This is a genomic window from Streptomyces sp. NPDC059917, from assembly GCF_042730635.1.
Taxonomy (GTDB): Bacteria; Actinomycetota; Actinomycetes; order Streptomycetales; family Streptomycetaceae; genus Streptomyces.
Window position 1 is genome coordinate 7,743 of sequence record NZ_JBHWLC010000053.1, and the last position, 53,587, is coordinate 61,329.

Genomic DNA, 53,587 nt, shown 5'->3' on the forward strand with positions numbered 1-53,587 from the left:
GGGGCCCCCCCCCCCGGCTGGGGTCTCCCCCCCCACCCCGGTTTCCTTGCCCCCGGGGGTGGCCGGCGGCCCCGCGCCCCCCCCCCCCCCCGCCCCCCGCTCCCCGGGCCCGGTGGTCGAACCTCACCGTCCACTCTCCGTTGCCGAGGGCCCGGGAAGCGGCGTTCCTCATGCGCCGGGCCGGTGCGTCAGGCGCGCCGGTGTTTCACGTGAAACAGCGGACCTTCACCCGCCCGGCCGCTCACTCGCCCGGCGTGGCGTCCACCGGGGCGTCGGCGCCCGGCCTGGCGTCGGCCGGGAGCGGTGCGGGGCTCGGGGTGGGGGGCGCCACCGTGAAACGGGCGGCTTCCGCGCGGAGCATGGCGTTCAGGGCCGCGTAGGGGTCGATGGGCATGGCGGAACCTCACAGGGGTGCAGGAGTGTGGGGGGGTGTGCTGCTGCTCGGCCCGCTCAGCAGCGCAGGACCACACTCCGCACCGTGCGGGGCCCGCCCGCGCTCTCCCCGCACGCGTACGGGAACGCGCGCGCCGCGGGCGCCGCGAGCACCGTGATGCCCGGCGAGGGCACGTGGCGCGGCGCGATGCCGCGCGCGCAGGGCCGCGGGGCGGCCCGTACCTCGGGATCGACGCCCGGATCGGATTCGGCGGGCTCGGCCGAGGACGCGGGCCGGGGAGCGGGCTCCGAACCCGCCGCGGCGGCTCCGGCTCCGGCGCCGAACGCGCAGAGCAGCACGACACAGGCCACCGTCAGGGCCCTCGCCAGTGCCGTCCGCACCGTCCGCGCACACCGCGTCCCGCTCATTCCCGGGATGTGCCCCGACACGCCCGGGGGTGCCCCTGCGGCACCCCAGAAGCCCCCGATCGGGTGCGGAACACACCCCCTACGGGTTACCTGCTGCGCCGGGTCCCCGTCAGGTGGGCGTGGACCGTGGTCTCGCCGGTGACCACGCGCAGTTCGGCGTGCTTGCCCGTGTCCGTCGCCCGGGGGGTGCCGACGTGGTCGATCGTGAACACGGCGGTACGTCCGTCCGCGCGCGGGATCTCGATCGTGCGCCCCTTGCGCAGCGTGGCCAGCCGCAGGGTGGCGCTCTCGCCGGAGACCACGGCCGTCCCGACGGCGCCCGGAGTCGGGCTGTCCACGTCCCAGCCGACCGCGTTGCCGGCCGAACCCGCGTTCAGCGGGAGGTCGACCCCGAGGTCGGGGATGCGCAGCCGCAGCGGGCGGGCCGCCGACAGCGGTGCGGCCGCCGACCGGCCCGCACCCCGGTGCGGACCGCGGCCCGCGCCGTGCCCGGCGTGCTCCTCGCGCCCGTCCTCCAGCTGTTCGACGAGCCGACGGTGTCCGGACAGGCCCAGTGCCCGGGAGGGGAAGCCCTCCGCGGGGGCCTTGGCGAAGGCGCCGGTGGCATCGGTGCCACCGGGGTCGCCGTCCGCGCCGTCGCTGTGGCGCAAGAGCACGAGTCCGGTGCACAGCAGAGCCACCGTCAGTCCGCCGGCAATCCACTTCGGGCGGTGCATGGCAGTCCCTCCTGAGTCCGGCCGGGGCGGGGGCGGCCGGATTCCTGTGAGCAGTGGACCCCCGTCGGACTGTCCCTACCGTGAGAACGACCGGCCCTCGCTGAGGTGTCCCAGGCGTGTCGGGTCGTCAGGAGGACGTCTTCGCAGCTCGCGGCGGGTAGGAGGGCGGCTTCGAGCCGGTGGTCGGCGTGCCGCCGAACGGGTGAGGTCAGGTGAGGACGAATGCCACGGCCGCCGCGCCGAAGAGCGCGGCGGCCAGGTGGACGGCCGGGTGGCCGTAGTCGCCGTACCAGAGGTGCCGGACCAGACCGCCGAGCGCGGCCAGCGCCGTGATGATGCCGATCTGGGCCAGCAGGGTCACGTCGGAGAACTGGACCACGACGAGCAGCAGCAGGTTGACCCAGAAGGGCGCCGCGCCCGTCCAGCCCTGGCGGCTCCAGCCCTGCGGGTGCCAGGCCTGCCGGGGCCCGGTCCGCCCGGGCTCGATCGGCCCGGGCCGGGTCCGCCCGGGCCCGGTCTGCCAACGCCGTGTCGCCGTTCGCATGCCGGGCCCTCCGTCGTGGTGACCGAGGCGATCTGCTGATCAGCTCGTAGGCTGAACAGCTTCCTTGTGCGTGGCGGAAGGAACAAGCAGGCGTTCGGCAAGAGTGCCGAAGCCGAGGCCGAAAACCGCCCACAGCGTCGCCTGGATGGCGAGCGAGGCCAGCCGGAACTGCCAGATGAGCCCCGCCGGGAAATCGGCGGGAACCTCGTAGACCGACGGCAGGAACGCGTAGGCGACACCGACCGCCACGACGAAGGCGGCGACGGCGATGACGCTGGCGTTCCAGTTCCCCCGCGAGGGAGCCAGCCGCCGTCCCAGGACGGTGGCCGCCGCCGCGAGCAGCACGCTGAGCGCGATCATCAGTACGTAGAGGGTGGTCCGCTTCACGACGGTGTCGGGGTCGCCGACCGCGGGCGGATTGGCCGGGTACTTCAGGAACGGCACCAGGGTGACCGTGACGAACAGGCCCCCCGCGACGAGCAGCGAGGTGACGCGCGGCGTGAAGCGGCCGATGCGGCCCAGCGCGAAGCAGAAGACGAGCGCGGCGATGCCGCCGAGCGCGACCGAGTAGAGGAGCACGCCGGTGCCGAGCCCCGCGGTGGACTGCAGGGCGCGGCTGACCGGAGCCATCTCGGCGTGGTCGTGACCGGCGTTGGCGGCCTCCTCGATGGCGATCGCCGCGTCCACCTTGGATTCACCGAGGAGGTACGCGACGAGGAAGGCCGCCACACCGGCCACCAGACCGGCGAGCATGCCCCGGATCAACAGGGCGCGCACGGAAACGGAGTTCATTGGTTCGGTTCCCCTTGCCGTGGTGGAGATCAGTGGCAGGGGAAGCCGAGGAGGTGGCGGCCGTCGTGCATCCACTCGTGGATGGTGTCGCCCTGGAAGACGGCGGTGGCGCCCTGTTCGGCGCCGACGAAGTAGAGCATGACGAGCATCAGGATGCCGACGAACAGGGCCCAGGGGGCCAGTTCCTTGAGCGAGATGGGCGAAACGGCGGCGGGAGCCGACGTGGGCACGGCGGAGTGGGCCATGGCAGGACCTCCAGGGGGAACACGCGTCCCGGTCAGTGGTGCTCTCGACGAAGGTGGCGGGTCTGACTTCCCTCCCTCGCGGGAGGATTCACAGTGGCGCGACCGTGCCGGGTTCTCACCGGTACTTCCGTCATACCGTCGTCATGTCGTCCGAGACCGTACCGCGCGGGTGGCGTGAACACCACGGCGTGTGGCCGCCGTCTCACGCCCCGGGCGTGCGCTCTACCCTCGCTCCATGTCCTCCGCCGCGCCCGTGCGCCTGCTCCTCGTCACCCCCGCGCTGGACCTCGCCGCCCGCCAGGGCCGCTTCGGGTCCGGCGCGCCCTGCCCGGGGCATCCCGGTCTGAACGGCCTGGACACCGGTGCCTGGGCGGGCCGGACCCTGGACGAGGTGGCCGCCGAGGATCCCGCCGGGGTCCACGGGTGGCTCACGGACCCGCACCACGCGCCGCCCGGGGGCGAGTCGGTGGCCGCGCTGACGGCGCGGGTGGGGGCGGCCCTGGCCGAGCTGGCCGGGGGCCGCCACCACGTGCCGGTCGAGCAGGCCGTCGTCCGCGCGGCCGTCGTGCACGCGCTGGAGCTGCCGCTCGCCGCCTTCTGGCGGCTCGACGTGCGCCCGGAGACCGTCACCGAGCTGACCGGCCGGTCCGGCCGCTGGAACCTGCTGCTGGGGCGGGACGCGCGGACGCCCTAGGCGACGATCCAGTCGCTGGTCGCGATCACCGGCTGCACGCCCTCGCGGTGGATGGTGCCCTCGATCAGACCGTACGGGCGGTCCGCGGCGAAGTAGACCTCGTTGTCGTTCTTGAGGCCGAAGGGCTCCAGGTCGACGAGGAAGTGGTGCTTGTTGGGGAGGTTCAGTCGGACCTCGTTGACCCGCGGGCAGTTGTCGAGCACCCGCTCGGCCATCTGGTTCAGGGTCTGCTGGAGCGAGTAGGAGTACGTCTCGGCGAAGGCGTCCAGCATGTGCGTGCGGACCTTCTTGTACGACCGGTCCCAGTCGTGCTCCGGGTCGTCGGCGGCCAGCGCCGAGTGCGCCCAGCGCGCGGTGACCTTGGTGGCCAGGATGCGGTCGTACGCCTCCTGCAGGGTCGTGTACTTGTCCTTGATGTAGCCGTGGAACTCGGAGTTGGTCGAGTTCATCACCGTCAGGTCCTTCAGGCCCGAGATGACCTGGAGACCGGTCGTCTCGCTGTAGGTGACCTGCGCGGTGCGCACTTCCTGGCCCTTGAGGACGAAGGAGTGCTGCTCCTTGCGGGTCGGCACGGGGATCCGCTCCCAGGCGAACTCCTCGATGCGGATCTGCGCCTCGCGGATCGGGGCCTGCGAGGAGACGAAGTGCCTGGCGAGCCGGATGCCGAAGGCCTCCGGGGAGTCGATGCCGTGCTCCTTGCCGAAGGCGTACACCGTGTTCTTGGTGGTGTCGGTCGGCAGGCAGTGGGCGTTGTCGCCGGTGAGGTGGACGTCGCGGAAATCACCGCGGAGCGCGACCGAGACGTTGAGGTCGCGGATCTCGTGCCAGGAACCGTCGCTGCCCTTGCGGGTGACCTTGACGATGCGGTTCTCGGCCTTGCCGTACTGGTTGTGGCCCAGGACGTGCTTGCTCATGCTGTCTTCCTTCGGGTACTCGGGAACACGGAGTCCGGTGTTCTGGATCCCGTACGCCCGGCGTCCAGCGCCCGTCCGATGCCCTGGACGCGCCGCTCCCCGCCGTTCGGCCCGCACGGGGCCGCCCCGGGACTGACGTGCATCCCGGTCCGTAGGTGCTTGATGGGGATTGCAGCACGTCGGCGACCGGTTCTCCCCCGCACGGATCGTCCGAGAACCGGCGCCCCCGCCTGGGCGACCGCACAGGACCGCCCGCCCGGGCCCCCGACGGGGCCCGGGCGCACGGCTCACGCCATGTGCGCGTCCGCCACCGCGAGGGCCTCGTCGAGGACGGCCAGCCCCTTGGCCACGTCCGCCGCGGAGATGTTGCAGGGCGGGGCGACGTGCAGCCGGTTGCCCGCGACCAGCGGCCACAGCCCGCCCTTCTTGCAGGCCTCCGCGAAGGCGCCCATGGGAGCGCCGGCCGCGCCCGAGGCGGCGTAGGGAACCAGCGGCTCGCGCGTCTGCGGGTCCCGTACGAGCTCCAGCGCCCAGAAGGTGCCCAGTCCCCGGACCTCGCCGACCGAGGGGTGGCGCTCGGCCAGCTCCCGCAGCCCCGGATCCAGCAGCTCCGCCCCGGTGCGGGCCGACTGCTCGACGATGCCCTCCTCCGCCATGGTGGTGAGGGTCGCCACCGCCGCGGCGCAGGCCAGGACGTGACCGGAGTAGGTCAGCCCACCGGGGTAGGGGCGGCGGGCGAAGGTCTCGGCGATCGCGCCGGAGATCGCGACGCCGCCGAGCGGTACGTAGCCGCTGTTGACGCCCTTGGCGAAGCAGAGCAGGTCGGGGGTGACGTCCCAGTGGTCGGCGGCGAACCACGTGCCGGTGCGGCCGAAGCCGACCATGACCTCGTCCAGGATGAAGACGATCCCGTAGCGGTCGCACAGCTCGCGCACGCCCGCGAGGTAGCCGGGCGGCGGTACGAGCACGCCCGGGGCGCCGCCGACGCTCTCCAGGATGATCGCGGCGATCGACTGCGGGCCCTCGAAGACGATGGTGTCCTCCAGGTGCCGCAGCGCCCGCGCGCCCTCCTGCTCCGGGGTCTCGGAGTGGAAGGGCGAGCGGTAGGGGTAGGGCCCCCAGAAGTGCACGACCCCGGCGGTCGCCGTGTCGTTGCCGAAGCGGCGGGCGTCACCGGTCAGGTTGATCGCCGTGGAGGTCGCCCCGTGGTACGAGCGGTAGGTGCTCAGCACCTTGGCGCGCCCGGTGTGCACCCGGGCCATCCGGACGGCGTTCTCGACGGCCTCGGCGCCGCCGTTGGTGAAGAAGATCTTGTCGAGGTCGCCGGGGGTGCGCTCGGCGATCAGGCGGGCGGCCTCGGAGCGGACGTCCACGGCGAAGCCGGGGGCCAGGGTGCACAGCCGGGCGGCCTGCTCCTGGATCGCGGCGACGACCTTGGGGTGCTGGTAGCCGATGTTGGTGTAGACGAGCGAACTGGAGAAGTCGAGGAAGCGGTTCCCCTCGTAGTCCCAGAAGTACGAACCCTGCGCCCCGGCCACGGCGAGCGGGTCGATCAGCTCCTGGGCCGACCACGAGTGGAAGACGTGCTTCCGGTCAGCTTCTTTCACGGCGTCACGGGTGCGGGCGGCTTCTGCGTTCATGGGTCGAGCGTAGTTGTCCACGATGTGGATGGGCGGGCGGTGAGGCGGACGGCCCGGCCCGCGGCCGGGCCGGGGTCGGCTCCCGCGCCGCCCGGCCCCGGGGCGGGGTCAGACGACGTGGCGGCCGCCGTCGACGGTCAGCACGTCGCCGGTCGTGTAGGCGGCGTTCACCAGGTAGAGGGTGGCCTCCGCCACGTCCTCCGGGGTGCCGACCCGGCGCAGCGGGGTGTTGGCCGTGATCCACTCCCGCGAGCTCTCCCAGACCTCCTCCGCACCGTCGTACCAGGGGGTCTCGATCAGCCCGGGGGCCACCGCGTTCACCCGGACGGCGGGTCCGAGCTGAGCGGCGAGCAGCCGGGTCATGTGGTTGACCGCGGCCTTGCTGACGGCGTAGGGGACGGAGCTGCCCAGGGCCCGCGTCGCGGAGACCGAGGAGATGTTCACGATCGAGGCGGCCCCGGATTCCCGCAGGTGGGGGGCGGCGGCGGTGACCATCTGCCAGGTGCCGAGCACGTTCACCTCGAAGATGTCGCGCCAGGCGTCCGCGTCGGCGGCGTCGAGGTCGTCGAGGGGGATGAAGCGGGTCCGACCGGCGTTGTTGACGAGGATGTCGAGGCGCCCGTGGGCCTCGACCGCGGTCGCCACGATGCGGCGGGCGTCGGCGAGGTCCGACACGTCGCCCCGCACGTAGAGCGCCCCCGGCAGCTCGGCCGCGAGTTCCCGGCCGGCCTCCTCGCTACGGGCCGAGTTGATCACGACGCGGATGCCCTCGGCGGTCAGTCGGCGGGCGATGGCGGCGCCGATTCCGGAAGACGAACCGGTGATCAGGGCTACGCGGCTCTCGGTCATGTGTCCTCCTGCTCGGGGTGCCGGGTGGCAAGGAAAAGGATCTTAACTTATCGCATGCTGGAATCAAGTTTCCGTAATGTGGAAGCTTGGTGGGGGTTCGGCGAAGGGGTCCGCGGGTGATCGCCTCGTGATTGAGCCCCGGGGAGCGGGGTAGGCGGGGGGCGACGGGAGGTGGGCCGGGTGATGGCGGAGCGGTTCTCGGTCGAGGCGACCCACGTGGAGGGCGCGGTCGTCCTCACGCTCTCCGGCGAACTCGACCACGACACGGCGGGCCCCCTGCGGGCGGCCCTGGAGGCGGCACTGTCCGGGGACGGCGGTTCCCGGCTGCTCATCGACTGCGCGGGGTTGGGCTTCTGCGATTCCACCGGTCTCAACGCGCTGCTGCGGGCCAGGCTGGCCGCGCGGGAGACCGGCGCACGCCTGGAGCTCGCCGGGCTGCGCCAGCCGGTGGCCAGGATGTTCCGGACGACCGGGGCGGACGGGGTGTTCCGCGTCCACGACGACCTGGCCGCGGCCCTGGCGAGCGACGGGGGCGGGACCGGTGCCTGAGCCCGAGCGCGCCCGACCGGGGCCGGCGCGACCCGCGGCCGCGCCGGCCGAGGAGACACGGCGGCTGCTGCTGGGCGGGCCGGTGTCAGGGGTGGTCACCCGCTCCCGCGATTTCACCCGGCGCGCCCTGACCGCATGGGACTGGCTCCCGGCCGACCCGGGGGCCGCGGAGCGGCGCGGGGACGACCCGGTGGCGCAGGAGGCCGCGGAGCTGGCGGAGGACGTCCTGCTGCTGGTGTCCGAGATGGTCACCAACGCCTGCATGCACGCGGGGGGCCCCGGCGCGCTGGTGCTGCGGCACACCGGGGACGGTGTGCGGATGGAAGTCAGCGACGGGAGCCCCGAGCACCCCCGCCGCCGCTCGCCCGACGATCCGTCCGTCCCCGGGGGCCACGGACTGGTGGTCCTCGAAAGGCTCTCCCGCGCGTGGGGCTGGGAACGCGACGAGGTGGTGGGCGGCAAGACCGTGTGGGCCGAGGTGGCCGCACCGTTCCCGCCGCCCTGGGCCCCAGGGGGCTAGGGAGCTAGACCGAAAGGGCCGGGCCGTCGGGCTCGGGCGCGTCCTCCAGCAGACCGGCGCGGAGCCGGGCCAGGGTGCGGGTGAGCAGCCGGGACACGTGCATCTGCGACAGGCCGAGCCGGTCGCCGATCTCGGACTGCGTCAGCTCGTCGCCGAAGCGCAGCGACAGCAGGGTGCGCTCCCGCTCGGGCAGCACCGACAGCAGCGGCTTGAGGGACTCCAGGCATTCGATCCGGTCGTAGGCGTCCTCGTCCTCGCCGAGCACCGGCTGGCTGTCGAAGGAGTCACCGTCGGTGTCGCCCTGCACCGGAGCGTCCAGTGAGCGCGCGGAATAGGCGACGGCGGCCTTGCGGCCCTCGGCCAGCTCCTGCGGGGTCACGTCCAGCTTCTGCGCCAGCTCCTCCTCGGTGGGGGCGCGGCCGAGGTCCTGCTCCATCGCGTCCTGCGCCTTGGCCGTGTCCAGCCGCAGCTCCTGGAGCCGGCGCGGGACCTTCACGGCCCAGCTGGTGTCACGGAAGAACCGCTTGATCTCGCCGGTGATCGTCGGCATGGCGAAGGTGGTGAATTCCGCCCCGCGCCCGGGGTCGAAGCGGTTGATGGCCTTGATCAGCCCGACCGTGCCGACCTGGATGATGTCCTCCACCGGTTCGCTGCGCCCGCGGAACCGGCGGGCGGCGTATTTGACCAGGCTGAGGTTCAGCTCGACCAGCGTGTTGCGCACGTACGAGTACTCGGCGGTGCCCTCTTCCAGGGCCCGCAACCGCTCGAACAGGGTCGTCGAAAGGGTTCTGGCGTCGGCGGTGCTCACCTTGAGCGGTTCCTCCGGTATGCCCTCCATGAGCTGGTGGCGGTCATCTGTTCGCAGCATGTGGTGCTCCTCCGACGGGTGGTCGCACTGCCTGATCGCGGCACGGCCGTCGTGCGAGCTGACCCCTCCGGTATACCCGGTGGCCCCAGGACTTACCCGTTCGAGTGACCGGAGGCACACCCCGGGGCCGCTCAGGGAGCACACTGGAGATCCTTGAGGACCTGGAGCCGGGACATGAGCCGGGACATCGACCGGGACACCGGTGGGGACATCAGCCGGGACCCCGGGACGCAGGCGGTCCGGGGTCTGCGCGGCGCCGCCGACGACGCCCTGGCCGCGGCCGTCTCCGCGCTGACCGCCGAGGTCGCCGAGCTGTACGACGACCGGGCGCGCCGACGGCTGCTCGACCTGGCCACCGGGGTGCTCGTCGACCAGCTCCGGGTGACCCCGGCCGAGGCGGCGGACCACCTGCTGGAGCTGGCCGTCAGCACCGGGCTCAGCGCCGGTGACCTGGCCGCCGACATCCTGAACGCCGCCGCGAAGTCCCTGGTCGCCGAGGCCCCGGCCGAAGCCCGGCGGATCCGCCGGGCCACGGCGGCCGTCCTGGCGACCGACACCGCGGGGGAGGCGGCCGTCACCCTGCTGGACGGGGGGCTGCGCCGGATCGGGGTGCGCACGCTCTACCTCTGGCGCCGCACCGGCACCGACTGCCTCGCGCTGGCCGGGCAGGCCGGAGCGGGGCCGCAGGAGGCGCGGCACTGGCAGTGGGTGCCGCCGGACACCCCGCTGCACCGGGTGCTGTGGGAGGGGACCGCCTGGTGGGGCGTGGACGACTGGCTGCCGGGCGGGACCGGGACGCGCGCGGTGCTGCCGCTGCGCCGGCACGGGCACATCGTCGGGGTGGCGCTGTGCGTCTGGGACACCGCCGAGGGCCCCGACGACCGGGTGCGGCGCACCGCCGAGCTGCTGTGCGAGCCCTGCGGGGCGCTGCTGGGCGACCCGGATCCGCCCGGGGCCCGGGCCGGGGAGGCGGTGCTGCTGGAGCTGGCCACGGGCCCGGCGGCGCTGCTGGGGGCGGACGGCAGGCTGGAGTACGTCAACCCGGCCGCGCGCCGGGCGCTGGGCGCGGTGCGCAGCCCGGTGGGGCGGTCCGGCGCCGAGGTGTTCCCGTACGCGTGGAGCGTCCTGGGGCCCGCCGCCGCCGGGGCGGAGCCGCTGCGGCTGGGGCGGGTGGGCGGGCTGGACGACGTCCGGGTGCTGCCGCTGGGGCGCGGGCGGGCCGCGGTGCTGTGGGAGGCGGCGGCCCTGCGCAGCGAGGCCCTGGCCCGGGTCCTGGGGCGGCTGGAGCGGGTCGGGTACTTCGCGGAGGACCTGCTGACGGGTGCCACGAACTGGAGCCTGGAGACGTACACGGTCTTCGGGATGGACCCGGACGCGCCGCCGGTGCCGCTGGCCCGGCTCGGCGCCCGACTGCACCCCGAGGACGTCCCCCTGCTGGAGGAGCTGCTGGCCGCCCTGATGGAGGGCCGCCGCGGGGACCGGGCGCTGGTGCGGGCGATCCGGGCGGACGGGGGCGTGCGGCACGTGCGGATCGCCGTCGAGCCGCTGCTGTCGGGGGCGGTGCCGGTCGGGCTCACCGGGGTCTACCAGGACGTTTCCGCGCAGCACCACAACGAGCTGGCGCTGTCGGCGGCCCACGAGGACGCGACGGCGCGGGCCCTGTTCGTCCTCAGGCTCCAGCGGGCGATCGTCCCGGAGGCGCCCTCGGTCACGGAACCGGCCGGGGGCCTGGACATCGCGGCGCGCTACCGGCCCGCCGCCCAGGACTACCTGGTGGGCGGGGACTGGTACGACGTGCTGGCCCTGCCGGACGGCCGGGCGATGCTCGCGGTGGGGGACATCGCGGGGCACGGCATCGACGCGGCGACCAGCATGGTCGTGCTGCGCAACGCGCTGCGCGGGCTCGCGGTGACCGGCGCGGATCCGGGCGCCCTGATGGCCTGGCTCAACGAGGTCACCCTCGGCACCCGGGGCGGGCCCACGGCCACGGCGGTGTGCGCGGTGTACGACCCGCGGACGGGCGCGCTGCGCTGGGCCGGTGCGGGCCACCCGCCCCTGCTGCTGCTGCGCGACGGGCGCGCGGCCATCCTGGAGGCACCGCACAACATCCTGCTCGGGGCCGTGGCGGGGGCGGGCTACGAGGAGGCGGAGCTGGTCCTGCGGCCCGGGGACACCCTGCTGCTGTACACGGACGGGTTCGTGGAGCGGCGGCACGTCGCCATGGAGCGGAGCCTGGCCGCGCTGCGGCGGGCGGCCGAGCGGGTGGGGGCCGGACCAGTGGAGACGATGGCGGACGAGCTGCTCTCGCAGGTCACCGGGGACACCGACGACGACACGAGCCTGGTGGTGGTGCGGGTGCCGCGGGCGGGTCCGCGGCGGGCGTCGGGCCCCGGGCCGGGCGGGGCGTCGCGCCCAGGCGTTAGGGAGGCGTAAAAGCCGCCTACGGGGGCGTATGGGGCCCGTCAAGGACGTGCGCGGGAGGGTGTTCCAGGGGTTCCACTCGGAGGTGTCCGAAAGTCGTCCCCGGAACCCTCAGGAGCTCACGATGGCCGATCTGGCCTTCGTCGTCACCACGGTCGCGCTCTTCGCGCTGGTGGCCTTCGTCGCCAAGGGGGTGGCCAAGCTGTGACCGTCGAAAACATCGTCGGCCTGCTGGTCGCCGTCGCGCTGCTGGGCTATCTGGTCATAGCCCTCGTGTTCCCGGAGAGGTTCTAGCCCCGATGAGTCCCGTCCTTTCCGGGGTGCTCCAGCTCCTCGCGCTCGTCGCCGCGCTGGCCCTCGCCTACCGCCCGCTGGGCGACCACATGGCCCGCGTCTACTCCTCCGAGAAGCACTACGGGCCGGAGAAGTGGATCTACCGGGCCATCGGTGCGAACCCGTCCGCGCAGATGCGCTGGCCGGCCTACCTGCGCGCCGTCCTCGCCTTCTCCGGCGTGAGCGTGCTGTTCCTCTACGGTCTGCAGCGGTTGCAGGGCGTGCTGCCCGGCTCGCTCGGCTTCGCCTCGATCAAGCCGGACCAGGCCTTCAACACGGCGGTCTCCTTCGTGGCGAACACGAACTGGCAGTCGTACTCCGGCGAGCAGGCCATGGGCCACGTCGTGCAGACCGGTGGGCTCGCGGTACAGAACTTCGTCTCGGCGGCGGTCGGCATGGCCGTCGCGGTGGCCCTCGTACGGGGCTTCGCGCGCTCCCGCTCCGGTGAGCTCGGCAACTTCTGGGCGGACCTGGTCCGCGGCACCGTCCGCATCCTGGTGCCGCTCTCGGTGATCGGTGCGCTCGTCCTCGTCGCGTGCGGGGTCATCCAGAACTTCTCCGGCATCCACCAGGTCGGCCAGTTCATGGGCGGCACGCAGCAGTGGAACGGCGGCGCGGTGGCCTCGCAGGAGGTCATCAAGGAGCTCGGGACGAACGGCGGCGGCTACTTCAACGCCAACTCCGCCCACCCCTTCGAGAACCCGACCCCCTTCTCCAACCTCTTCGAGATCTTCCTGATCCTCCTCATCCCCTTCGCGATGACGCGGACCTTCGGGCGGATGGTCGGCAGTCTGCGCCAGGGCTACGCGATCCTGGCGACGATGGCCGTGATCTGGCTCGGCTTCTCCGCGCTGATGATGTGGACCGAGTTCGCGCACCACGGACCGGCGTTGCAGGCCGCGGGCGGTGCGATGGAGGGCAAGGAGACCCGCTTCGGCATCGGCGGTTCGGCGATCTTCTCGGTCGCCACCACCTTGACCTCGACCGGTGCGGTCAACTCCTTCCACTCCTCCTACACCGGGCTCGGCGGCGGCATCCAGCTGCTGGGCATGCAGCTCGGCGAGATCGCGCCCGGCGGTGTCGGGTCCGGCCTCTACGGCATGCTGGTCATGGCGATCATCGCGGTGTTCATCGCCGGTCTGATGGTCGGCCGCACCCCCGAGTACCTCGGCAAGAAGATCGGCACCCGCGAGATCAAGCTCGCCGCCTGCTACATCCTCATCACCCCCGTGCTGGTCCTCGGATTCACCGCGGTGTCGATGGCCCTGAGCGGGCCGCGCGCGTCGATGGCCAATGCCGGGGCGCACGGCTTCTCCGAGATCCTCTACGCCTACACCTCGGGCGCCAACAACAACGGGTCCGCCTTCGCGGGGCTGAGCGCCGACACCCCGTGGTTCAACACCACCATCGGCCTCGCCATGCTGCTGGGCCGCTTCCTCCCGATGGTGTTCGTCCTCGCACTGGCGGGCTCGCTGGGCGAGCAGCGGCCGGTGCCGGAGACGGTGGGCACCCTGCGCACCGACAAGCCGCTCTACGCCGGTCTGTTGGTCGCCACGATCGTCATCATCACCGGACTGACCTACTTCCCGGCCCTGGCGCTGGGCCCGCTCGCCGAAGGGCTCGCCTCATGAGCACCGTCACCCCCACCCCCACGCCCACGCGGGCACCGCACCAGGACGCCCCCACCGGACACGCGCCGGAGCAAGGGCGGGTCGGCGCCGGCCTCTTCGACCCGGCTCAGCTGGTGAAGTCCTTCCCGGACGCCGTCCGCAAGCTCGATCCGCGGGTGATGGTCAAGTCCCCGGTCATGTTCGTGGTGCTGATCGGTTCGGTCGTCACCACGGTGCTGGCGCTGGGGAACCCGACCGACTGGTTCGGCTGGGCCATCACGGCCTGGCTGTGGCTGACCACCATCTTCGCCAACCTGGCCGAGGCCGTCGCCGAGGGCCGGGGCAAGGCCCAGGCCGACACCCTGCGCAAGGCCAAGACCGACACCGTCGCCCGCCGCCTCGACGGCGCCGTCGAGGAACAGGTCCCCGGCACCGACCTGCGGATCGGTGACCTGGTGGTCTGCGAGGCCGGTGACATCATCCCCGGCGACGGTGACGTCGTCGAAGGCGTCGCCTCCGTCGACGAGTCCGCCATCACCGGTGAATCGGCCCCCGTCATCCGGGAGTCGGGCGGCGACCGCAGCGCGGTCACCGGCGGCACCAAGGTCCTCTCCGACCGCGTGGTCATCAAGATCACCACGAAGCCCGGCGAGACCTTCATCGACCGCATGATCGCCCTCGTCGAAGGCGCGGCCCGGCAGAAGACCCCGAACGAGATCGCCCTCAACATCCTGCTGGCCTCGCTCACCATCGTCTTCCTGCTCGCGGTCGTCACCCTCCAGCCCTTCGCGATCTACGCGGGCGCCGAGCAGTCGATGATCGTGCTCACCGCACTGCTGGTCTGCCTGATCCCCACCACCATCGGGGCGCTGCTCTCCGCGATCGGCATCGCGGGCATGGACCGGCTCGTGCAGCGCAACGTCCTGGCCATGTCCGGGCGCGCGGTCGAAGCGGCCGGCGACGTGTCGACGCTGCTGCTGGACAAGACGGGCACCATCACCCTCGGCAACCGCCAGGCAAGCGAGTTCGTGCCGGTCAAGGGCACCACCGAGGCCGAACTCGCCGACGCCGCCCAGCTGTCCTCCCTCGCCGACGAGACGCCCGAGGGCCGCTCGATCGTGGTCCTGGCGAAGGAGAAGTACGGCCTGCGCGAACGCCACCAGGGCGAGCTGGAACACGCCGAATGGATCGCCTTCACCGCCCAGACCCGGATGTCCGGCGTCGACGTGGACGGCAAGAAGACCCGCAAGGGCGCCGCCGGATCCGTCATCGCCTGGGTCAAGGAGCAGGGCGGACACGTCGGCGACGACGCCGACCTCCTGGCCAACCGCATCTCCGAGGCGGGCGGCACGCCGCTCCTCGTCGCGGTCCAGGACGCGCGCGGCGCCCGGATCCTGGGTGTCATCCACCTCAAGGACGTGGTCAAGGAGGGCATGCGCGAACGCTTCGACGAGCTGCGGCGCATGGGCATCAAGACCGTCATGATCACCGGTGACAACCCGCTCACCGCCAAGGCCATCGCCGAGGAGGCCGGTGTCGACGACTTCCTCGCGGAGGCGACGCCCGAGGACAAGATGGCCCTCATCAAGCGGGAACAGGCGGGCGGCAAGCTCGTCGCGATGACCGGTGACGGGACCAACGACGCCCCCGCGCTGGCCCAGGCCGACGTCGGCGTGGCCATGAACACCGGAACCTCGGCCGCCAAGGAGGCCGGGAACATGGTGGACCTGGACTCCAACCCCACCAAGCTCATCGAGATCGTCGAGATCGGCAAGCAGCTCCTCATCACCCGGGGAGCGCTGACCACCTTCTCGATCGCCAACGACGTCGCCAAGTACTTCGCGATCATCCCCGCCATGTTCGCGGTGGTCTACCCGGGCCTGGACAAGCTCAACATCATGGGCCTGGCCTCCCCCGAGTCCGCGATCCTCTCCGCGGTCATCTTCAACGCGCTGATCATCATCGCCCTGGTCCCGCTCGCCCTCAAGGGCGTCCGCTACCGACCCACCAGCGCCGACAAGATGCTCCGCCGCAACCTCGGCCTCTACGGACTGGGCGGCCTCATAGCCCCGTTCATCGGCATCAAGCTCATCGACATGCTCATCACCCTCATCCCGGGAATCGGCTGATCCGTCATGAACAACGCAGTAGGCAACACCGCGCGCCTGATCGGCGCGGGCCTCCGCGCCCTCCTCGTTCTGACCGTGATCTGCGGGGTCCTCTACCCCCTCGCCGTCACCGGCATCGCCCAGGCCGCCTTCCACGACCGGGCCAACGGCTCCGAGGTCAAGGACCGCACCGGCACCGTCGTCGGCTCCTCCGTCATCGGACAGGGCTACGGGGACGACCTGCGCTGGTTCCAGTCCCGGCCCGCGGCCGGGCTGGGCCAGAACGCCATCAACACCCAGTACACGCTGCTGGTCTCCGGCGCCTCCAACAAGGCGGCCGACAACCCCGACCTGGTCAAGGCGGTCCGCGAGGCGCAGCGGAAGGTCATCGAGGACAACACGGTCCCCGGGTTCACCCCCACGCCCGCGCAGGTCCCCGCCGACGCCGTGACCTCCTCGGGCTCCGGCCTGGACCCGGCGATCTCCCCGGCCTACGCGGCCCTCCAGGTCCCCCGGATCGCGGCGAAGAACCACCTTCCGGTGGCCAAGGTGGAGCAGCTCGTCGCCGCGCACACCGAGGGCCGCACCCTGGGCTTCATGGGAGAGCCCCGGGTCAACGTCCTGGAGCTGAACGTCGCCCTGAAGTCCCTGGCCGGCTGAACCGGGCGATCCACGAACGGGTCCGGACCGCTGAGCGGTCCGGACCCGTTCGGCGCGCGGTGGCGGATCAGGAGTTGTACGGGCGGGTCGCGCGGCCCTCGCGCAGGGTGGTGGCCCACCAGGTCAGCCGGTCCAGCAGGGTCTTCGCGGCGCCGGCCGCACCCTGCGGGTCGTGGGCCTTGCCGCCCTCGGCGAAGTGGTCCCAGGCGCCGTGGAAGCTGACCGAGTCCCGGATCGTGACGCAGTGCAGCTCGGCGAAGACCTGGCGCAGGTGCTCGACGGCCCGCAGACCGCCGGAGACGCCGCCGTAGGAGACGAAGGCCACCGGCTTGGCGTGCCACTGGGTGGTGTGCAGGTCGAGGAAGTGCTTCAGGTGGGCCGGGTAGCTGTGGTTGTACTCGGGGGTGATGACGACGAACGCGTCCGCCGCGACGAGGCGTTCGGACAGCTCCTCCAGCGCGGGGGTGCGCGGGGTGCCCCAGTTCGGGTGGGCGGCGGGAAGCTCCAGCGCGGCCACGTCGATGACGTCGACCTCGAAACCCGCGTGCTCGGTGGCGAGCGCGGTGAACCACGCGGCGACGTTCGGGGCGAAGCGGCCTTCGCGGGTGGAGCCGACGATGACGGCGAGCTTGTTCACAGGTGCGTTGTTGTCCATGGCAGGGAGGGTACGTGCGAGTCGATCTTGGTCTTCCGGCCGGGGGTTTCACGTGAAACGAATGCCTGTTTCACGTGAAACGCGGTGTTTCACGTGAAACACCCGCTCGGACAGCCCCTGTTGGGGCGGTCCGAGCCCCTACTCCGTGGCGATGCCGAAGTCGTGCACGAGGGCGGCCAGGCCACCCGGGTACCCCTTGCCGCCCGCCACGAAGGACCAGTCGCCGCCGGCTCGTCGGCGGAAGGACCCCAGCACCAGAGCGGTCTCGCCGGGGCGTCCGTCGGACACCTCCAGCTGGTCGATCTCCGATCCGTCACCGCCGAGCAGTCGGATCCGGGCGGCGGCGAAGCCGGACAGGTCGGCGTGCGGATGGGCCTCGGTGTCCACCGCCGCGACCAGGACCAGCCGGTCGGCGCGGTCGGGGAGGGAGTCGAAGGCCACCTCGATCGCGGCCCGGTCCGGCGGGGTGTGGGAGCGGCTGCGCACCGAACCGTCCGGCGTGCTGTGGTTGTTGAAGAAGACGAAGTGCTCGTCGCTGAGCACACGGGTCCCCTGGCAGACGAGCGCGCACACGTCGAGCATGACCGGGCCCGACCAGGACATGCCGAGGACGTTGTACTCGGCGGAGGCGACCGCGGGCGCGGGAGCGGCGTCGTGCAGGGTGGCGTCGCGCTGGGCGGGCACGGACGCGGCCGGACGGCCGCGGTCCCCGAGGCGGCCGCGCAGGCCGTGGCGGTGCAGCAGGTCCACCAGCTCCGGCCCGGAGACCAGCTCCAGCGGCTTGCCCCGGGCGAAGTCGTGCGACCCGGGCCCGAAGCCCGAAGTGGTCACCAGCACGCCCTTGTTGGCTCCGGCCCCCTGGACCGTGCCGTACAGGTCGCGCACGGCCGTCGGCGGCACGGTGTTGCGGTACCGCTTGACCTGCACCACGATCGAGCCGCCGCGGATCGGGGTCGGGTCGGTCGCCTCGACGTCCACGCCACCGTCGTTGGACCGCGTGGTCATCACGGCCCGCATCCCCATGGCCCGGAACAGCTCGGCGACCAGGGCCTCGAACTCGATGGGATCCATGGCGAACAGATCGGGCTCCCCGTCCCCGGGGCCGTCACCCCCGCCCGGACCGCTGCCGTGCGTGACCACGCCCGAGCCGACGTCCTGCGGCGTGCGGGCCGGACGTACGGCGCTCAGCGCGTCGGGACGGGTCGACAGCTGACCGCGCAGCGCTCCGGTCAGGCAGTCGACCGGGTTGACCTGGGCCAGGTGGAGGGAGGCGAAGGCGGGGCGGGTCGCCATCACCGTGGCCAGGACGATCTGGGCCGGTCGGCCCGTCGCCGGGTCGTGGTCGTCCACGTAGCCGTTGAGGGCCACCGACTCCAGGGCGCCGAACTCGTCCGCCTCGAACAGGTCCCGCAGGACCAACAGCGCGCACTGCGCCAGCAGATCGCGGTACACGGCCCGGCGCTGGCCCACCGGGAGCGGCGATTCCTTGTCCTGGTCCGTGCTCGGCATGTACCGCACCGACTTCGCGGTCGGCACCACGTCGAAGCCCGGGAGCTCCCAGTCCAGGACCAGTTGGCGGGCCGCGGGGTCGTAGGCCGCGCTCAGCGCGCGCGGCAGCTCCTCGGGCCAGCCCGAGGACGCGTACAGCGCGGCCGAGAAGTATTCGACGGCGGACTCGGGGTCCCCGGCGCGCAGCGAGGTCGCGAGCTCGGCGATCCCGGTGTTGTGCGCGCGGATCTCCCCGAGCTGCCCGCCCGCCCACCGGTCGTACTGGGCGCGGTAGGCGGCGAGCTGCTGCTGGCGCTGCGCCTCGGCGGCCTGGGCCGCGTGCCAGGCCTGGGTGTAGCGGGCGTGCGCGTCGGCCTCGGCCTGCGCCCGGCGGCCCGCTCCGATCCCCCAGCCGGTCTGCACCGGGAACTGGTGCGGCTCCGGCATCGGGACGGGACGCGCCAGCTCGCCCGGATTGAAGGCTTCGACCTGCTCGGGGCGGCGCAGCGTGGCGATCCGGAAGGCGGGTGCGGCGCAGCCCTGGCCGAGCAGCCCCTGGAGGGCGGCGACCTGGGCTTCCAGCCCCTCGGTGAGCCGGCGCGCCTCGGCGTCCCGGTACTGGCGGTAGGCCGCCTTCTGTTCGCGCAGCCCGCGGGCCGTATCGCGTTCCCGGGCCCGCTGCTGGCGATCTCGCTCCCGCTGCTGCATGGCCTGCGAGCGTTGCTGCTGGCGCTGGGCCTCGGCCCAGATCCCGACCAGTCCACTGGAACGACGACTCATCCGCCCCGGCCCTCCCCGACCCCGTGCGATACCCACGCAAACCCTAGCGGGTGGTGGGCACGCCTCAGGGCCGGTCGCCACTGATGGCGACCGGCCCCGAGGGTGCGCTCGGTTCCCTGCGGGGTCCGTCCCCCGGCCGCTACTTGGGCATCAGGACGGTGTCGACGATGTAGACGGTCGCGTTGGCGGTGGGGACGTTGCCGCAGACGACGGTGGAGGTGTCGTTCACCTTGTAGGAGGTGCCGGAGCCGGTGGTGGTGACCTTGCCCTTCTCCAGGGTGTCGAAGGAGCCGTTCTCCAGCTGCTTCGGCGTGAGCTTCTCGCCCACCACGTGGTAGGTGAGGATCTTCGTCAGCTGGGCCTTGTCCGCGAGGACCTTGTCCAGGTCGGCCTTCGGGATCTTGGCGAAGGCGTCGTTGGTCGGGGCGAAGACGGTGATGCCCTTGGCGTTGTTGAGGGTGTCGACCAGCCCGGCCTGCTTGACGGCGGCGACCAGGGTGGACAGCGCCGGGTTGTTGGAAGCGGCCGTGGCGACCGGGTCCTTGGCCATGCCGTCGAAGCTGCCCGCACCGGTGGCGGGGACGCCCGCACAGCCCGGGCCGAACGGCTTGTCCGTGCCCATCGAGTCGTCCATGGCGGAGGACGTGGGGGTCGCGCTCTGCGAGTCGGCGGCCGGACCCGCCGCGCTGTCCTTGCTCGAATCCGAGGAGCAGGCGGCCAGGGCGAAGGGCAGGACGGCCGCGGTGGCGACGGCGAGAGCGGTACGGCGGAAGCGAAGCGTGCTCATTGCGTTCTCCAAGGTGGTGTTGCGGTCATTCATGAGGTGGTGCGGGGTGGATCGGGGGTGGTCGGTGGCCCGGGGTCAGCCGGGGGTGACGAAGACGCTGTGCCAGCCGGAGGCTCCGTCGGGGATGGTCGGGGCGCGCCGGTCGGTCTGCAGTTGACCGGCGCCGTCGGTGGCGCGGACGGTGAGGGTGTGGCCGCCCGGCGTGGTGCGCCAGGGGAAGGACCACTGCCGCCAGGTGTCGACGGTGTCCTGCTCCGCGAGGTCGGCGTCCTGCCAGGGGCCGTCGTCGATCCGCACCTCCACGCGGCGGATGCCGCGGTGCTGGGCCCAGGCGACCCCGCCGACCATCACCGTCGTGCCGGCCGGTGGCCGGGCGAACGGCTTGGGGGTGTCGATCCGCGCCTGGGTCTTGATCGGCGCGCGCCGGGCCCACGAGCGACGGACCCAGTAGGGGTCGTAGGCGTCGAAGGTGGTCAGCTCGATGTCCTGGATCCACTTGCAGGCCGACACGTACCCGTAGAGGCCGGGGACGAGCATGCGGACCGGGAAGCCGTGGTCGAAGGGGAGCGGTTCCCCGTTCATGCCGACCGCGAGCATCGCGTCGCGGCCGTCCATGACGTCCTCGACCGGGCTGCCCAGGGTCATCCCGTCGACCGAGCGGGCCACCAGCTGGTCGGCCGGGCCACCGCGCGAGGGGGGCCGTACGCCCGCCTCGCGGAGCAGGTCGGCCAGCCGGACGCCGAGCCAGCGCGCGGTGCCGACGTACGGCCCGCCCACCTCGTTGGACACACAGGTGAGCGTGACGTCCCGCTCGATCAGGTCCCGGCCGAGGAGCTCCTGGTAGGAGTACGTGCGGGGGCGGGACACGCCCTTGCCGTGCAAGCGCAGCCGCCAGGTGTCGGCGTCGACCTTCGGCACGACCAGGGCGGTGTCGACCCGGTAGAAGTCGGCGTTGGGGGTGGTGAAGGGGCTGATCCCGGAGATCCGCAGGGCGGCCCGGGCCGGGATCGGCGCCGCCGGTGACGCCGGAGCGGGCAGCCGTACGGCGGCCCGGGAGGCCACCGCACCCTCCCCGCGCCGCGCGCCCAGGGCCCGCCCGAGCGCGCCCGCACCGGTCGCCACGACGGCGGTGGCACCGGCGACGAGCAGGAACCCGCGCCGGTCGAGCCGGCCACCGTCCCCGGACCCCGCCGGGCCGGTCGCGGGCCGCAGCAGCCGCCCGACGAGCACGTACAGGACCACCGCCCCCGCGGCCGCGCCCACCAGCGAGGGCAGCGCGTCGATCGGACCGGACGCGTCGGGGCGGGTGAGGGCCGCCGCCGCGCCGAGCACGCCGAAGGCCAGTACCCCGGCGGCGCCGGTGCGCCGGTGGCGCAGCGCGAACCAGCCGAGCAGCAGGGCCAGGAGGCCGAGCGTCGCGACGATGCCGAGCTGCAGGACGAGCTTGTCGTCGCTGCCGAAGTGGCGGATCGCGAAGTCCTTGACCGGGGCGGGAGTGCGGTCGATGGCCGCACCGCCGACGGCGGTGACCGGCCCCGCCTGGGGCCGGACGAAGGAAGCGACCAGCTCCGCGACGGCCAGCGCCGTGTATCCGGACAGCAGGCCGCTCAGCGCGGCGAGGGCGCTGCGCTTCACGGCTGATCGGTTGATGGTCACGTGGGGGATTCGGCGCCCCGGGCCCCCCGGATTGGTCGGGTCCGCGGGATCACCCGGTGGAGCGAGCGAAGGACCGGGCGTTGACGCCCCGCGCGCGGGCCCGGTCCGCGGGTCCGATCCAGGGGGCGGTGGGCCAATCCGTCGGGCCCCCCGCTCCGAAGAACGGGTGACCCGGGGTGCCACCACCCATGCCGCGCGGCGCGAAGGACTGCCCATGCAAGCGATCCACCGAAGGAGGGCGGAGCGGTGAGTCAACCGGTGCGCCTCGGCAGCGGCGAGGGGGACCGCCACGAGCGGTCCGCCCGGCCCGACCCGGCGGAACTGATGGCCCGGGTCGCGCTCGGCGACCAGGACGCCTTCGCCGCCCTCTACGACATGATCGCCGGACCCGTGTTCGGCATCGTCCTCAAGGTCCTGCGGGACCGCGCGCAGTCCGAGGAGGTGACCCAGGAAGTGATGATCGAGATCTGGCGCGGGGCGGCCCGCTACCAGAGCGCACAGGGCTCCGTCATGACGTGGGTGGCCACCCTCGCGCACCGGCGCGCCGTGGACCGGGTGCGCTCCGCGCAGGCCGCCGCGAACCGCGACCACAAGGACGCCCTCGGCTCCCTGACACCCCCCTTCGACGAGGTCAGCGAGCAGGTGGAGACCCGGCTGGAGAGCGAACAGGTGCGCCGCTGCCTGCGCCGGCTGACCGACCTCCAGCGCGAGACCGTCACGCTGGCCTACTACCAGGGCCTGACCTACCGGGAAGTGGCACAGACCCTGCAGACCCCGCTCCCGACCATCAAGACCCGTATGCGCGACGGACTGATCCGGCTGCGCGACTGCATGGGGGTGACCACGTGAAGACCGACGACCCGCACGCCCTCACCGGTGCGTACGCGCTCGACGCCCTCGGCCCCGACGAGCGCGACGCCGTCACCCGGCACCTCGACCACTGCACCTCCTGCGCCCAGGAGGTGCGGGAGTTCGCCGCGACCGCCGCCCGGCTGGCGTCGGCGGTCGCCGTGACCCCGCCGCCCGAGCTGAAGGCTCGGGTGTTGGACCGCATCGACACGATCCGCCAACTCCCGCCGCGCGTCCCGGCGCCGGGCCGGTACGCCGTGCTCGCCGCGCGGATCCGGCGGCGCGGCGGGGTCTTCGTGATCGCGGCCAGCGTCGCCGCGGCCGTCACCTTCGGGGCGCTCGCCCTGGACCAGCACGACCGGGCCCAACGCGCCGACCGAGTGCGGCAGTCCGCGCAGCGGGACGCCGACCGGGCCGGGGCGCGCAGCGAAGCGCTCGCCGCGGTGCTGGCCGCGCCGGACGCCCGCACCGCCACCGGCCGCACCGCGACCGGGGCCCGGGTCACCGTGGTGACCTCCGCCGCCCGCGACCAAGCGGTGGTGTTGGCGCCGCAGTTGCCGGCGACGCCCGCAGGGACGACGTACCAGCTGTGGTTCTCGGAGCACGGCTCGATGCGCCCGGCCGGGCTGCTGGGCGGCGGGCACGCGCTGCTGCTGGAGGGGGCGGTGCGGGACGCCACGGCCATCGGACTCACCGTCGAACCGGCGGGCGGCTCCGCGCGCCCCACCACCGCCCCGGTCCTGGTCATGGCGTTGCCGGCGTAGTGCGCCACCGGCCGAAGCGGAAGGATTCGGCCGATGTGGGACGAGATCGGCGGACCGGGCACGGACGGGGGATCCCGTCCGTTGTCCGGGTGCCGATCTATGACATAAGGAGACAGAAATGGCCCTGTGGGACCGCGTCAAGGATTCCGCCGCGACGATGCAGACGCAGCTGGTGGCGAAGCGGAACGACCTCAAGAGCGGGGCGTTCAGGGACTCCAGCATGGCGATGTGCGCGCTCGTGGCCGCGGCCGACGGCACGATCGACGCCTCCGAACGCCAGCGCGTGGCCCAGCTGATCGGGACGAACGAGGTGCTCCAGAACTTCCCGGCCGACGACCTGCGGCGGCGCTTCGACGAGAACCTGGACAAGCTGACCGCCGACTTCGACTTCGGCAAGGTCAGCGTCATGCAGGAGATAGCCAAGGCGAAGAAGAAGCCCGCGGAGGCGCGCGCGGTCATCCAGATCGGCATCGTCATCGGCGGCGCCGACGGCGACTTCGACAAGACCGAGCAGGCCGTCGTCCGCGAGGCGTGCTTCGCACTGGGCCTGCCCCCGCACGAGTTCGACCTCTGACGGACCCTGACCGGGGCGCCCCCGCAGGGTTCCCCCGGGGGCTAGCCCCACCCCGGCCGTCACGCCTGCCGGATGGGACGGCGGGCTCCGGCCGACCAGGCTGTGCGCATGACGACCTACACCCGCACCAGCGCCGCTCTCGTCCTCTCCGCCGTGACCGCCGCAGCCGCTCTGACCGTGGCCTTCGCCCCACGGGCCGACGCGGCGGTCGGGGCGAGCGGGCGGGCCGCGGCGGACAGCGCCGGGGCTCCCGCGCTCGCGTGGCACCCCTGCGAGCGTCCCGGCGGGCCCGCCGGGCAGGAGTGCGCCGAGCTGCCCGTCCCGCTCGACTACCGCGACCCGGGCGGGCAGCAGCTCTCGCTGGCGGTCTCCCGGCTGCGCAGCGACCGGCCCGCCGCCCGCCGCGGCACGCTGATGGTGCTGCCCGGGGGACCGGGCGGCTCCGGGGTGCAGCGGCTGGCGCAGAAGGGCGAGGCGCTGCGCAAGGAACTGGCCGGCGGCTACGACCTGGTGGGCCTCGACCCGAGGGGCGTGGGCGGCAGTACCACCGCGAGCTGCGCACTGGCTCCCGAGGACCGTCGGCTCAGCACCCTGCGGGGATGGCCCGGCGCGGACGGCGGCATCGAGGAGAGCGTGGCCCGCGCCCGCCGGGTGGCCGAGGCCTGCCGGACCAACGGCGGCGCGGTGCTGCGCAGTTTCACCACCGCCAACCAGGTCCGTGACATGGACCGGCTGCGCCGGGCCCTGGGCGAGCGGAAGCTGTCCGCCTGGGGGACCTCCTACGGCAGCTACGTCGGCGCCGTCTACGCCCAGGAGTACCCCGAGCGCACCGACCGTTGGGTGCTGGACAGCAGCGGTGACCCCGACCCCGCGCGGGTGGCGCGCGGCTGGCTCGCGAACATGGCGCAGGGGGCCGACGACCGGTTCCCCGACTTCGCGGCCTGGGCCGCCGACCCGGCCCGCGCGGCCGAGGGCCTGCGCGTCGCCGAGCGCCCCGAGGAGGTGCGCCCGCTCTTCCTCGCGCTGGCCGCCACGCTCGACCGCGCGCCCAGGACCTCGACCACCGAAGGGGTGCCCCTCACCGGGAACCTGCTGCGCCAGGCCCTGCAGAACGCCCTCTACGGCGACGCGGCCTTCCCCGGACTGGCCCGGCTCGTCCGGCAGGCCCAGGACCCGGCCGCGACCCCGGTCCTCCCGCCCGAACTGGCCCAGCCGCTGCGCGACGAGGACGCGGCGATCGCCGTCGCGGTGATCTGCAACGACGTGAAGTGGCCCGGAGACGTGCGGGGTTACGCCCGCGCCACGGCCGCCGACCGGGCGGCCCATCCGCTGACCGCCGGAATGCCCGCGAACATCACCCCCTGCGCCTTCTGGAAGGACGCGCCGGTGGACAAGCCCGCCCGGATCACCGACCGCGGCCCCTCCAACGTGCTGATGATCCAGAACCTGCGCGACCCCGCCACCCCCTACTTCGGGGCCCTCGCGATGCGCGCGGCCCTCGGCGAGCGGGCCCGTCTGATCACCGTCGACCACGGGGGACACGGCGTCTACCTGGGCAACGGCAATGCCTGCGGCGACCGCGCGGTGACCGACTTCCTGACCACCGGCCACCGTCCGGACGAGGACGTGTACTGCGGCTCCGGGCAGTGACCGCGAGCGGCGGACCGGGCGGACCGGGCGGGCCGTAATCTGACGGGTATGCGTCAACAACGGGAGCGCCAGGGGTGGGTGCGGCGTATCGGGGCCTGGTTGCTGGGGGCGGCCGAGGCCGAACCCCGCTCGCTGGCCGCCGGGTTGGGCCTCGACGAGGAGGACCCCGGGCTACGGCGGCTGCGGCGTGCGGCGCCGGTGCGGTACGCCCGCGTCGAACGCCTCCACCGGGCGGCCCAGCGGTCCTTCGAGGAGCGCACCCGGGCGGCGGTCTGCCGCGACCTGGAGCACGCGGTCCGTACCGCCCTGCGGGACACGGCGGAGGCGGAGGCGGCGGCGGAAGCCGAGGCGGCGACGCGGGCCACGCGAACCGAAGGAGCCGGGACCGGTGCGCTCGCCCCCCGTGCCGACGTGCTCCGGTGGGAGGCCGACGCCGCGGCGCGCTCGCTCGCGGCGGACGCGGTGCTCGCGGGCGCGCGGGGCCTGAACACGGGCCTCACCGTCGGGGTGCTCTTCAGCCCGGTGTTCCTCGTGCTGGCCCTCGTCGCGGCCGAGGTGGTGCCGCCGCTGTTCGGATCGGCCCTCGGCTGCCCGGAACGCCTCACCCTCGTACAGGCCCTGGTCTGCTTCTCCGGCGGGGCCCTGGGGTCGGTCTTCAGCGTCGTCATCAGGCTGCGCGAGGCCCCGGGCACCCGGCCCGCCGACACCCGCGCGCCCGCGGAAACCACGGGGGACACTCCCGGGGGCGAGGCCCGCGAGGAGGTGGCCGACGAGGCGGCCGACGTCCCGGGCGATCCGGTCCAACTGGCGCGGCTGATGCGGCAGGAGGGCTGGTACCGGGTGGTCGTCGGCTGGTTCCTGGCCGTGTCCCTCTTCGTCCTCGTCACCGGCGGGATCCTGGCCCTGCTCACCCCGCCCGCCGTTCCCGACGGCGCCTGCGGGACCGGACCGCTGTCCCCCGCGGACCACCGGTCCCTCGTCCAGGGCTTCTTCTTCTGGGGCGGCGTGGGCTTCCTCGCCGGGCTGAACGAGCGCTGGGCCTACGGCCTGCTGCGCCGCGGCGGCCCGGGCGCGGATCCCGCTACTCGTTGACGAGGACGGGGATGGACAGCACCGCGCTCGCCGGTGCCTGGGCGAACTGCCCCGCGGGAACGGTGAAGTCGATGCCCTCGCCCGCCGCGCGCGGGCCGTCGTGGTGCGCCGTGCCCTTCGCGTCCTCGCCCTCCTCCTGGTACTGGAACTTCGCGGTCCCCAGCAGGTGCCCGCTCGCGTCGTAGTACGCCGCCCCGACCTCCAGGGCCAGGACGTCGCTGATGTCGGAGGTGATCGCCAGGTGCCCGGTGACGGACGCCGCGCCGGTGAGCTTCAGGTCGGTCAGCTTCACCCGGTCGGTGAAGGGGCCCTCCTCGACGCGGACCTCGCCCGGTGCGGCCGGGTGCGCCAGTACGGCGGCCGGCGCCGGTGCGCTGCGCGGCGCGGGCAGGACGACGGGGGCGGCGGATCCGGCCGCGTCCCCCGCGGCGTCGGCTCCGTCGGCGGCCGGGCCGCCGGAGCAGCCCGAGGCGAGTGCGAGGACGGCGGCCGCGGCGGCGAGCGCCCCGGCGGTGCGGCGGGTGAGGTGTCTCATCGGAAGGCTCCTGAACCGGCCGGGGCCGGGAGGACGTGGTCCTCCCGGCCCCGGGCGTTCGCTCGGTGGGTCAGTGCTGCTGGGGCGACTTGCCGAACAGCGAGCGGTACAGCTTCCCGTACAGCTCGGTGTTGTTCTGGCTCGCGGCGAAGGCCTGGCCGTTCGGGCCGTAGGCGAAGATCGGCACGTCGGCGCCGGTGTGGTTGCCGGACAGGTAGGTCAGCCAGAGGCTGGCGTCCGGGCTGCCGTCCTTGACGCCGGCCGGGTCGTTCGGCGTGCGGAAGGTGGCGGGGGCGAAGTTCTTCGCGTCATTCGAGCCCGCGCCGTTGACGATGCCGGTCGAGCGCACCGGGTCCTTGGCACCCGAAGTGGGGCGCGAGGGGGTGCTGTTGTTGGCGGTGTTGCCCGCGTCCGTGTTGGCCGGGGGAGCGACCGCCTCGGCGTTGGTGTAGGTGCCCTTCTCGATGATGTTGAAGCCGGCGCACTCGTGGTCCGCGGTGACGACGACCAGGGTGTGGCCGTCCTTCTTCGCGAAGTCGGTGGCCACCTTGACCGCGTCGTCGAAGGCCTTGATCTCGCCCAGGGTCTGGGCGGCGTCGTTGGCGTGCGACCGCTTGTCGATCTGGGCGCCCTCGACCTGGAGGAGGAAGCCCTTGCGGTTCTTGTCGTACCCGCCGCGCTCGCCGAGCAGCTGGATCGACTTGCGGGTCATGTCGGCGAGGGTCGGCTCCTGCTTCTGCACGGCGTCCGCGGGGAGGCCGGCCTTGGCCTGCTCGACGGTGAGGTTGCCGCGGTTGAAGAGGCCGATGACCTTCTTGCCGTTCGCGTGGCTCAGGTCGGTCTTGGTGGCGACCTTCTGGCTGGCGGCCGTCTGGGCCGGGAGCTTGGGGTCACCGAAGTTGCCGAGGACCTGGTAGCCCTGCGCCTGGAGGGCCTTCTGGTCGTCCGGCTCGAAGCGGGCGAGGCCGCCGCCGAGGATGACGTCGGCGGTGCCGTTGCGCGCGATCTGCTCGGCGATCGGCGTGACCAGCGTCTTGTCCGCGGGCGCGCTCTCGTAGGTGCCGTCGTCCTTCTTGGGGAGGCAGGCGGCGTCCGAGTACGTCGGGCCCTGGCAGCCGCGCAGCAGCGCGTGGCTGAACTGGGCGGCCGGGGTGGCGTCGGTGATCTCGGCGGTGGAGACGTTGCCCGTGGCGAAGCCGGCCTTCTTGGCCTGCTCCATCAGCGTGACGACGCGCTTCTCGTACGAGTCCACGCTCAGCGCGGCGTTGTAGGTCTTGACGCCGGTCGCCCACGCGGTGGCCGAGCTGGCGGAGTCCGTCACGAGCGCGGGCTTGTCGCTGCCCTTCTCGACGGCGTAGGTGGCGACCGCGCCGGTGAAGGGCAGGGTCTCCATGTTCAGCTTGCCGGAGGCGCCGTAGAACCGGTCGCGGGCGGCCGTGACGTGGGTGCGGCCCATTCCGTCACCGAGCAGGTAGATGACGTTGCGGATCTCTCCCTGACCGCCGTGCTGGGGAGCCGAGTTGGCGGTGGTGGCGGCCGAGGCCGCCAGGGCGCCGGTCAGGGCCAGTACGGTCAGCGTCTTGGCAGGTCTGCGTCGCATGATGCGGGGGGTCCCCCTCGGAAATGAATGGCGCGGGCGGACCGACGCTAAGAGCGGGACATGAACACGGCGGATTCCCGGGGTGACGTGGAGTCGAACAGCGCCCGGCCGAAATCGCCCTTGTGTGCGGTGTCAGACCCGTGCGTCATCCTTCGGGACATGGACATCCGCGCTGACTGGGCCCTGGAACTGCAGTTGGAAGCCGTCCGGAAGGAGGCGGTCGACGACGGCGTGCGCGCGGCCGTCGACGCCGTGACCGGCCACATGAACGGCGGGCGCGGCCGCGGGCGCAGGGGCGGACGGGCGCTCCTCGACCTGCTCGGCGAGGCCCGCGCCCGGGCGGCCGGAGCGGGGGAGTGGCAGGTCGTACGACTGCTCCAGGACTCCGTGGACTACGCCGAGGGGCGGATCCTGAAACCGGAGTTCGAGGAGCGCTACCGGCTGTTCCAGGACGGCGCTGCGCGGAGCGGGAACCTCCAGCGATCGGTGGCCACGGGCCTGTGGGCAACCGGTGAGTACTTCGCCTCGATGGGCGACCGGTTCCTCGCCGAGCGCCCCGCCGCCACCGCGTCGGAGCTGCTGGAACACCTGCGGGCCTTGGGCGAGGACGGCAGGTTCGTGGAGGCTCCGGCGGACCGTCCCGGGCGCTACCGCATACCCCGGGGGCGCGCCGAGTGGGCGCTGTGGATCGAGCAAGTATTCCGGAACGAGCGGATCGAGGTGGCGGACCCCGAGGCCGAGGCCCGCCGGATCGCCGCCTCGCCCGAGGCGCTCGCCCTGCTGGCGTCCGACCGGGACGGCCGGCTCGCCCTGCGCGCCGCCGAGCTCCAGCGGCGCGGGCGGCAGCTGGCCGCCCTGCGCGTCGTGGCCGAGGACCGCGGCGCGCGCGAGGCCGACCTCCAGCGGGCGCTGGAGGGCCAGCACTGGATCTTCGGCGGCCGGTACGTCGGGGAGGCCGTCCAGCGGCGGCTCGTCGTCGGGGACGAGGTGGACATCCCGCTGATCCGCGGCGACGGCTCGCTCCACGTGGTCGAGCTGAAGCGGTCGATGAGCCTCGCCGGGCCGCTGGTCAAACGGCACCGCGGGGCGTGGGTGCCGGCCGCCGAGGTGCACGACGCCGTGGGGCAGGCGGTCAACTACCTGGTCGGGCTGGACGAGAACCGCGAGCGGCTGCGCGCCGACTTCGGCATCGAGACCCGCCGGGCCAGCGCGCTCGTCCTGATCGGCCATCCGTCGGCGCAGCCGGAGGTCCCGGAGCGCGAGGTCAACGAGGCCCTGCGGACCTTCAACGCGCACGTGACCCGGGTCGAGGTGCTCACCTACAAGGAACTGATCGACAACGCGGAGCGTTCGCTCGGCGCGGCTGCCGGGTCCCGGTCCCGATGATGGTCAGGGTGGGTGGCCCAGGCCCACGGGACCCGGGCCACCCACCGCACCGGAGGCGCAGATGACCGAGGCCGCACCCGTACCAGCAGCCGTACCCGTACCCTTCACGACCGCCGAGGTCCACGGGCTGCGGCAGGCGCTGGAGGAGGTCGTCGCCGACGGCGCGACCCCGGGCGGGGTCGTCGTCTGCGGCACCACCGCGGGGGACCGCACCGTGCTGTCGGCCGGGATCGTGTCCCCCTTCACGCACCAGAAGTGCCCCGACGCGGACACCGTCTACGACGTCGCCTCCCTCACGAAGGTCACCGCGACCTGGCCGCTCGTCGGCCGCGCCGTGGCGAGCGGGCTGATGCTGCTGGACGCGCCCGTACGGGAGTTCCTGCCGCCGATGGAGGGACACCTGCCCGGCGCCGCGGTGAGCGTGCGGCGCCTGCTGTCGCACACCTCCGGGCTGCGGGCGGCCACCCGCTTCGACCTGTACGACCTGAGCGCGCGCCCGCTGCACGAGCTGATCTGCGCGGAGCCCCTGGAGAACCTGCCGGGCACGCACCGGTACATCAACCGGGGCTACGTCCTGCTCGGCCTGGCCCTGGCGCACGTCCACGGCGAGCCGCTGGACCGGCTCGCCGCGGCCTTCTGGGCGGAGCTGGGCATGGGGGAGACCGGCTACGGGCCGCTGCCGCAGTCCGCGCGGGTCGCGCCGACCGAGCACCGCGATGCCCACGACCGGCTGTGGGGCGCGGTGCACGACGAGAACGCGGCCGCGATGGGCGACGTGGCCGGCCACGCCGGGGTGTTCGCCCCGGCGGCGGACCTCGCGACCTACGCCGAACACCTGCTGTCGGCCGGTCCCGACGGCGTGCTCGGCGGCTGGCTGCGGGAGAGCCTGGTGCCCGTGGCGGAGATCGACCCCGGGGTGCACCGGGGCCTCGGCTGGATCGTGGCCGCCGGTGGCGCGGTGGCCTACCACCACGGATTCACCGGCACCAGCCTGTACCTCGCACCCACCACCGGCCGGTACGTGGTCATCACCAGCAACGCGATCCACGACGGCGCCGCGGCCCGCACCCGCATCACGCCCTTGCGCGAACGCGCCCTCGAAACGGTGTGAAGGACGCGCTCCGCGTCGCCGGAAAAACCGTGCACCCCCAGGTCAACGGACTGGGGGTGCACGGGCTCCGGGGACCGTCGGGGGTGTCGGGGGCCCGGAGGGATCAGGGGGTGGGGCGGGAAGGGGTCAGAGCGTGCCGAGCGACTCGCGGGCGCTGGTGCGGTAGAGGCCGACCTTCGGGGCGGCGACCTTTCCCGGCACGGTCAGCGGCAGGCTGGTGCCGTCCGCGTTCGGCATGTGCGCCGCGTCGGCCAGGACGTTGATCTCGTCGGCGACCGGTCCGCTGCCGCCGCCGGGGTTGAGGTCGACGGCCGCGTAGGCGGTGGCGCCGGGGCGCACCGGGTACGCCGGGGCGCCGCCCAGTCCGCCGGGGGCGGCGGCCATGATGCCGAGCGCCGCGCCCTTCGCGCTGAAGCCGACGGTCGGGTGGTAGGCCAGGCCGCAGGCGGTGGAGCCGTTGTTGGTCACCGTGATGACGCGGACGCTGGCCGGGAGGCCCTGCGCGGAACCGGTCTTGACGGTCAGCTTGCCCGCCGAGCAGGGGTGGGCGTAGGCGTAGGCGTCGTCTCCGGTGCCCGTGCCCGTGCCCGTGCCCGCCCTGGCCGGGGAGGCGGTGCCCGCCCCGGCTCCCTTGCCGTCCGACGGGGCGCCGGAGGCCCCCTGCGCACCCGTCGCCGAGGCCCCGCCGGCGGTGCCGGGCGAGGCCGCCCCGCTCGTACCGGGGCCCCTGTTCGCCCCGTCCGCGCCCGCCGCCGCCCCGCTCGTGCCGCCGCACGAGGTCAGGGCCAGCGCGAGACCGGCCACGATGGTGGCGGTCCAGGTCGCGCTGCGGAGGCGGCGGGTGGTGCGCATGAGGGAACTCCCCGGTTCTGAACGGTCGTCACGCGAAGTCGTTCCCGCGTGGACACCACTGTGCCGGGGACCGCTGGCGTCGTGGTCACGCCGCGCTGACGTTCCGCTGACGTCGCCCGCGGGATCACGCCCGTACGCTCTGGCGCGCCCGCACCTTGTCGTACCGGGCGCGGTAGGCCGCCCCGTGCACGGCGTACTCCTCCTCCGGTGCGGCCGGCTCTTCGTCCGCCTCCCCGCCCGCTCCTGCGGCCTCTTCGGCCTCCGCGGCCTCCGCGGCCTCATCCGCCGACAGGTGGAGCAGCGCGCCGAGCGCCCGCTCCGCGCCCTCGTCGAAGCCGGTCGATTCGGCCTCCCGCGCGGCCTCGTCCAGGCATCGGATGCCCTCGGTCCGCTCGCCGAGACCCACCAGCGCCTCCCCGGTCGCGGCCAGCAGCAGCAGGCGCGAGGGAGACCGCGCGTCCGGGGCGTGGGCGGCCCGCGCGGCCGTCGTGCTCTCCAGCGCCTGGTGCCAGTCCCCGGAATCCAGTTGGTGCCGGGAGAGGTGGTAGAGCGCGAGGCGTTCCGTGGTCGGGTCGTCGGCCGCGCGGGCCAGCTCCGCCGCCCGTACGCACCCCCGCGCCGCCTGGTCGAGATCGCCGAGCGAGGCCTGCGCCAGGGAGAGGTTGACCAGGGCCGTGGCCTGGCCGCTGTGGTCGCCGGACCGGGCGGCCAGCAGCGGGGCGGCTTCCAGGTGCGGCAGGGCCTCCTCGGTCAGCCCCTCCTCGGTCAGCACCCATCCCAGGAGGGCGAGCACCCGGGCCTGGCCGTGCAGGTCGGCGTCGGCCCAGGCCGAGTCGAGGGCCGTGTAGAGCAGCGGGGCCCAGCCGTCGAGGACCCGCCACACCATCAGCGGCCACAGGGACAGCGCGACCCGCCAGGCCCGGTCGTGCAGAGCGGCCGCGTGCGCGGCCGTCGCCGCCAGGGCCAGGTCCTCGCGCTGCGCCGCGTACCAGGCCATCGCCTCGTCGCGGTCCCGGAAGTCCCGTACGTCCGCGGGCGCGTGGAAGTCGGCGTGCAACGGGAAGCACGGCTGCCCGTCGCGCTCGGCGGCCCCGGCCGCCGCGAGGCCGGTCGCGATGTAGTGGTCCAGCAGCCGCGCCAGCGCCCGCGGGTCCGTCTCCATGTCGCGGGCGTAGAGCCGGACGAGGTCGTGCAGCACCCATCGGCCCGGTGCGCCGTACGTCAACAGGTGCGCGGCGGCGAGCTGGTCGAGGGCCGCCTCCGCCTCCTCGACGCCGGTGCCCGCCAGGGCCGCGGCCACCCCGCGGTCGATGTGCGTGCCGGGGTGGCGGCCGAGGTGGGCGAGTTGGTGCGCGGCGCCCGCCGGGAGGCGGCGCACCGACAGGTGCAGGGCGGCGCGCACCCCGGTGTCCTCGGCGTCGAGCAGGGCCAGCCTGCGCGTGGTGTCGGAGAGCTCCTCGGCCATGGCGGTCAGCGTCAGGTACGGCTGGTCCGCCAGCCGGGCCGCGGCGACCCGCAGGGCCAGGGGCAGTCCGTCGCACAGCTGCGCCAACCGCCGGGCGGCCGCCGGTTCGGCGAGCACCCGGTCCGCGCCGAGCACCGCGGCGAGCAGGTCCGTGGCGTCCTGCGGTCCCAGGACGCCGAGCGGAACGGGCCGGGCCGCGTCCGAGGCGATCAGGCCGCGCAGCCGGTAGCGGCTGGTGACGACGGTGACGCACTCGCTCCCGCCCGGCAGCAGCGGACGCACCTGCTCCGAGGCGCGCACGTTGTCGAGGACGACCAGCAGGCGCCGGTCGGCGGTCAGGGAACGGAACAGCGCGGCGGCGCGGGTCACCGACTCCGGCACGTGCGACGGCGCGACGCCCAGTGCCAGCAGGAACTCCCGCAGCACGTCGATGGCCGAGGCCTCGCCCGTATCGCTGAAACCGCGCAGGTCGGCGTGGAGGCGGCCGTCCGGGAACCGCTCGTGGTGCAGGTGCGCCCAATGGACGGCGAGGGCGCTCTTGCCGACCCCGGCGGGTCCGGTGACCAGGCAGATCGGCGCCTGCGCCGCGGCGGCCCGCGACAGCTGCGCCAACTCCGCCTCGCGGCCGTGGAAGCCGCGGGGCGCGCGGGGCATCAGGTCGAGGGCGTCGGCGTACCGGGCGGCCGGGGCCGGGGTGCGGGCCGGTGCGCCCGCCGCCCCGGGCGCGGCGCCGCGGTGCTCCTCGCCGCGGTGCTCTTCGCCCCGGTGGTCCTCGGCGCCGACGGTGGTGCGTGCGGCGCGGACGGTGTGCGCGGGGCGGGCCTCGTGGTCGTGTCGGCAGCCCTCGCCCGGTGGCAGGGGTCCGCGCCGGGCGTCCTGGGCGCGCTGTCCGCCGCGCAGGGCCACCGCGTAGGCGTCGCTCAGCTCGTCCCCCGGATCGACCCCGAGCTCCTCGGCGAGCAGGCGCCGGGTCTGGTGGAAGCAGTCGAGGGCCTCCGAGCGCCGCCCGGCCCGCTGGAGGGCCGTCACCAGCGCGGCGGACAGCGATTCCCGCAGCGGATGGGCGCTCGCCTCGGCGCGGAGCACCGCCGCGGCCTGCGCGTGCGCGCCGAGCCGCCCGTACCCGGCGGCCAGGTGTTCCACGGTGGTCAGCCGCATCTCCTCCAGCGCGTCCGCGGCCGCCTGCAGCGGCGGTGTGGGGTGCACGCCGGTCAGCGCGGGCCCCTGCCACAGGGACAGGGCCTCCTGGTACATGACCACGGCGTCCGCGACCGACTGCTGCCCCTGGGCCCGGGTGACCAGCTGCTCGAAGCGGTGCGCGTCCAGCAGCGCCTCCGGCATCCGCAGCACGTAGGCCGCGCCCTGGGTGGCCAACTCGACCCCGTACGTGGACGCTTCGGCGGCGTCGAGCAGGGTGCGCAGCCGGGACACGTGCCCCTGGATCACGCTGCGGGCGCGCGCCGGGGGCTCGCCGTCCCACAGCGAGTCGGTGAGCTGCCGCAGCGGTACGGGGTGGTTGGGGCGCAGCAGCAGTGCGGCCAGCAGGCTGGCCCGCTTGGCGGGTCCGAGCGGTAGGTCGCCGGTCCCCCGCGCGACGGTCACCGATCCGAGCAGACGGAACTCCACCTGCTTGCACCCCCCCGGAAGCAAAGAAACGTCAGCATATCGTCACGGCCGGGCCCCGCCCCGCCCGATCCGCCCGCTCCTGACGCCGCGCCCCGGCGTCAGGCCCGTCGTACGGACGCCCCGGCGCGCGCGGCCCACACGGTGCGTTCGGTGCGGACCGCGAGGTCGTCGCGGCGCAGGATGCTCCCGGGGCCCCCGATGTCGAGCAGCCGCTCCAGCGCGGTCAGGTCCCGGGCGTCGAGGGCGGCGGCGGCGCCGTCGCGCAGGCGGCCCAGGCTGCTGAGCGCGTAACGGCCGACGGCCGCGTTCCCGGCGCCGTCGACGTGTACCGCGATCGTCCGCTCGCCCTCGACGGTGAAGCCGGCGGCGGCCAGCTCGGGGCCCCAGTCGGCGCCGCGGTGCGGCAGCTGCTCGGTGTGCCGGCTCTCCAGGGCGGCGTGGCAGCGGTCCTCCAGGCCGGGCCGCTCCCGCGGGGCGTCGGCGGGCAGGAAGCGGGGGAAGCCCGCCAGCTCGACGACGGCGAGGAGGCCGCCGGGCGCGAGCAGCCCGCGGACCGTGCGCAGGGTGCGCCCGGGATCGGCCATGTGGTGCAGCGAGGCCGACGCCCAGAACAGGTCGGGTCCGGCGGCGTCGGGTCCGGCGAGGTCGGGCCACTCCCCGTCGAGGTCGGCCCGGACCGTGCGGACCCGGTCGGCCAGGCCCAGCTCCCGGGCGCGCTCGCGCAGGCGGTCCAGGTGGGCGCCCGACGCGTCGACGGCGGTCACCCGAGCCTCGGGGAAGCGCGCGAGCAGGGCGAAGGTGCCGGCCCCGGTGCCGCACCCCAGGTCCAGGATCCGGCGCGGTGCGGCCGTGACGGGCAGCCACGCGGTGATGGAGTCGGTGTGCTCGGCGAGCACGTCGGCGTCGAGGTCGAGGATCTCGGCCTGGTCGTGGGAGCCGGTGGGCTCGGGAGCGTGGCTGTGGCCGTGGCCGTGGCCGTGGGTGTGGTCGTGGTCGTGGGACGACGGGGAGTGGGGTGCGTGGCTCATGACGGCCACGCTAGGACGGTCGTGCCGTTACGGCAGCATGCCTCCCGGAACGCGCAAGAAGAAGACCGGACGGGCTGCCGAAAGCGCAAGCGGGCGGCCGCTCAGGCGCCCTCGCCCCCCTGATGGCCGCGGCGGGCGTCCCGGTCGAAGAAGCCCAGGATCTCGCAGGGCCCGCCCTCGGCGCCGATGGCGTGCGGCAGCATCGTGGGGAACTCCACCGCCTGGTGCGTCTCGACCCGCATCCGCCGGTTCCCCAGCAGCAGGACCGCGGTGCCGGACAGGACGACCAGCCATTCGCGACCCGGGTGGGCCCGCATGCGCGCGGGGACGTCGGGCGGCGGCTCCGTCATCCGTCGGCGCACCACGCTGACGCCGGGGTCCGCCTTCATGGTCCAGCGCATGCTCCCGTGCGCCGCGTCGACCACCGGGTGGCTGATCACGTCGTCGGCGGCGGTCTCGACGAGCTGGTCCAGGGAGGTGTCCAGGGCCCGGGCGAGGGTGACGAGCTGGTCCAGCGCGAGGCGGCGCCCGCCGGTCTCGATCCGGCTCAGCGTGGACTGGCTGATGTGGGCGCGCGCGGCCAGCTCGGCCAGGGACCACCCCTGCGCCACGCGCAGGGCCCGGATCCGTTTGCGCACGAGAGCGTCCAGCTCGCCGTCGGCTTGCGTCACGAGCAGCAGCGTATGCCGGGACCGCGAGCGGGCGCGCGGCGAGGCGCCGCCGCGCGATGACGGCGGCCGTCGCCGACCGTCGGCGGCCGGCACGTGACGGCCGTCGCCGACCGTCCTTTACCGGGCGCTCGGCGTGGGTGATGCTGACCGGCGTCGCAACGATGATCGACGGGGCGGGAGCGCCGCTCGGTGCAGAGGGGGAGACCGCCGTGGTGCGCGTGGAACTGTTGGGGCCCGTAAGGGCGTTCGCCGAGGACGCGGAGCCCGTCGAGGTCGGCGGGGTACGGCTGCGGATGCTCCTCGCCCGGCTCGCTCTCGAAGAGGGCCGGACGGTGCCCGTCGACTCCCTCGTCGGCGGCCTGTGGGGCGAGGAACCGCCGGCCGACGCGGCCAACGCGCTCCAGGCGCTGGTGTCCCGACTGCGCAGGCCGCTGCGCGGATCCGCGGCGGTGGAGTCCGCCTCCGGCGGCTACCGGCTGCACCTGCGGGCCGAGGACCTGGACGTCCACCGCTTCGAGGAACTGACCGCCCGGGGGCGGCGCGCCCTGGCGGCCGGGCGCGCCGAGGAGGCGGCGCCGCTGTTCGCCACGGCGCTCGGGCTGTGGCGCGGCCCGGCCCTCGCGGACGTGCGGGGCGCCCCCTACGCCGGTCCCGTCGCGACCCGGCTGGACGACCTGCGCAGCGCCGCGGTCGAGGACCGCTGCGACGCCGAGCTGCGGCTCGGTCGGCACGGGGAGGTGCTGGCCGATCTGGAAGCGGCCGCGGCCGAAAGGCCGTTGAGCGAGCGGGTCGCCGGGCTGCGGATGCGGGCCCTGGTGGCCGCGGGGCGCCAGTCGGACGCCCTCGCGGTGTACGAGGAGCTGCGCGCGCGGCTCGGCGACGAACTCGGCGTCGACCCCTCGGTCGAGCTGCGGGAGGTCCGTCTGTCCTTGCTGCGCGGCGAGTTGGAGATACCCGCCGAACGGGCCGAGGCGGCGCCGAGCCGACTCCCCGCCCGGCTCACCAGCTTCGTCGGCCGGGACGGCGAACTGGACCGGCTGGCCGACCAGTTGGCCGTCGGGCGGCTCGTCACCATCGTCGGCCCCGGCGGCGCGGGCAAGACCCGCCTCTCCTTCGAAGCGGCCACCCGGGACCGGGCCCACGCGCGCGGCCGGGTCTGGTTCGTGCCGCTCGCCGGTGTGAGCGCACCGGACCAGCTGGCCGACGCCGTACTGGGCGCCCTCAGCTCCACCGACGGCCGTCTCTACGACGCGGGCCAGGGGCAGCGGGCCACCCCGGTCGAGCGGATGGCCGGGCTCTTCGGCAGCGGCGACGCCCTGCTCCTGCTCGACAACTGCGAGCACCTCGTCGAGGCGGCGGCGCGGCTCACCGCCGAACTCCTCGACCACCTGCCCGAGCTGCGGATCCTCGCCACCAGTCGCGAGGCCCTCGCCATCACCGGCGAATCCCTGTGCCACCTCGGCCCGCTCGACATCCCGGCGGGATCGCCCGACCCGGCCGAGGCCGTGCGGTCGCCCGCCGTCCGGCTCTTCGTCGACCGCGCCACCGGAGTTCGGCCGGACTTCGCCCTCGACGACGCCACCCTGGACCCCGTGGTCGAGGTCTGCCGACGCCTCGACGGCATGCCGCTCGCGCTCGAACTGGCCGCGGCCAAGCTCCGTTCGATGAGCGTCGACCAGATCGCGCGCCGCCTCGACGACCGCTTCCGCCTCCTCGCCTCGGGCAGCCGCACCGCCCTGCCCCGCCAGCGCACCCTGCTCGCGCTCGTCGAGTGGAGCTGGGACCTGCTCGACGAGGCCGAGCAGGTCCTCGCCCGCCGGCTGTCGGTGTTCCCGGGCGGCGCGGGCGTCCCCGCCCTCGAAGCGGTCTGCGCGGACCCCTCGCTGCCGGTCGCCGACATCCCGTACCTCCTGGACGCCCTGGTCGAGAAGTCGCTGGTGCAGACCGTCACCGAAGGGGCGGGCGAGCCGCGCTACCGGATGCTGGAGACCGTACGCGCGTACGCGGCGCGCCGGCTCGCGGCGGCGGAGCCCGGTGACGCCGTCACCCGGCGCTTCGCCGCGTACTTCCTGGCACTGGCCGAGGAGCACGAGCCCCGGCTGCGCACCGGCGAACAGCTGCGCGCCGTCCAGGTCTTCGACGACGAACACGACAACCTCGTCCTCGCGCTGCGCACGGTCACCCTGGCCGGGGACGCGGAGCTGTCGGCGCGCTTCGCCGGGGCGATGTTCTGGTACTGGGGGATCCGGGGGATGAGCACCCGGCTCGACGCGCACGCGCCCTCCGGGGAGACCGGCGGGGGCGCGGCGGCCGAGGGCGACTCGGCGACCGCGCGCGAGTTCCACCCGGCCCTGCTGCTCCTGAGGATGTCCCGGGCCTCCTACCCGGCGGGCACGTCCGGCCGGGGCCGCGCGGGCACACCGGCAGCCGACCCGGCGCCCGCGGACCCGCTCGACTCGCCCGACCCCTGGGTGCGGGCCAGCGCCCACCTGGCCCGGGACTTCGCCCTCACCGAGCAGGGCGACCTGGTCACGGGCGCCGGTTCCCGGATCGAGGCGCTGCGCGGCTTCGAGCGGGTCGGCGACCGCTGGGGACTGGTGATGAGCCTGCTCCCGATCGGCCGCGACCACTCGCTGCGCGGCGAGTACCCGCAGGCCATCGCCACCTTCGAACGGACCGTGGCGCTCAGCTCCGAACTCGGCACCGAGGACTACCTCTACCTCAGCAAGGCCAGGCTCGCCCGCGAGCGCCGCCGCAGCGGCGACCTGGCGGGCGCCTTCCGGGACCTGTACGCCGCCCACCGCCAGGCCCGCGAGCGCGGACAGCTGCGCCTGGAGGCCAACATCCTGGTGGGCCTGGCCAACGTCCACCGCCGCTCCGGCGACCTGGCGCGGTCCGACGCCACCCTCGACCGGCTCGAGGCGCTGGGCGCGCGCCGCCCCGCGCTGCGGGAGCTGGCCCGCGACCTGATCGTCAGCACCCGCATCGAGAACCGCCTCGCCGAGGGGGACGCCGCGGCGGCCAGGGCGTTGCTGCCCGAGGCGGCCGGGGCCCTCTTCGGCCAGGGCGCGGGCGCCGCGCTCGCCTGGGTGGCCGAGTTGCTGGGCGGACTGCGGACGGCGGAGGGGGCCCCCGCCGAGGGGGCCCGGGCGCTCGGCATGAGCCAGGTGATGCGCGGTGCCTTCGACTGGGGCGAGCCCGAGTGGCGCGAGCTGGTCGACCGCATCGTGGCCGCCCTGGGCCGGGAGGAGTTCCAGCGGGCCTTCGACGAGGGGGCCGCGTACTCCCGCGAGGACGCCCTGCGGTGGCTGGAGGCGGAGACCCTGCGGGCGGCTCCACCGGGCGGGCGCGGGTGAGGACGCGCGGACGACCGGGCGGGGCCCGCTCCACCCCCGTGGGTGCGGACCCCGCCCGATCGGGCTCGTGACGCGGACCGGCGCCCGCCCGGAGCCCGGTCCGCGCGGCTCATCCGGCGTTCTTGCGGTAGGCGCGCACGGCCAGCGGGAAGAAGACCACGACCACGGCGGCCATCCAGGCGAAGGCGCCGAACAGCGGGTCGGCGACCGGCCCGCCGCCCAGCAGGCCGCGCACCGCGTCCGCCACCAGCGAGACCGGGTTGACGTCGGACCAGGCGCGCAGCCATCCGGCCATGCCGTCCCGGGGCACGAAGACGCTGCTGGCGAAGGTGAGCGGCAGGATCAGGACGGTCATCAGGCCCTGCACGGACCCCGGGTTCTTGATCAGCATGCCGAGGTAGACCGAGATCCAGGAGAAGCTGAGCGCGAAGCCGATGAGCAGGGCGAGCGCGGCCAGCACGGCGACCGGGCCGGTCTGCACGCGGTAGCCCATGACCAGGGCGAGGACGGCCACGGTGGCCAGGCACAGGACGTACCGGACGACATCGGCCAGGACGGCGCCGATCAGGGGGCTGGAGCGGGCGATCGGCATGCTGCGGAACCGGTCGAAGATCCCGGTGCTGGCGTCCGCGCAGAGCGAGGCGCCGATGCCGATGCTCGCCTGGAAGACGGCCATGACCATGACGCCGGGGACCACGAGCCGCAGGTAGCGATCGGTGTCACCGCCGGACATGGCGTCCCCGAAGAGGTAGACGAACATCAGCAGGCTGATGATCGGGGTGAGGACCACGTCGACCAGCTGGATCGGCGACTTCAGGAACTTGGTGACGCCGCGACCGGCGAGCGCGAGGCTGTGCCGGACGGTCTGCGCGGCTCCGATCCGGCTCGGGGCGGCGGCGTCGGCGCCGCGCGGGCGGGTGGGGAGGGGCTGGGCGCTGAGGGACTGGGTGCTCATGAACGGGTGACCTCTCGGGAGAGTCTGCGCGGGACGTCGGGGCTGGGGCTCAGGCGGCCGCGGCGGGCCGGTCGGTGGCGGGCCGGTTGGCGGTGACGGTGGGCGCGTGTCCGGTCAGCGCCAGGAAGACCTCGTCGAGGCTGGGCAGGCGCAGGCCGAGTTCGTCGGCGGTGATGCCGGCGCCGTCCAGGCGGCGGGCGACCGCGGCGACGACCAGCGGGTCGTCGGCGGGCACGGTGAGCACGCCCGAGTCCTGCGCGGGGGTGTGTCCGGTCAGCTCGGTGAGCATCCCCGCGACCGGCCCCAGATCGGCGGGCAGGCTCGGCCGGACCTGGAGGATCTGCCCGCCGACGCGGCGCTTGAGTTCGCCGGGGCGGCCTTCGGCGACCTTGCGGCCCTGGTCGAAGACGGTGATGGAGTCGGCGAGCTGGTCGGCCTCCTCCAGGTACTGCGTGGTGAGCAGCACCGTGGAACCGTCGGCGACCAACTGGCGCACCACGTCCCAGACCTCCTGTCGGGCGTGCGGGTCCAGGCCGGTGGTGGGCTCGTCCAGGAAGAGCACCCGGGGCCGACCGACCAGGGAGGCGGCCAGGTCGAGGCGCCGCCGCATGCCGCCGGAGAAGGTGGCGATCGGCTTGCGGGCCGCCCCGGTCAGGGAGAACTTCTCCAGCAGCTCCGCGCCGCGCGCCTTCGCGTCCCGCCGGGACAGGCCGAGCAACCGCCCGATGAGCACCAGGTTCTCCTCGCCGGAGAGGGTCTCGTCGACGGAGGCGTACTGCCCGGTGAGGCCGATCAACTGCCGCACCCGTACCGGGTCCTTGAGGATGTCGTGCCCGCCGATGCTGGCGTGCCCGGCGTCGGGGCGGGCCAGGGTGGCGAGGATGCGCACCGTGGTGGTCTTGCCCGCGCCGTTGGGTCCCAGGACGCCGACGACCTTGCCCGCGGGAACCTCCAGGTCGACGCCGTCCAGGGCGGTGAAGTCCCCGTACTTCTTGACCAGTCCTTCGGCCCGGATCGCGTATCCCATGCTCAACAACTCCTCGTCGGGTCATCGCCGTTCTCGATGACCCGGACGATGCCGCCCCTCGCTGACAGCCCCCGGACAGCCCGCTGACAGCGCCCGCCACCCGCTGTCAGGCGGGCGCGGGCGCTGTCGGGCGAGGTCAGGGGGCGGGTGAGGGCCGGGCGGGGCCGGGCGACCCGGGCGGGGTCAGGCCGCGGTCGCGGCGCGTGCGCGGTCCGGGGTCTCCTGGTGCGCGACGCGGCGGCGCCGGGTCGGCAGGCCCAGGGTCGGGTTGGCGACGCTCCAGGCCGCGCCCTTGCAGACCATCTCCTTGTAGCGGGCGGCCGTGCGGCCGGTCAGGGCCCGCTCCACCGCGCGGTCGTCGGCGGTGACGAACTGGATCAGCCCGTTCGTCCGGCCGAGGGAGACGCACTGCTGCGTGTAGCGGATCCCGATGCCGGGGACCTCCGCGCCGGTGAGGCGGGCGGCGAGGGCGTCGGCGGCCTGCCAGGCCATCGGGATGCCCGAGGCGCAGGACATGCGCAGAGGCTTGTCGCCGGGGCCCATCGCCATCGCCGCGTCGCCCACGGCGTAGACGTCCGGGTGGGAGACCGAGCGCATCGTGGAGTCGACGACGATCTGCCCGTTGTCGGTGTGTTCCAGGGTGGTGGCCCGGGCGATCGGGTGGACCGCGAATCCGGTGGTCCAGACGGTGACGTCGGCGGGGACGGTCCGGCCGTCCCCGGTCGTGACGCGGTCGGCCTCCACGGCCTCGACCGAGGCGTGCTCGTGGACCGTGACGCCGAGTCCGTCCAGCACCCGGCGCACGTGTGCGCGCCCCTTCTCCGAGAGCCAGTCGCCGAGGACGCCGCGGGCGGCGAGGTGGACGTCGAGGTCCGGGCGGGCCTCGGCGAACTCGGTCGCCGCCTCCAGCCCGGTCAGTCCGCCGCCGACCACGGTCACGGACCCGCCCGCCGCCAGGGCGGCCAGCCGCTCGCGCAGCCGGTGGGCGCCCGGACGGCTGGAGACCTCGTGGGCGTGCTCGGCGGCGCCGCGGACGCCCCCGTCGTGCCAGCCGCTGCCGAGGGCGTAGACGAGGGTGTCGTACGCCAGCTCGGTCCGCGGCCCGGTCTGCGGCCGGTCCCCCCGGTCGCCGGTCGGGGCGGGGGCGAGCGTCACCGTCTTGGCGTCCGCGTCCACGGCGGTGACCCGCGCGAGCCGCAGTTTCACTCCGGTGCCCGCGAACATCTCCTCGAACGGCCGGGGCCGCAGCTCCTGGCCGGCCGCGAGCTGGTGCAGCCGGACGCGCTCGACGAAGTCGGGCTCGGGGTTGACGAGGGTGATGTGGACGTCCGCGCGGTGCAGTCGCTTGGCGAGACGACCGGCTACGACGGCACCGGTGTAGCCGGCTCCGAGGACGACGATGCGGTGCTCCATGTCCGTGCTCCTGTCTGGGCGGGTCCGCCGTTGTCCGGCGTGGCTCCGCACCTTGAACCGGACAGCCCCGCGATTCCTGACAGGCGCCGCACGTGACCTGGGTCACATGCGGCGCGGAGGGGTCAGAGCGTCAGGAGCGGGGGCTCCGCGTGGCCCGCGGCGGCCCACCGGGCGCCCGCGCGGACGAGCTTGTCGGGGTTGACCTGGCTGCGGATCGCGACGATCCCCTCGGGAGTGACCTCCAGGCAGACGACCCCGATGAGCCGCCCGTCGACGAGGGCGATCACGGCGGGCCCGCCGTTGGCGGTGGTGGCGTAGACCTCGGGGATGCCGCCGGCGATGGCCCGCTTGGCCTTGCCGGGCTTGAACAGGCCGCGCATGAAGGTCGCGACCGCGAGCGCGCCCTCGAAGGCCTTCGCGCGGGCCGGCACCTTGCCGCCGCCGTCGCCGACCGCGACGGCGTTCTGGGTGAGCAGCTGGACGAGCGGCTCGGTGCGACCGCTGGTCGCCGCGGCCAGGAACTCCTCGACGATGCGCAGGGCGGCGGCCTCGTCGATCTCGGTGCGCACCTTGCCGTCGGCGACGTGCTTCTTGGCCCGGTGGTAGGTCTGCTGGCTGGCGGACTCGGTGATGTCCAGGATCTCGGCGACCTCCCGGTGCGGGTAGTCGAAGGCCTCCCGCAGGACGTACACCGCCCGCTCGCTCGGCGACAGGCGCTCCAACAGGACCAGCACGGCGTACGAGACGGACTCCCGCTGCTCGGCGGTGTCGGCCGGGCCGAGCATCGGGTCCCCGCTGAGCAGCGGTTCGGGCAGCCACTGCCCCACGTAGGTCTCGCGTCGGGCGCGGGCCGAAGTCAGCTGGTTGAGGCAGTAGTTGGTGAGGACCTTCGTCAGCCAGGCCTCCGGCACCTCGATCCGCCCGATGTCGGCGGCCTGCCAGCGCAGGAACGTCTCCTGGACGGCGTCCTCCGCCTCGCCGGCCGACCCGAGCATCCGGTAGGCGATGGCCTCCAATCGGGGCCTGGCGGCCTCGAACCGGTCCACGTCAGTCGCGATCAGTGCCATGCCCGCGATCGTAGGCCCCCTCGCGGCGCGGCGGCAGTGCGGGCACCGCTCTATGGCAGGTCCGCGGGGCGCGGCGGGCCGTGGGACGTGCCCGGTCGGAACCGGAAGAGGTCGAGGTGCTCGCGCAGGAAGGCCTCCAGGGTCCGGGGCGGTCGGCCGAGGACGCGCGCGACCGCGCCGTCGGGGGCTTCGGGGTGGGTGGTGGCCATGTGCTGGATCTCGACGACGTGGGAGGCGAGCCAGTCGGGCATCCGGGCGGTGGTGGTGAGGTGGCGGTGCAGCTCCGGGCCGGGCAGGTCGACGTAGCGCACGGGGCGGTCCAGCAGGCCGGTGAGCAGGTCGGTGAGCTGGGTGTGGCGGTAGGTCCGGTCGCCGGTGAGGGTGTAGGCGTGCCCGGCGATCTCGGGGCGGGTCAGCGCGGCCGCCGCCACGTCGGCGATGTCGCGGCAGTCGATGTAGTTGCAGGCCGCGTCCGCCGTGGCGCCGGCGACGACGCCGCCCGCGGCGACCCCGGGGGCGAGCAGGAGCAGCTTCTGCATGAACGCGTACGGGCGCAGCACGGTGTGGCGCATCCCCGATTCCCGCAGGGCCGCCTCGATGGCGTGGTGCCCGCGGGCCACCGCCACGGGCGAGTCGGGGCCGTCGGCGCCGGGGGCGGAGACCTTGACGACGTGCTCGATCCCGCTCGCCGCGGCCGCGGCGATGGCGTCGGTCTCCAGGGCCACCTGGGCGGGGCCGTTGGCCATGGTGAGGAAGAGCTGGCTGGCGCCGTGGAACGCGGCCCGCAGCGAGGCGGGGTCGGCGGCGTCGGCGGCCACGACCTGTGTCCGGGACGGGTCGGCGTCGCGTCCGGCGCGGGCGAGTGCGGCGCGGAGCCGTCCGGGGTCGCGGCTCAGTGCCCGGGTGGGTTCTCCGAGTGCGGTGAGGCGGTGCAGGAGTGCGCTCCCGGTGGCTCCGGTGGCTCCCATGACGACGATCATGCGGTGTCCTTCCTGGTCTGCGCGATCTGCGCGATCTGCGGGGTCTGCGTGGTCTGCGGGGCTTTCGTGGCCGATGCGGGTCGGGCTCCGTACCAGCGCCAGGTGGTGATGGCGGCGGCGAGCGCGGCGGACAGCGGCAGGTCCAGCCGCAGGCGTCCGGGCCACGCCGAGCCCGACGGGAACGGCGCGGGCCACGCGTCCAGGCCCCGGACGGCGAGGTGTGCGGCCGCGGCCCCGAGGGCCGCCCCGACCAGCCCGGCCCCCAGCGCCCGGAGGGCCTTCGACGGGGCGGCGGCCCGGGGGGCGCGGACGCCGCGGCGCCGGAGCCGGATCCCGGCGAGGGCGGCGACGAGCGCCGAGGTGCCCGCGATGGAGGTGAGGGCGGCGACGGTCAGGTCGGACCGGCCCGTGAGCAGCCCCCCGGCCCCGGCGCTCAGGGCGGGGGCGACGTAGGCGATCAGGACGTCGGGCCAGAGGGCGGGCGTGGTGGTGGCGGACGTGGCGGTGGCGGACGTAAGGCTTCTTCGATCCCTCATAATTAGGTGCCTAACTATATGGATGTGCGAACCTGCGAACCTGCGGACCTGCGCGTCCGCAGGGACGTGTGAAGGGACGTGCGAAGGGACGTGCGAAGGGGTGCGGGCCGGGCCGGAGCCCGGCCCGGGCTACTGGGCGGTCAGGGCGCCGATGCCCCGGGTGATCCGGGAGAGCAGGTCGAGGAAGACGGTCCGCTCCTCGATGCTCAGGTCGGCCACCATCGCCTGGAGCCGGCGGAAGTGGTCCGGGGCCAGGTCGCGCAGCTTCTGCGCGCCGCGCGCGGTCAGTACGACCACCGCGCCGCGGCCGTCCTCGGCGGACGGGCGCCGCAGGGCGAGCCCGTCCTTCTCCAGGGAGTCGACGAGTCCGCTGACCGTCGCGCGGGAGACGCCGAGGCTGGCGGCCAGGAGCGAGGGCGACTTCTCGCCCTCGCTGTCCTCCAGGTCCGCGAGGAGCCGGTAGCGACCGGTGGACAGCCCGAACCGGGAGAAGTGCGCCTCGCTGGCCTGGCCGAGCCGGGCGCCGGCCGCCATGAGGCGTACGGCGACCAGCACGGCCTGGGGGTCGGAATCGAGGCCGTAGTGCTGGATCTGGCGCCGGGCCTGATCCAGTGTCGGGATCTCCTCGGCCGGGTCCCTCTGTGCGTCCATAGGAGTAATATGGAGCCTAACTATCACCTCTGTCAAGGAGGGTTACGGGCCCACCGGCCGCGTCCTGACCAGATGCTCGGCCTGTTCGGCCTGCTCCGACAGCTCGGTGCGGCGGGCTTGTTCGGTGGAGCTCTCGATCTCCTTGCGCAGGGCGCGCTCGGTGCGCAGCACCGTCGCCCGCGGAACCGGCACCCGCTGTCCGGGCCGTTCGGTGAAGGGCCGCAGTTCTCCGGCGAGCGAGTGGGCGTCCTCGGACGTCCCGCGACGCAGGGAGAGGAACACCCGGGAGAGCCAGTCGGCCGGGATCTGCACCATGGAATCAGTCATATAGGTGCAACGACGGCATCGCGCGACCGTGACGGAGAACCGCCCGTCTGGCCATACGTCCCCCGGCCTAGGCCGACCACTCCACGAGCGGGGGCGACACCCGGGCGCAGAGCGGCAGCCCCTTGCCGTCGGTGAGCCCGAGGCGGGCGCGCAGCACCCCGGAGGCGAGCGCGGCCCCGACGGTGTCCGGCGGGACGTCGCCGAGCATCAGCTTGGCCCGGCGGAACATCGTGAAGCCTCCGGCCGCGTCCACCGTGCCCCAGGTCAGGTAGACGAACCGCTCGGCGGGCCGCCCCTGCACGTACGGCCCCGTGATGTCGACGGCGCCGGATCCGGTGGGGGTCGCGGTGCACTCCAACACCCACGTGGCCGACGGGGCGTCGCCGGGCTGCGGATCGAGCGGGTCGTCCGCACGCCCGCGCCGTTGGACGGCGACGTGCACGCCGTCGTGGCCGGGAAAGCCGGGCCCGGCGGCGAGGTCGCGCCCCGGCAGATCAGTGGCGTCGATCCGGATCAGCATGGCCCCATCATCCCGCGAAGCCCGGCGAGCCCGGCGGAGCCCGGCGGGGCGCGGGCGTGCGGGCGATGGCGTCAGGGCTTTCGGATGCTGTCGATGATGCGGGTCCAGTTGTCGCCCCCGTGTCCGTTCTCGATCGCGCGCCGGTAGTGGGCCTGGACGGCCAGGGGGAGCGCGAGGTCGAGGCCGAGCGAGGTGCTGGTTTCGACGATGTGGTCGGACGTCGCGCCCATCATGGTGACCGTGCTGAGGGCGCCGGGGTGCTCTCCGGCGTCCAGGGCGGCGCCGGGAGCCGCTTCACCGGCCCTGAGCATGGCGCCGATCGAGTCGGTGAAGGAGAGCAGCTCCGGCAGCGTCCGCGCCGCCGGCATCCCCGCGGTGCCCAGCATCGCGGTGGCGTGCATCAACGCGGACAAGGTGCTGAGGAAGACGGTGAGTTGGGCCTGGTACATCATCTGGGCGAGGCCGGGATCCTCGCCCAGGTGGTTCGGCGAGCCGAGCAGCGCCAAGGTCGCCCGATGGCTCTCCAGCACCTCGGCGGGGCCGCTGTAGTAGACGAAGCCCGCCTCCGTGCCGACCATCGGCGCCGGGACCATGACCCCACCGGTGAGGAAGGCGGCCCCGTGGCCCGCGGCCCAGGACGCCGCCGCGCGCGTCCGGTCGGGGGTGTCGGAGCTCAGGTTGACCAGTGTCCGCCCGGCGAGCGACGCCGCGGCGCCGTCGAGGACGTCGTACATCGCCGGGTAGTCCGTGAGGCTGAGGAGCACGAGGTCGCTCGCCCCGACCGCCTCGCCCGGTGTCGCCGCGAGCACCGCCCCCTCGGCGACGACGCCGTCGGCCCGGCCGGCGGTGCGGTTCCAGACGGTGACCGGGTGGCCGGCGGCGAGGAGGGCGCGGGTCATGGCCCGGCCCATGGGGCCGAGTCCGATCACGGTGACGGCGCTCTTCTGCCGCGTGTCGTCGTGCTGTTGGTGTCGTTGCTGCTGCTCGTGTTGCCGCTGCTGTTCGTTCACTCCCCCATGCTCGAAGAGCGCGACTACGCTCGGAAGTACCCACTAATTACTTCGGTACTTACCTTTCAGTAAGGGGATCAGCGGTGGCCAAGGCACCGAGGCGCGGGCCGTACATCTGCGGCATCGACGCCGCGCTCGACGTGGTGAGCGGCAAGTGGAAGGGGCTGATCCTCTGGGAACTCGACGCCCACTCCGTACGCCGCTTCGCCCAGCTCCGCCGCGGTCTGCCCGGCGTGAGCGAGAAGATGCTGACGCAGCACCTGCGCGAGATGGAAGAGGACGGCCTGGTGCACCGGAAGGTCTATGCCGAGGTGCCGCCACGGGTGGAGTACTCCCTGACCGAGCACGGGCACACCCTCAACCGGGCGCTCGGACCGCTCGGCGCCTGGGGGGCCGACCGGGTGCGCCGCGAAGGCACCGAGGTGACCGACGTGACCGACGTGACCGAGGCGGTCGAGGCGGCCGAGGTCGCCCCGCACGGGTAGGCACCCGACCGTGCGGGTCCCGCTGGCGGCTCCTCCCGGGGGAGTACGGGAGGGCCCGGGACGCCCGGGGGAGTACGGGCGATCTCCTGCGCCGGTGTGAGGGAACGGCCCGTCGGGGGCGGGACGCTGGAGCCAACCGGGCGGGCCATCGGGGCCACCGGGCCGAGTCCAGGTGGGGGCCCGAGATGGGGCATACAGAGCGAACACAGCGGTACCGCAGGGCGATTCCGTGGGGCGTCCTGGTGCTGTGGGTGATCGCGCTCGCCGTCGCCGGGCCGTTCGCGGGCACGCTCGGCGACGCCCAGCGCGACGGGACGGCGGACTATCTGCCGTCGGGAGCCGACTCGACACAGGTGGCCCGGCTCCAGGAGAAGCTGCCCGGCGGCGAGGTGACCGGCCTCCTGCTCGTCTACCACCGCGACGGCGGGCTGACCGCCGCCGACCGGGCCGCCGCCGAACGGCAGGTCGAGGAGGTCACGGTCCCGGCGGGGACGACGGCCGCGCGGCCCGCCGGGGCCCCCGTGGCGCTCGCCGGGTCGAAGGATCCCCGGGACTTCGGCGCGGTCCCGCGCGGACCCGGCGTTCCGTCCGCGGACGGCGCCACGCTGATGTACGCGCTGTCCACGACCGCGCCCGGCACGGACGACGCGGCGAAGAAGGCCTTCGTCGAGGCCGTGCGGGAGCACGTGCGCGGGAGTGGCGGGCTGAGCGCGGCGGTCGGCGGCGAAGGCGCCGCGGAAGTCGACGCCAAGGAGGTGTTCGGCTCCATCGACGGGACGCTGATGCTGGCGACCGGCCTGGTCGTGGCCCTGCTCCTCGTCCTCACCTACCGCAGCCCGGTCCTCTGGCTGGTGCCGCTGCTGGTGGTCGGGGCGGGCGCGGTCTGCGCGCGGGCCGTCGTCTACGGGCTCGCCTCGGGCTTCGGGCTCACCGTGACCAGCCAGAGCGCCGGGATCATGACGGTCCTGGTCTTCGGCGCGGGCACCGACTACGCGCTGCTGCTCGTCGCCCGCTACCGCGACGAACTGCGCCGCACCCCCCGGCCGCGCGACGCCATGCGCACCGCGCTGCGCGGGTGCGGGCCGGCGGTGCTGGCCTCCTGCGGAACGGTCGTGGCGGGGCTGGCCTGCCTGCTCGCCGCGGACCTCAACAACCTCCGCGGCCTCGGCCCGGTGGGCGCGGTGGGCGTCCTGTGCGCGCTGGTCGCGATGTTGACGCTGTTGCCGGCGCTCCTGGTGCTGCTCGGGCGGCGGGTGTTCTGGCCGCTGATCCCCGCGTACGGCAGCGCACCCGCGCGGCGCGGACCGGGCGTCTTCGCCGCGATGGGGAGTTCGGCGGGCAAGCGGCCCGGCGCCGTGCTCGTGACGGGAATCGTGCTGCTCGGCGCGCTGGCGCTCGGTGCGTTCAACCTGCCCGGGGCGCTCAAGAAGGAGGACGGTTTCACCGACAAGCCCGAGTCGATCACCGCCATGGGCACGCTGGCCGAGGCCTTCCCGGACCGCAGCAGCCGACCCGTCGAGGTCATGGCGCCCACCGGAGCGGCAGACCGGATCCTCGCCGGGGCGAGGTCCGTCGAAGGCGTCGCGAGCGCGGCGAAGGGCCGCGAAGGCGGCGGCTGGACCGAGATCGCCGTCACCACCGGGGCCCCGCCGGGGTCCGCGGGGGAGAGCGCCGCCATCGACCGGCTGCGGGCCGAACTCGACGGCGCGCACGTGGGCGGCGCGAGCGCCCAGCAGATCGACCTGGCCGCGGCCAACGCCCGCGACCGCCTGGTCGTCATCCCCCTCGTCCTCGCCTCGGTGCTGCTCGTCCTCGTCCTGCTGCTGCGCAGCCTCGTCGCCCCGCTGCTCCTGGTCACCGCCGTCGTGCTGGTGTGGGGGGCGGCGCTGGGGATCGGCGGCCTGCTCTTCGGCCCGGTGTTCGGATTCACCGGCGTCGACCCGGGGCTGCCCCTGCTGACCTTCGTCTTCCTGGTCGCCCTCGGCGTCGACTACGGCATCTTCCTGATGCACCGCACCCGCGAGGAGACCCGGGCCGGGGCCGATCCGGGGCAGGCCGCGCTGACCGCGCTGCGCACCACCGGCGCGGTGATCGCCTCGGCCGGCATCGTCCTGGCGGCGACCTTCGCGGTGCTCGCCTCGCTGCCGCTGGTGATGTTCGTGGAGCTGGGCACGGTGGTCGCGGTCGGGGTGGTCCTGGACACCTTCCTCGTCCGCACGTACCTGGTGACCAGCGCCAGTGTGCTGCTCGGCCGCGCGATGTGGTGGCCGGGCCGGTCCCCCGGCGCCCCGGTCCCCGGTGCGGGACCCGCGCTGGAACTGGTCGGCGACCGATGACGAGGGCGAGGATGTCCGGGTGGCAGAAGTGAGCGACCCCCCGAGCGCGGCCGAGCGCGTCCTGCGCGCCCTGCACCAGGACCCCCTGTCGGCCGCGCACCCCACGCGGAACGACGCGGTGATCGCGGCCGGTGTCGCCCTGCTCTGCGGGGCCGTCGCGTACGCCGACACCGCGCTGCGACCGGACGCGCTCGGGTGGGCCCTGCTCGGCTGCTCCGCCCTGCTCCTGGTGTGGCGGCGGCGCCGTCCGCTCGGGGTGGTGGTCGCGGCCGTCGCCTGCGTCGCCGCGTACCAACTGCTCGGCAACGCCCACGCCGCCCCCGTACCGGTCGCGATGGTCGCCCTGTACACCGTGGCCGCCACCGGTACGGTCCGCCGGACGGTGGCGGTCGGCGTGTGCGTCGTGGGCTTCGCGGTGAGCGCCATGTCGGCCAACGGCGTGCACCACGTCCTGGACGTGCTGCGCACCTCCGGCTGGTTGGTGGCGGCCCTCGTGCTCGGCGTCGCCGTCCGCAACTACCGCACGTACCTCGCCGAGGAGAGCACCCGGGCCGAACAGGCCAACGACCGCAAGATCGCGGAGGAGCGCCTGCGGATCGCGCGCGACCTGCACGACCTGCTGGCCCACAGCATCACGCTGATCGGTGTCCGCACCTCGGTCGCCGCCCACGTCCTGGCCGTGGATCCGGACCGGCTCGACCGGGCGGCGATCGCCGAGGCGCTGGAGTCCATCGCCGACACCTGCCGCGAGGCCCGTACGGAGCTCCGCACCACCTTGACCGTCCTGCGCGCCGACGAGCGCGGGCCGCTGCCGGACCTGGCGGGGCTGCCCGATCTGGTCCGTACGGCCGCGGCGGAACTGATCCTGGACACCGACGGGGTCCACGTCCCGCCGACCGTGGGGGCCGCCGCCTACCGCATCGTCCAGGAGTCGCTGACCAACGCGGTCCGCCACGCGGGGCCGGGCGCCACCGTCCGGGTCCGTGTGACGGCGGCGGACGGCGCCCTGCGGCTCACCGTCGGCGACGACGGCCGGGGCCCGGGAGCGGGGTCCACCACGCCCGGCTTCGGCATCGTCGGCATGGGCGAGCGGGCCCGTAGCGTGGGCGGCACCGTCCGGACGGGCCCCCGCCGCGGCGGCGGCTTCGAAGTGGCGGCGAGCCTGCCGCTCCCACCCCGCGCCCCGGAGGCGTCCGCATGACCACACCGCCGGACGCTCGGGACCGCGCCATCCGGGTGCTGCTCGCCGACGACCAGACGCTCGTCCGCGCGGCCTTCGCGATGCTCGTCGAATCGGCACCCGACATGGCGGTCGTCGGACAGGCCGGCAACGGGCGCGAGGCCGTGGAACTGGCCCGCACCGAGCGGGCCGACGTCGTCGTGATGGACATCCGGATGCCGGGCACCGACGGCATCGAGGCGACGCGGCTGATCGCCTCCGACGAGGACCTGGCCGGGGTGAAGGTCCTGGTCCTCACGACGTACGACACCGACGAGAACGTGGTCGAGGCGCTGCGGTCCGGGGCCGCCGGCTTCCTCGTGAAGGACACCCGGCCGGCCGAACTCCTGGCCGCCATCCGCACGGTCGCCGGTGGCGAGGCGCTCCTTTCACCGGGCCCGACGGCCCGGCTGATCGCCCGGGTCCTGCGCGCCCCGGGTCCCGCGCCGACCCCCGCCGCCCTCGACCCGCTCTCCGACCGGGAGCGGGAGGTCCTCACCCTCGTGGCCAGGGGCCTCAACAACATGGAGATCGCCGACGCGCTGGCCCTGAGCCCCCTCACCGCGAAGACCCATGTGAGCCGGATCATGGGGAAGTTGGGGATCCGCGACCGGGCGCAGCTCGTGATCGTGGCCTACGAATCGGGCCTCGTGGTGGCGGGCGACCACGCGCCGTGAGCCCGTCCTGCCCGGCCGAGCGGGTGGCGGCGCCGACGGCCCGGTCGGTGGCGGTGCCGGGGCCCGCTCACCTCAGGCCGAGGCCGGCGGGTCGGACGACTCGGCGGCGCGGCGGTATTCGGCGTTGATGCGCTGGGCCTCTTCGAGCTGGTCCTCGAGGATGATGATGCGGCAGGCGGCCTCGATGGGGGTGCC

General features: G+C 74.2%; 51 protein-coding genes and 1 pseudogene. 21 read left to right on the forward strand and 31 right to left on the reverse strand.

The window, feature by feature from the left end; all coding sequences use genetic code 11:
• Window positions 1–241: 241 nt before the first annotated feature.
• The 6 genes from ACFWAR_RS26790 to ACFWAR_RS26815 all read right to left on the reverse strand — a co-directional run bounded on the left by ACFWAR_RS26790 (window position 242) and on the right by ACFWAR_RS26815 (window position 3,098).
• On the reverse strand, window positions 242–394 hold the full coding sequence (locus ACFWAR_RS26790; protein WP_385782064.1) for a hypothetical protein: 153 nt from the start codon (window positions 392–394) through the stop codon (window positions 242–244).
• Between the two features lie 56 nt (window positions 395–450).
• Window positions 451–801 carry a hypothetical protein gene (locus tag ACFWAR_RS26795; RefSeq protein ID WP_385782067.1) on the reverse strand — a complete coding sequence of 117 codons (351 nt, stop codon included), beginning with the start codon at window positions 799–801 and terminating at the stop codon, window positions 451–453.
• Between the two features lie 86 nt (window positions 802–887).
• The gene (locus tag ACFWAR_RS26800; protein ID WP_385782070.1) at window positions 888–1,517 is read right to left on the reverse strand and encodes a hypothetical protein; all 630 of its coding nucleotides are present in this window, start codon (window positions 1,515–1,517) and stop codon (window positions 888–890) included.
• 208 nt (window positions 1,518–1,725) lie between these two features.
• Window positions 1,726–2,061, reverse strand: coding sequence for a hypothetical protein (locus ACFWAR_RS26805; protein WP_385782072.1), 336 nt, complete (start codon window positions 2,059–2,061; stop codon window positions 1,726–1,728).
• 39 nt (window positions 2,062–2,100) lie between these two features.
• The gene (locus ACFWAR_RS26810; protein ID WP_385782075.1) at window positions 2,101–2,853 is read right to left on the reverse strand and encodes a CbtA family protein; all 753 of its coding nucleotides are present in this window, start codon (window positions 2,851–2,853) and stop codon (window positions 2,101–2,103) included.
• Window positions 2,854–2,882: 29 nt separating this feature from the next.
• On the reverse strand, window positions 2,883–3,098 hold the full coding sequence (locus tag ACFWAR_RS26815; RefSeq protein ID WP_385782078.1) for a CbtB-domain containing protein: 216 nt from the start codon (window positions 3,096–3,098) through the stop codon (window positions 2,883–2,885).
• Between the two features lie 235 nt (window positions 3,099–3,333).
• Between ACFWAR_RS26815 and ACFWAR_RS26820 the strand changes: the two genes are divergently transcribed.
• Window positions 3,334–3,792 (forward strand): histidine phosphatase family protein, encoded by a 459-nt coding sequence (locus ACFWAR_RS26820; protein ID WP_385782081.1) that lies wholly within the window; start codon window positions 3,334–3,336, stop codon window positions 3,790–3,792.
• On the opposite strand, the gene pucL is transcribed toward ACFWAR_RS26820, so the two are convergent.
• From pucL to ACFWAR_RS26835, 3 genes are all read right to left on the reverse strand, one after another.
• A complete protein-coding gene (gene pucL, locus ACFWAR_RS26825; RefSeq protein ID WP_385782083.1) occupies window positions 3,789–4,706 on the reverse strand; it encodes a factor-independent urate hydroxylase in 918 nt (305 codons plus the stop codon). The two genes, ACFWAR_RS26820 and pucL, sit on opposite strands and share 4 nt — an antisense overlap.
• Window positions 4,707–4,993: 287 nt before the next feature.
• The gene (locus ACFWAR_RS26830; protein WP_385782086.1) at window positions 4,994–6,346 is read right to left on the reverse strand and encodes an aspartate aminotransferase family protein; all 1,353 of its coding nucleotides are present in this window, start codon (window positions 6,344–6,346) and stop codon (window positions 4,994–4,996) included.
• 108 nt (window positions 6,347–6,454) lie between these two features.
• Entirely contained in the window at window positions 6,455–7,195 is a 741-nt protein-coding gene (locus ACFWAR_RS26835) for an SDR family NAD(P)-dependent oxidoreductase (protein WP_385782088.1), read from the reverse strand.
• A 183-nt stretch (window positions 7,196–7,378) separates the two neighbouring features.
• Here ACFWAR_RS26835 and ACFWAR_RS26840 point away from each other — a divergent pair, with 183 nt between their 5' ends.
• Complete coding sequence (locus ACFWAR_RS26840; RefSeq protein ID WP_385782091.1) at window positions 7,379–7,744, forward strand: STAS domain-containing protein; 366 nt, start codon at window positions 7,379–7,381, stop codon at window positions 7,742–7,744.
• On the forward strand, window positions 7,737–8,264 hold the full coding sequence (locus tag ACFWAR_RS26845; protein WP_385782094.1) for an ATP-binding protein: 528 nt from the start codon (window positions 7,737–7,739) through the stop codon (window positions 8,262–8,264). Before ACFWAR_RS26840 ends, ACFWAR_RS26845 begins: the two co-directional genes overlap by 8 nt.
• A 4-nt stretch (window positions 8,265–8,268) precedes the next feature.
• Here the strand turns inward: ACFWAR_RS26845 and ACFWAR_RS26850 are convergent, their stop codons facing one another.
• Window positions 8,269–9,132, reverse strand: coding sequence for a SigB/SigF/SigG family RNA polymerase sigma factor (locus tag ACFWAR_RS26850; protein WP_385782097.1), 864 nt, complete (start codon window positions 9,130–9,132; stop codon window positions 8,269–8,271).
• 174 nt (window positions 9,133–9,306) lie between these two features.
• Between ACFWAR_RS26850 and ACFWAR_RS26855 the strand changes: the two genes are divergently transcribed.
• The 6 genes from ACFWAR_RS26855 (at window position 9,307) to kdpC (ending at window position 16,264) form a co-directional block, all read left to right on the forward strand.
• Window positions 9,307–11,565: a SpoIIE family protein phosphatase gene (locus tag ACFWAR_RS26855; protein ID WP_385782100.1), complete on the forward strand. Its 2,259-nt coding sequence runs from the start codon at window positions 9,307–9,309 to the stop codon at window positions 11,563–11,565.
• A gap of 73 nt (window positions 11,566–11,638) precedes the next feature.
• On the forward strand, window positions 11,639–11,761 hold the full coding sequence (locus tag ACFWAR_RS26860; RefSeq protein WP_354378717.1) for a hypothetical protein: 123 nt from the start codon (window positions 11,639–11,641) through the stop codon (window positions 11,759–11,761).
• On the forward strand, window positions 11,758–11,847 hold the full coding sequence (kdpF, locus tag ACFWAR_RS26865; RefSeq protein WP_354378716.1) for a K(+)-transporting ATPase subunit F: 90 nt from the start codon (window positions 11,758–11,760) through the stop codon (window positions 11,845–11,847). The genes ACFWAR_RS26860 and kdpF overlap by 4 nt, the downstream gene beginning before the upstream one ends.
• Before the next feature lie 5 nt (window positions 11,848–11,852).
• The gene (gene kdpA, locus ACFWAR_RS26870) at window positions 11,853–13,517 is read left to right on the forward strand and encodes a potassium-transporting ATPase subunit KdpA (protein WP_385782103.1); all 1,665 of its coding nucleotides are present in this window, start codon (window positions 11,853–11,855) and stop codon (window positions 13,515–13,517) included.
• Window positions 13,514–15,625, forward strand: a complete 2,112-nt coding sequence (gene kdpB, locus ACFWAR_RS26875) for a potassium-transporting ATPase subunit KdpB (protein ID WP_385782105.1) — start codon at window positions 13,514–13,516, stop codon at window positions 15,623–15,625. The genes kdpA and kdpB overlap by 4 nt, the downstream gene beginning before the upstream one ends.
• A gap of 6 nt (window positions 15,626–15,631) precedes the next feature.
• Entirely contained in the window at window positions 15,632–16,264 is a 633-nt protein-coding gene (kdpC, locus tag ACFWAR_RS26880; protein WP_385782108.1) for a potassium-transporting ATPase subunit KdpC, read from the forward strand.
• Window positions 16,265–16,331: 67 nt separating this feature from the next.
• On the opposite strand, the gene ACFWAR_RS26885 is transcribed toward kdpC, so the two are convergent.
• From ACFWAR_RS26885 to ACFWAR_RS26900, 4 genes are all read right to left on the reverse strand, one after another.
• Window positions 16,332–16,919, reverse strand: coding sequence for an NADPH-dependent FMN reductase (locus tag ACFWAR_RS26885; RefSeq protein WP_385782111.1), 588 nt, complete (start codon window positions 16,917–16,919; stop codon window positions 16,332–16,334).
• A 138-nt stretch (window positions 16,920–17,057) separates the two neighbouring features.
• The gene (locus ACFWAR_RS26890) at window positions 17,058–19,187 is read right to left on the reverse strand and encodes a restriction endonuclease (RefSeq protein WP_385782114.1); all 2,130 of its coding nucleotides are present in this window, start codon (window positions 19,185–19,187) and stop codon (window positions 17,058–17,060) included.
• 139 nt (window positions 19,188–19,326) lie between these two features.
• Window positions 19,327–19,974 carry a fasciclin domain-containing protein gene (locus ACFWAR_RS26895; RefSeq protein WP_385782116.1) on the reverse strand — a complete coding sequence of 216 codons (648 nt, stop codon included), beginning with the start codon at window positions 19,972–19,974 and terminating at the stop codon, window positions 19,327–19,329.
• Window positions 19,975–20,049: 75 nt separating this feature from the next.
• Window positions 20,050–21,609, reverse strand: coding sequence for a molybdopterin-dependent oxidoreductase (locus ACFWAR_RS26900; protein WP_385782119.1), 1,560 nt, complete (start codon window positions 21,607–21,609; stop codon window positions 20,050–20,052).
• 267 nt (window positions 21,610–21,876) lie between these two features.
• On the opposite strand from ACFWAR_RS26900, the gene ACFWAR_RS26905 reads away from it, so the two are divergent.
• From ACFWAR_RS26905 to ACFWAR_RS26925, 5 genes are all read left to right on the forward strand, one after another.
• Window positions 21,877–22,479, forward strand: coding sequence for a sigma-70 family RNA polymerase sigma factor (locus tag ACFWAR_RS26905; RefSeq protein WP_385782122.1), 603 nt, complete (start codon window positions 21,877–21,879; stop codon window positions 22,477–22,479).
• Window positions 22,476–23,243: an anti-sigma factor domain-containing protein gene (locus ACFWAR_RS26910; protein WP_385782125.1), complete on the forward strand. Its 768-nt coding sequence runs from the start codon at window positions 22,476–22,478 to the stop codon at window positions 23,241–23,243. Before ACFWAR_RS26905 ends, ACFWAR_RS26910 begins: the two co-directional genes overlap by 4 nt.
• 118 nt (window positions 23,244–23,361) lie before the next feature.
• On the forward strand, window positions 23,362–23,817 hold the full coding sequence (locus ACFWAR_RS26915) for a TerB family tellurite resistance protein (RefSeq protein ID WP_354383459.1): 456 nt from the start codon (window positions 23,362–23,364) through the stop codon (window positions 23,815–23,817).
• Window positions 23,818–23,925: 108 nt separating this feature from the next.
• Window positions 23,926–25,467, forward strand: a complete 1,542-nt coding sequence (locus tag ACFWAR_RS26920; protein WP_385782128.1) for an alpha/beta hydrolase — start codon at window positions 23,926–23,928, stop codon at window positions 25,465–25,467.
• 48 nt (window positions 25,468–25,515) lie between these two features.
• On the forward strand, window positions 25,516–26,559 hold the full coding sequence (locus tag ACFWAR_RS26925) for a hypothetical protein (protein WP_385782130.1): 1,044 nt from the start codon (window positions 25,516–25,518) through the stop codon (window positions 26,557–26,559).
• Here the strand turns inward: ACFWAR_RS26925 and ACFWAR_RS26930 are convergent.
• Both ACFWAR_RS26930 and ACFWAR_RS26935 read right to left on the reverse strand, forming a co-directional pair.
• Entirely contained in the window at window positions 26,549–27,094 is a 546-nt protein-coding gene (locus tag ACFWAR_RS26930) for a hypothetical protein (protein WP_385782133.1), read from the reverse strand. The two genes, ACFWAR_RS26925 and ACFWAR_RS26930, sit on opposite strands and share 11 nt — an antisense overlap.
• Window positions 27,095–27,164: 70 nt before the next feature.
• The gene (locus ACFWAR_RS26935; RefSeq protein ID WP_385782136.1) at window positions 27,165–28,694 is read right to left on the reverse strand and encodes an alkaline phosphatase; all 1,530 of its coding nucleotides are present in this window, start codon (window positions 28,692–28,694) and stop codon (window positions 27,165–27,167) included.
• A gap of 159 nt (window positions 28,695–28,853) precedes the next feature.
• On the opposite strand from ACFWAR_RS26935, the gene ACFWAR_RS26940 reads away from it, so the two are divergent.
• Window positions 28,854–30,080: a Shedu anti-phage system protein SduA domain-containing protein gene (locus ACFWAR_RS26940; protein ID WP_385782139.1), complete on the forward strand. Its 1,227-nt coding sequence runs from the start codon at window positions 28,854–28,856 to the stop codon at window positions 30,078–30,080.
• A 61-nt stretch (window positions 30,081–30,141) separates the two neighbouring features.
• Window positions 30,142–31,191: a serine hydrolase domain-containing protein gene (locus ACFWAR_RS26945; RefSeq protein WP_385782142.1), complete on the forward strand. Its 1,050-nt coding sequence runs from the start codon at window positions 30,142–30,144 to the stop codon at window positions 31,189–31,191.
• 126 nt (window positions 31,192–31,317) lie between these two features.
• Here ACFWAR_RS26945 and ACFWAR_RS26950 read toward each other — a convergent pair whose 3' ends face one another.
• The 4 genes from ACFWAR_RS26950 to ACFWAR_RS26965 form a co-directional block, all read right to left on the reverse strand.
• On the reverse strand, window positions 31,318–32,043 hold the full coding sequence (locus ACFWAR_RS26950) for a DUF4232 domain-containing protein (protein WP_385782145.1): 726 nt from the start codon (window positions 32,041–32,043) through the stop codon (window positions 31,318–31,320).
• Window positions 32,044–32,167: 124 nt separating this feature from the next.
• Window positions 32,168–35,134, reverse strand: coding sequence for a BTAD domain-containing putative transcriptional regulator (locus ACFWAR_RS26955; protein WP_385782148.1), 2,967 nt, complete (start codon window positions 35,132–35,134; stop codon window positions 32,168–32,170).
• A gap of 98 nt (window positions 35,135–35,232) precedes the next feature.
• On the reverse strand, window positions 35,233–36,162 hold the full coding sequence (locus tag ACFWAR_RS26960; protein WP_385782151.1) for a class I SAM-dependent methyltransferase: 930 nt from the start codon (window positions 36,160–36,162) through the stop codon (window positions 35,233–35,235).
• 101 nt (window positions 36,163–36,263) lie between these two features.
• A complete protein-coding gene (locus tag ACFWAR_RS26965; RefSeq protein WP_385782154.1) occupies window positions 36,264–36,833 on the reverse strand; it encodes a helix-turn-helix domain-containing protein in 570 nt (189 codons plus the stop codon).
• Between the two features lie 209 nt (window positions 36,834–37,042).
• Between ACFWAR_RS26965 and ACFWAR_RS26970 the strand changes: the two genes are divergently transcribed.
• The gene (locus ACFWAR_RS26970; RefSeq protein WP_385782157.1) at window positions 37,043–40,189 is read left to right on the forward strand and encodes an ATP-binding protein; all 3,147 of its coding nucleotides are present in this window, start codon (window positions 37,043–37,045) and stop codon (window positions 40,187–40,189) included.
• Window positions 40,190–40,298: 109 nt separating this feature from the next.
• Here the strand turns inward: ACFWAR_RS26970 and ACFWAR_RS26975 are convergent, their stop codons facing one another.
• The 10 genes from ACFWAR_RS26975 to ACFWAR_RS27020 all read right to left on the reverse strand — a co-directional run bounded on the left by ACFWAR_RS26975 (window position 40,299) and on the right by ACFWAR_RS27020 (window position 48,675).
• On the reverse strand, window positions 40,299–41,144 hold the full coding sequence (locus ACFWAR_RS26975; RefSeq protein ID WP_385782160.1) for an ABC transporter permease: 846 nt from the start codon (window positions 41,142–41,144) through the stop codon (window positions 40,299–40,301).
• 49 nt (window positions 41,145–41,193) lie between these two features.
• Complete coding sequence (locus ACFWAR_RS26980; protein WP_385782163.1) at window positions 41,194–42,171, reverse strand: ATP-binding cassette domain-containing protein; 978 nt, start codon at window positions 42,169–42,171, stop codon at window positions 41,194–41,196.
• 183 nt (window positions 42,172–42,354) lie between these two features.
• On the reverse strand, window positions 42,355–43,584 hold the full coding sequence (locus tag ACFWAR_RS26985; protein WP_385782166.1) for an NAD(P)/FAD-dependent oxidoreductase: 1,230 nt from the start codon (window positions 43,582–43,584) through the stop codon (window positions 42,355–42,357).
• A gap of 122 nt (window positions 43,585–43,706) precedes the next feature.
• Window positions 43,707–44,651, reverse strand: a complete 945-nt coding sequence (gene sigJ, locus ACFWAR_RS26990) for an RNA polymerase sigma factor SigJ (RefSeq protein WP_385782169.1) — start codon at window positions 44,649–44,651, stop codon at window positions 43,707–43,709.
• A gap of 50 nt (window positions 44,652–44,701) precedes the next feature.
• A complete protein-coding gene (locus ACFWAR_RS26995; protein ID WP_385782172.1) occupies window positions 44,702–45,631 on the reverse strand; it encodes an NmrA family NAD(P)-binding protein in 930 nt (309 codons plus the stop codon).
• Window positions 45,628–46,167 carry a hypothetical protein gene (locus tag ACFWAR_RS27000; protein WP_385782175.1) on the reverse strand — a complete coding sequence of 180 codons (540 nt, stop codon included), beginning with the start codon at window positions 46,165–46,167 and terminating at the stop codon, window positions 45,628–45,630. The genes ACFWAR_RS26995 and ACFWAR_RS27000 overlap by 4 nt, the downstream gene beginning before the upstream one ends.
• A 129-nt stretch (window positions 46,168–46,296) precedes the next feature.
• On the reverse strand, window positions 46,297–46,818 hold the full coding sequence (locus ACFWAR_RS27005; RefSeq protein ID WP_385782178.1) for a MarR family winged helix-turn-helix transcriptional regulator: 522 nt from the start codon (window positions 46,816–46,818) through the stop codon (window positions 46,297–46,299).
• Window positions 46,819–46,860: 42 nt separating this feature from the next.
• Window positions 46,861–47,133 carry a hypothetical protein gene (locus tag ACFWAR_RS27010; RefSeq protein ID WP_385782181.1) on the reverse strand — a complete coding sequence of 91 codons (273 nt, stop codon included), beginning with the start codon at window positions 47,131–47,133 and terminating at the stop codon, window positions 46,861–46,863.
• Between the two features lie 79 nt (window positions 47,134–47,212).
• Window positions 47,213–47,665 (reverse strand): DUF5990 family protein, encoded by a 453-nt coding sequence (locus ACFWAR_RS27015; protein ID WP_385782184.1) that lies wholly within the window; start codon window positions 47,663–47,665, stop codon window positions 47,213–47,215.
• Between the two features lie 71 nt (window positions 47,666–47,736).
• A complete protein-coding gene (locus ACFWAR_RS27020) occupies window positions 47,737–48,675 on the reverse strand; it encodes an NAD(P)-dependent oxidoreductase (RefSeq protein WP_385782187.1) in 939 nt (312 codons plus the stop codon).
• Between the two features lie 83 nt (window positions 48,676–48,758).
• On the opposite strand from ACFWAR_RS27020, the gene ACFWAR_RS27025 reads away from it, so the two are divergent.
• From ACFWAR_RS27025 to ACFWAR_RS27040, 4 genes are all read left to right on the forward strand, one after another.
• Window positions 48,759–49,160: a winged helix-turn-helix transcriptional regulator gene (locus ACFWAR_RS27025; protein ID WP_385782190.1), complete on the forward strand. Its 402-nt coding sequence runs from the start codon at window positions 48,759–48,761 to the stop codon at window positions 49,158–49,160.
• 185 nt (window positions 49,161–49,345) lie between these two features.
• Window positions 49,346–51,496 carry an MMPL family transporter gene (locus ACFWAR_RS27030; protein ID WP_385782193.1) on the forward strand — a complete coding sequence of 717 codons (2,151 nt, stop codon included), beginning with the start codon at window positions 49,346–49,348 and terminating at the stop codon, window positions 51,494–51,496.
• Window positions 51,497–51,515: 19 nt separating this feature from the next.
• On the forward strand, window positions 51,516–52,697 hold the full coding sequence (locus ACFWAR_RS27035) for a sensor histidine kinase (protein WP_385782197.1): 1,182 nt from the start codon (window positions 51,516–51,518) through the stop codon (window positions 52,695–52,697).
• Window positions 52,694–53,392 carry a response regulator gene (locus ACFWAR_RS27040; protein ID WP_385782200.1) on the forward strand — a complete coding sequence of 233 codons (699 nt, stop codon included), beginning with the start codon at window positions 52,694–52,696 and terminating at the stop codon, window positions 53,390–53,392. The genes ACFWAR_RS27035 and ACFWAR_RS27040 overlap by 4 nt, the downstream gene beginning before the upstream one ends.
• Before the next feature lie 72 nt (window positions 53,393–53,464).
• Here the strand turns inward: ACFWAR_RS27040 and ACFWAR_RS27045 are convergent.
• A pseudogene (locus ACFWAR_RS27045) lies at window positions 53,465–53,587 on the reverse strand (MerR family transcriptional regulator); the annotation flags it as partial.

Excerpts from the sequence above, each read along its gene's own strand:
- ACFWAR_RS26790 (WP_385782064.1), bottom strand. The coding sequence starts at position 394 with ATGCCCATCGACCCCTACGCGGCCCTGAACGCCATGCTCCGCGCGGAA.
- ACFWAR_RS26795 (WP_385782067.1), bottom strand. The coding sequence starts at position 801 with ATGAGCGGGACGCGGTGTGCGCGGACGGTGCGGACGGCACTGGCGAGG.
- ACFWAR_RS26800 (WP_385782070.1), bottom strand. The coding sequence starts at position 1,517 with ATGCACCGCCCGAAGTGGATTGCCGGCGGACTGACGGTGGCTCTGCTG.
- ACFWAR_RS26805 (WP_385782072.1), bottom strand. The coding sequence starts at position 2,061 with ATGCGAACGGCGACACGGCGTTGGCAGACCGGGCCCGGGCGGACCCGG.
- ACFWAR_RS26810 (WP_385782075.1), bottom strand. The coding sequence starts at position 2,853 with ATGAACTCCGTTTCCGTGCGCGCCCTGTTGATCCGGGGCATGCTCGCC.
- ACFWAR_RS26815 (WP_385782078.1), bottom strand. The coding sequence starts at position 3,098 with ATGGCCCACTCCGCCGTGCCCACGTCGGCTCCCGCCGCCGTTTCGCCC.
- ACFWAR_RS26820 (WP_385782081.1), top strand. The coding sequence starts at position 3,334 with ATGTCCTCCGCCGCGCCCGTGCGCCTGCTCCTCGTCACCCCCGCGCTG.
- pucL (WP_385782083.1), bottom strand. The coding sequence starts at position 4,706 with ATGAGCAAGCACGTCCTGGGCCACAACCAGTACGGCAAGGCCGAGAAC.
- ACFWAR_RS26830 (WP_385782086.1), bottom strand. The coding sequence starts at position 6,346 with ATGAACGCAGAAGCCGCCCGCACCCGTGACGCCGTGAAAGAAGCTGAC.
- ACFWAR_RS26835 (WP_385782088.1), bottom strand. The coding sequence starts at position 7,195 with ATGACCGAGAGCCGCGTAGCCCTGATCACCGGTTCGTCTTCCGGAATC.
- ACFWAR_RS26840 (WP_385782091.1), top strand. The coding sequence starts at position 7,379 with ATGGCGGAGCGGTTCTCGGTCGAGGCGACCCACGTGGAGGGCGCGGTC.
- ACFWAR_RS26850 (WP_385782097.1), bottom strand. The coding sequence starts at position 9,132 with ATGCTGCGAACAGATGACCGCCACCAGCTCATGGAGGGCATACCGGAG.
- ACFWAR_RS26855 (WP_385782100.1), top strand. The coding sequence starts at position 9,307 with ATGAGCCGGGACATCGACCGGGACACCGGTGGGGACATCAGCCGGGAC.
- kdpA (WP_385782103.1), top strand. The coding sequence starts at position 11,853 with ATGAGTCCCGTCCTTTCCGGGGTGCTCCAGCTCCTCGCGCTCGTCGCC.
- kdpB (WP_385782105.1), top strand. The coding sequence starts at position 13,514 with ATGAGCACCGTCACCCCCACCCCCACGCCCACGCGGGCACCGCACCAG.
- kdpC (WP_385782108.1), top strand. The coding sequence starts at position 15,632 with ATGAACAACGCAGTAGGCAACACCGCGCGCCTGATCGGCGCGGGCCTC.
- ACFWAR_RS26885 (WP_385782111.1), bottom strand. The coding sequence starts at position 16,919 with ATGGACAACAACGCACCTGTGAACAAGCTCGCCGTCATCGTCGGCTCC.
- ACFWAR_RS26890 (WP_385782114.1), bottom strand. The coding sequence starts at position 19,187 with ATGAGTCGTCGTTCCAGTGGACTGGTCGGGATCTGGGCCGAGGCCCAG.
- ACFWAR_RS26895 (WP_385782116.1), bottom strand. The coding sequence starts at position 19,974 with ATGAGCACGCTTCGCTTCCGCCGTACCGCTCTCGCCGTCGCCACCGCG.
- ACFWAR_RS26915 (WP_354383459.1), top strand. The coding sequence starts at position 23,362 with ATGGCCCTGTGGGACCGCGTCAAGGATTCCGCCGCGACGATGCAGACG.
- ACFWAR_RS26920 (WP_385782128.1), top strand. The coding sequence starts at position 23,926 with ATGACGACCTACACCCGCACCAGCGCCGCTCTCGTCCTCTCCGCCGTG.
- ACFWAR_RS26925 (WP_385782130.1), top strand. The coding sequence starts at position 25,516 with ATGCGTCAACAACGGGAGCGCCAGGGGTGGGTGCGGCGTATCGGGGCC.
- ACFWAR_RS26930 (WP_385782133.1), bottom strand. The coding sequence starts at position 27,094 with ATGAGACACCTCACCCGCCGCACCGCCGGGGCGCTCGCCGCCGCGGCC.
- ACFWAR_RS26935 (WP_385782136.1), bottom strand. The coding sequence starts at position 28,694 with ATGCGACGCAGACCTGCCAAGACGCTGACCGTACTGGCCCTGACCGGC.
- ACFWAR_RS26940 (WP_385782139.1), top strand. The coding sequence starts at position 28,854 with ATGGACATCCGCGCTGACTGGGCCCTGGAACTGCAGTTGGAAGCCGTC.
- ACFWAR_RS26945 (WP_385782142.1), top strand. The coding sequence starts at position 30,142 with ATGACCGAGGCCGCACCCGTACCAGCAGCCGTACCCGTACCCTTCACG.
- ACFWAR_RS26950 (WP_385782145.1), bottom strand. The coding sequence starts at position 32,043 with ATGCGCACCACCCGCCGCCTCCGCAGCGCGACCTGGACCGCCACCATC.
- ACFWAR_RS26960 (WP_385782151.1), bottom strand. The coding sequence starts at position 36,162 with ATGAGCCACGCACCCCACTCCCCGTCGTCCCACGACCACGACCACACC.
- ACFWAR_RS26975 (WP_385782160.1), bottom strand. The coding sequence starts at position 41,144 with ATGAGCACCCAGTCCCTCAGCGCCCAGCCCCTCCCCACCCGCCCGCGC.
- ACFWAR_RS26980 (WP_385782163.1), bottom strand. The coding sequence starts at position 42,171 with ATGGGATACGCGATCCGGGCCGAAGGACTGGTCAAGAAGTACGGGGAC.
- ACFWAR_RS26985 (WP_385782166.1), bottom strand. The coding sequence starts at position 43,584 with ATGGAGCACCGCATCGTCGTCCTCGGAGCCGGCTACACCGGTGCCGTC.
- sigJ (WP_385782169.1), bottom strand. The coding sequence starts at position 44,651 with ATGGCACTGATCGCGACTGACGTGGACCGGTTCGAGGCCGCCAGGCCC.
- ACFWAR_RS26995 (WP_385782172.1), bottom strand. The coding sequence starts at position 45,631 with ATGATCGTCGTCATGGGAGCCACCGGAGCCACCGGGAGCGCACTCCTG.
- ACFWAR_RS27000 (WP_385782175.1), bottom strand. The coding sequence starts at position 46,167 with ATGAGGGATCGAAGAAGCCTTACGTCCGCCACCGCCACGTCCGCCACC.
- ACFWAR_RS27005 (WP_385782178.1), bottom strand. The coding sequence starts at position 46,818 with ATGGACGCACAGAGGGACCCGGCCGAGGAGATCCCGACACTGGATCAG.
- ACFWAR_RS27010 (WP_385782181.1), bottom strand. The coding sequence starts at position 47,133 with ATGGTGCAGATCCCGGCCGACTGGCTCTCCCGGGTGTTCCTCTCCCTG.
- ACFWAR_RS27015 (WP_385782184.1), bottom strand. The coding sequence starts at position 47,665 with ATGCTGATCCGGATCGACGCCACTGATCTGCCGGGGCGCGACCTCGCC.
- ACFWAR_RS27030 (WP_385782193.1), top strand. The coding sequence starts at position 49,346 with ATGGGGCATACAGAGCGAACACAGCGGTACCGCAGGGCGATTCCGTGG.
- ACFWAR_RS27040 (WP_385782200.1), top strand. The coding sequence starts at position 52,694 with ATGACCACACCGCCGGACGCTCGGGACCGCGCCATCCGGGTGCTGCTC.